Source organism: Microcoleus sp. Pol11C2, from assembly GCF_036701505.1.
In the GTDB taxonomy this organism is placed as follows: domain Bacteria; phylum Cyanobacteriota; class Cyanobacteriia; order Cyanobacteriales; family Microcoleaceae; genus Microcoleus.
In genome coordinates this window covers 149,899-207,569 of sequence record NZ_JAUBQX010000002.1, presented here as the reverse complement: position 1 = coordinate 207,569, position 57,671 = coordinate 149,899, and the positions used below count along the sequence as shown (strand labels likewise).

Here is a 57,671-nt window from a genome sequence, read left to right as displayed (position 1 = left end):
ATTAATTTACTTATTGATTTACTTATTTAGCGAGCGTGTGTCCACTCCCAAAAGCTCTCACTCCACTCATCTCGACTGTGATAAATTCCTTGCCATTCATAAAAATGTACAAAATCTTTCAGGTTAATTGTTTTATTGACATCGCGGATCATATAAAGAGGTTTATCTCCATAAAAAGAAGCCCACATAGTATAACTGCTAGGCGGCCCGACAACATAGTCGCACTCAGCCAAAGCATACATATCTTCAATTAAGTGACCACTGCCAAATCCACAGTTAAAATTATCAAATAAACTCTGATTTTGTGGAATATTAGAACAAATCAAAAACTTGATTTTTTTTCCGTCAAATAGGCTTACCGCCGAATTCATGACTTCTAAATATTGCTGAGTTGTGTAAAAGTATCTCCCCTTTTGATGCTGAGCATAATCCCCTTGACGGATGTGAATTCCGACGAGGATATCCGAGTTATTTTTTAAATTCAATATCAAACGATCTACATTGATTCTATATCGCTCTAATGGTGCCAAGTATGCTCTAATCTGGTCGGCGTACTTGTGTAAATAGGGGAGATCTTCTACAAACCAGCCATCTCGAAATAGCCAGCCTTGAAAAAAAACAATTGAACCGTGCTTGATTTGTTCGATTTCCTGATATTTTAGCCAACTAAAAGGTTGTTTTCGGGTTATTTCTTGCGTTTTGAATATTTTTTTGTGGCTCAAATAGTTAATAAAATTATAATATTTGCTTCGGACTAACTTGTTGCCTGCTGCGGTAAAATGTGGAGGAGGATAACAACACAAAAAATCCCCTGCAGTTCCCACAAATAATTCTGCATATTCCTCAAAAGCCGGATTGAGAACAGTCAAATTATGCTCGATCGCCCAAGCAATGAAATTAGCAAAAAGCAGCAACCGGTTGCCCAGTTGTCCTGATTTAGCAGATATTATTAGCATATTGTATTTTTGGGGCGGGGGGACGCCCACCCCACAAGAATTTAATCCAACTTGGCTGTAATGGTAAGGTGCGCCCAGCGCACCTTAAAGACTAAGAGTTGTGGCGTTTTTGGTGCCACTGCCAAGCATGGGAGATAATGTTCTTAATGTCGGGATATTCTGGAGACCAACCCAAGGTTTTGATGGCTTTCTCGCTGCTGCCAACCAAAGCAGGCGGGTCTCCCGGACGCCGCTCACGTTCAACAGCCTTAATCTCTTTTCCCGTCACTTGGCGAGCCGTTTCTATCACCTCTTTCACCGAAAACCCGCCGCCGTTGCCCAAATTAAAGAAATCAGATTTGCCACCATTTAGCAAATATTCTAATCCCAAAATGTGAGCGGATGCCAAATCGTTAACGTGAATGTAATCCCGGATGCAAGTACCGTCAGGAGTATCGTAATCGGTGCCAAAAATAGCGATCGAATCTCGTTTCCCCAAAGCAGCGAACAACACCAGCGGGATCAGGTGAGTTTCTGGATTGTGATCCTCTCCTAACAACCCGTTCGGATCGGCCCCAGCCGCGTTAAAATAGCGGAAACAAACAGACTTGAAATCGTACGCAGCGTCAAAATCCGACAAAATCCGTTCTACCATTAACTTAGTAGCACCGTAGGGATTGATCGGGTTTTGTGGGTGGTCTTCTGTGAGCGGGATTTTCTGCGGTACACCGTAAGTCGCGCAAGTAGAAGAAAACACAAACTTCTTCACGTCAGCAGCGAGCATTGCTTCCAAAAGGGTAATAGTACCGATGACATTGTTGCGGTAATATTTAGCTGGGTCGGTAACAGATTCGCCCACGTAAGCGTATGCAGAAAAGTGCATTACCGCATCAATTTTGTGCGTAGCAAACAGGTTATCGAGAAGAGTGCGATCGCTCGTATCGCCAATTATAAACTCCACCTGCAAAACCTGCTCTACTATATCTCGGTGACCGTAAGCTAAATTATCCAAAATCACCACACCGTAACCGGCGTTTTTCAGCGCTAATACCGCGTGAGAGCCAATATATCCAGCTCCGCCCGTCACCAAAATAGTTGGTTTGTCTGCACTCATTTTCTTCTGCCTGTTTTTGTAGCTGGGATTGCCAAGAGCCTTGTTAACTTGAGACTGCCACATCAGACGCTTTCACACTAGGCGTAAGCCGGAGAATTCAAGCGAAATAAATAGGCTTTGCTGTGCGGGACGGGACGATCGCACTCCTAAAAAACGCTTTTTATACTCCAGATAGATGCTGACTGTGCAAGTCTTTCTGTTCAATCGATAAACTTGAGGCGACCAATTTGGATATAATCAAATATCCGATTTATTTGATGTCGATCCTCTTCTGAAATTTTATCATCTGACAGTATAGCCGAAGTCAAAACTAAGTGTTCCCGGCGAGTGATCTTACCAGACGCTACAATCCGATCGACTTTTTGAGAAATTGTTAAGTTCGATTTGTTGTGAGATGTTCGCATTTATTCTTCGATCGCTTGTATGCTAAAATAATTAAAGCCGATTGCACTTATTAACCCAAAAATGGTGCGTACCCGACCGTAAATCACTTTGCTCAACAGCATAAATAACGTATCAGAGTTTTACTTCCCAAGATAGATACGCGGACTTAATAAATCTGCAATCAGCTTTCGGATAGCGTTCAGAACTAATTTAATTATATAATATTTTTCCTAGAGAGGCACTTTTCTATGCAGGTTTATCGGCTTCCGGTACTGTCCGACAATTACATTTTCTTGCTGCACGACCCCGATAGCCACACAGCAGCCGTCGTCGATCCCGCGCGATCGCAGCCAGTATTAGAGCAACTGCAAGCACTCGGAGCCGAATTAACAGCAATTTTCAATACCCACCACCACAGCGACCACATAGGCGGCAATCAGGAACTGATCGATCGCTTTCCCCAAATTAAAGTTTACGGTGGCGCAGAAGATAGAGGCAGAATTCCCGGACAGCAAGTGTTTTTACAAGCGGGCGATCGAGTTTCTTTCGCCAACAGAACCGCCGAAGTCTTCTTCCTACCCGGCCACACAAAAGCTCACATCGCCTACTATTTCCCCCCCAGCAACCCCAGCGAAATCGGCGAATTGTTCTGTGGCGACACCTTATTTGCCGGAGGCTGCGGCAGGCTCAAAGAAGGCACTCCCGCCCAAATGTTAGCCTCTCTGGAACAACTGCGAAACTTGCCCGACAATACCAGAGTTTGGTGCGCCCACGAATACACGCTGAACAACCTGCTATTTGCCTTGAGTGTGGATGGCGACAATCCCGATTTACAGCAGCGCTTGGCGGAAGTCAAGGAAGCGCGCAGTCGATCGCAACCTACAATACCATCATCGATCGGCATCGAAAAAAGCACAAACCCATTTTTGCGCTGGGATTTTCCCCAAATCCAATCAGCCGCCAACACCCGCGACCCAGTGCAAACCTTCGCTCGATTGCGCGGCATGAAAGACCAATTTTGACCTTAAAGTTTTTGTTTCTTCAGGTAACTCTTAAACTTCAGTATTGGTTCGCTCAACCATCGGTCAAGTCTTTGGTATTTTACCTGAAAGTTCGACAGCCCCTTAAACTTATTTGGAATTTTTTCCAGTTCGTCCTTAAACGGTGTCTGAGACAACATATCAAGCCATAATTGATTGGGGGCGGAGCTTTCCCACGGTTTCGGTCTTGACATAAAGTGCATCACTTTACTTGACATATCATCAGTCTTGTGGTTGTTCCATATTTGGTCTAATTGCTTCCACCTTCCCACTAAAACTGAATTTAATGCACCTTGATCGCGATCGCCCCAAACGTGAAACCTAGCGTTTTGGAGCAACTTTTCGGACAGTTGCTCTTCATCCCAAAGCTTCATGTTGTAAACTAAAACACCACTATTGAAATAAGGGTTTCGATCTTGATAATTGTTGGGATTTCCCCAGACGTTGGCTGCGGCTGCTATCGGCAGAGTTGGAAAATCTAAGTTCCACAGCGGCTTTAAGCTGCCCAGAACGATCGTATCACTGTCGAGCCAAATCAGTCTTTCTGTTTCTTTGGTATATTTTTGCGGCTCCAATTTAACGTAAGGAAGTTTAGAACCTGATATCGAAAGAAGTTGGTCGTAATTAGATTGCAATTCTTGCCATTCAATCTGGTATTTGCAGCAATTCTGTAACTGTTCCTTTTGCTGTGAATATATCCTGGTAGATACAACGCTAATTTTGACCTGCTCCTCCCCAGATTGGCTAATATTCAGATCTACAGACTTCAGAAGTGCTGCTAACCCCAGAATATAGGTGCGATCGGCGGCTGTGAATATGTGCATAGGATTAAGTTTGTGAGATGAACGGCAAACGTGACACAAACGTTGGGACTGGAGGAAGCAGGCGACCCTGTATTGAGGTAAATGCGATCGCCCGTTTACCGTTGAGACGAACAAAATCTTGCCTAAATTTCCGGTTAGATTTACACAAAGAAACGGGGTTTCTAAGTAGGTAGGCGCCAATAAACTTTACAATGTAACAGAATGTAAGGCGGGCATAACAAGAGCGATTGCTTCATTTCACTCGCTGCGAGAGAGGGGTTATGTATTTTCAAGCTTCATCTACTTATTTATCTGTGTGCAAGTGCCATCTGTACGCGCCCGAAAACGAGCAACAGCCATTGGTAATATGCAGCAACGCGAAAAATAATGAGACGGACTAACCTGGCATTTGAAACAGCCAGAAAATTCCTCGTCACCTGTGCTGAATCCCGCCAATGGTTCAGACGTGGGACTCTACGATAAAATAAATTGTCTAGATATCGATATTACCGCACAACGATCGACATCCATCTTAGGTTTGAAGTGTCACCCTACTCAAATCAAAAGTTCCTCTGGTTATTTCCCTATTATTGATCGCGATTTGCTTTGCCCAAAGTAAAATGAGCGTTGTTAGAAACCGATGCAAAACCCACGCAATACTGAACCCCAAGCAAAAATCGACCCCTCTGTTTCAACGGATTCTAACAAAGCGTTCTACCCAGCCGCGCCTTGGCCAACTGATGTAGGGATGGTTCTGCAATTGGCAGATGGTAGCATTCAGGGGTGCAATTCTCACGCCCAGGATCTGTTGGGGATGACAGCACAACAGATGCTCTTATGCACTTCAATCAACAGTAGGTGGCAGACTCTGCGTAAAGATGGCTCGGATTTTCCCGGCGAGACACATCCGGCGATGGTGGCGCTGCAAACCGGGCAACCATGCTCAAATGTCATCATGGGCTTCGATCGACCACAGGGAGAATTGATTTGGTTAACGCTCAATTCTCAACCTTTATTTCAAGGAGATCGATCGACTCCCTATGCGGTAGTAACAACCTTCACTCCTATCGCTCAACCTCAGCCCGAACCAGTCTGTAACGCGCCCGCGCCACAACTGTCAGACACCCTCGAAAGTATTTCGGACGGGTTCTTTGCTTTGGATCGAGACTGGCGATTTACATACCTCAATTCGCAAGCGGCGCGGTGGCTGAATCGACTCCCCGAAGAGGTGATTGGCCACAGGATTTGGGAAGAGTTTCCCGAATCAGTGGGCAGTTTGTTTGAGCAGAAATATCGCCACGCCGCCACCTTCCAAGTTACAGTTAGTTTTGAATCTTTTTATCCACCGCTCAATGCTTGGTATGCGGTACGAGCCTATCCGATCCCATCGGGACTGGCCGTTTATTTTCAAGATGTCACTGAGGAGAAAGCGGCTAGGGCTGCTTATATTAAACAAGCGCAAACGGCACATCAACAACTAGCAGAAATCGAGGCGATTTATGCTAGTGCGCCGATCGGACTTTGCTTCCTCGATACTGAGTTGCGGTTTGTCCGCCTCAACGATTGGCTAGCAGAAATTAACCGAGTTCCAGTCGCCGCCCACATCGGCAAAACACTGCGCGAAATCTTGCCAGAAATGGCAGATGATTTAGAGCCGCTTTACCGACAAGTTATTGAAACTAAAGTTCCACTCAAACAGCTCGAAGTTCGGAGGACGAACTCAGCACAGCCCGGAGTAGAACAGGATTGGCTGTTGAGTCTCTATCCGCTCAGGGCCGAGGACGATCGCGTTTTGGGCGTGAATGTGACGGTGCATGAAATTACCGAACGCAAAGCTACCAAAAAAGAAATTCAACGGCTCAACCAAGAACTAGAGCGACGAGTTAATGAACTGCAATCGATACTTGATGCTGTACCCGTTGGTATTACGATCGCCGACGATCCAGAGTGTAAAGTAATTCGCGCTAATCGGTTTGCCCAGTCGATGTTGCAAGTGCAGCCCGATACCAATGTTTCTGGAACCGGAGAGCAAGCGGCAGTCCTTCCCTTTAGACGACTCCGCAACGGACAGGAAATTCCGGGAGAACAACTCCCCATGCAACTGGCCGTGGCTTCCGGCGTCGAAGTGCGAGATGTGGAAATTCAAATGGTGCGCGAGGACGGGGCGGCCTTTGATTGGTTGGTGAATGCGGTGCCGTTATTTGACGAACAAGGTGCAGTTCGCGGCTGTGTAGCGGCGTGTATGGATATTAGCGATCGCAAACAAGCTCTTGCTGCTTTGCACCGTTCCGAGGAACGCTATCGCACTTTGTTTGAGTCCCTAGACGAAGGTTTTTGCGTCATCGAAATGCTGTTTGACGAAAACGACAAGCCGATTGATTACCGCTTTTTGGAAGTCAATCCGGCTTTTGAGAAGCAAACCGGGCTCGTACAAGCTGCGGGTAAAACAGCGCGCCAGATGCTTCCGGATCTCGAAGATTATTGGTTTGAGATTTACGGCAAAGTCGCGCTGACAGGGGAACCCCTGCGCTTCGAGCAGGGATCGGAAGTCCTCAACCGCTGGTTTGAGGTTTCGGCGTTCCGCACTCCTGAGCCGCACAGCCGCAAAGTCGCCATACTTTTCCAAGAAATCACCGATCGCAAACAATCAGAGAATCGGCTGCGGCAACAGGAAGAACAACTGCGGCTGTTCGTCAAACATTCGCCTGCGGGAGTGGCGATGTTTGACCGCCAGATGCGGTATATGCTGGTGAGCGACCGCTGGCTATCAAGTTACGGGCTCGGCGATCAAAACATTGTGGGTCGATCGCACTACGACATCTTTCCCAATTTGCCCGATCGTTTCAAACAAATCCACCAGCGCTGTCTGGCGGGAGAAGTCGAAATCTGCCAAGAAGATCAGTTTCCCCGCCCTGATGGCTCGATCGACTGGGTGCGCTGGGAAATTCATCCTTGGCGAACCAACACCAATGAGATTGGCGGCATCATGATTTTTTGCGAAATCATCACCGAGCGCAAAAACGCTGAACTCGCGCTCTCTGCGGCCTCCCAGCAAGTCAGCAATATTATAGAAAGTATTACCGATGCCTTTATCGCGATCGATTCACAATGGCGCTATACCTACGTTAATGCCACAGCAGAAAAACTGCTTTCTCGCTCTAGAGCCGACTTGTTAGGTCGATCGGTCTGGGAGCTATTCCCCGCCGATAAAGAATCCAATTCGATGCTATATCAAGAATTTCATCGAGTCGTTAACGAGCAAGTTTCTGTCAAGTTTGAAGAGTTTTCGCCGTCGCTCCAGATGTATATAGAAGTGAGCGCCTATCCTGCAGCCGAAGGACTTACGGCTTATTGGAGCGATATTAGCGATCGCAAACGCACTGAAGAAGAACTGCGGCAAAAGAATGCGATTTTGAATCTGATTAACGAGTCAGCGCCCACGCCAATTTTTGTCAAAGATCGAGAAGGACAGATTATTTATGCAAATCCAGCCACGCTGGAAATAATGGGCAAACCTGCTTCTGAAGTAATTGGTGGTCGCGATATCGATTTATACCCAGTAGTAGAACTTGCAGTCACAGTCACGGAAAACGATCGGCGCATTATGGAATCTGGACAAACAGAAGTCCTCGAAGAATCTCACGATGGCATTCGGACATTTCTGGTAATGAAAGCTCCCTACCGCAATCAGGCGGGAGAAGTCATCGGCTTGATTGGCATCTCCAGCGACATCACAAATCGCAAACGAGCAGAAGTCGCCCTGCAAGAACAAACTAAGTTACTGCAAGTAATTATTGACAGCATTGGTGATGGTTTGATTTTGGCCAACCAACAAGGGGAGTTGGTGTTGTTTAACCGAGCCGCCGTAGGCATATTCGGCCCGCTATCGAATGAAAAATCCTATGAGGAATGGTCGAGCACCTACGGACTATTTTTGCATGACAAAAAAACCCTTTTCCCCAACGCTGAACTACCTCTAGCCAGAGCAATCAAAGGTGAATATGTCAATGATGTAGAGGTATTTGTGCGCCGCGAAGATTCCGAAGGTCGCTGGATCAGTATCAGCGGTTATCCGGTAGTTGATGCTAGCAGCGAAATCAAAGGCGGAGTGATTGTCTGTCGGGATATCACAGAACGCAAACAAGCAGAAGCAGCGCTGCAAGAAAGCGAAGAACGATTCCGCAATATGGCTAACAACGCTCCTTTTATGGTATGGGTAACGGACTCCACAGGCTATTGCACTTTCTTGAGCGAAAGCTGGTATGAATTCACAGGTCAAACTGAGGAAACAGGTTTGGGATTGGGTTGGGTAAATGCGCTGCATCCAGAAGACCGAGAATACGCCAAAAACGCATTTTTGACCGCCAACGAACGCCATGAACCTTACCGCGTGGAATTTCGCGTCGGACGTAAGGATGGCGGATATTCTTGGGCGATCGATGCGGCGGCTCCCAGATTTTCCGAAAGGGGACAATTTGAGGGTTATATCGGCTCTGTTATCGACATTAACGAGCGCAAACAAGTCGAAACCGAGCGCGATAGGGTTCTCGAATTAGAACAAACTGCCCGTGCGGAAGCCGAGCGAGCTAACCGCATTAAAGACGAGTTTCTGGCGGTGCTTTCTCATGAGTTGCGATCGCCCTTAAATCCGATTTTAGGCTGGTCGCAACTGCTCGTCGGCGGCAAGCTGAAGCCGGCTCAAACTGCCAAGGCTTTTGAGACGATTGAGCGCAACGCCAGACTGCAATCTCAATTAATCGAGGACTTGCTTGACGTGTCTCGGATTCTGCAAGGAAAACTCAGATTAAATGTTGCTCCGATGAATCTGGCAACCATTATTCCATCTGCTGTGGAAACCGTGCAATTAGCAGCAGAAGCTAAAAAAATTAAAATCCAAACAATCTTAAATCCTGATGTCGGGCAAGTTCTCGGCGATACAAGTCGCTTGCAACAAATTGTGTGGAATTTGTTATCAAATGCGGTGAAATTCACGCCCGAAGGCGGTCGAGTAGAAGTTCGATTAGGGCAAATCGCACGCCAAGCTCAAATTCAAGTCACGGACACGGGTAAAGGTATTCTTCCCGATTTCTTGCCTTATGTTTTTGACCATTTCCGACAAGAAGATGGCGCTACAACTCGCAAATTTGGCGGCTTGGGACTGGGATTGGCGATCGTCCGCCAACTGATCGAACTTCACGGGGGAACGGTGTTTGCAGAAAGCGCCGGAGAAGGTCAAGGAGCGACGTTTACGGTGAGATTACCGCTATTAAATGATGGTTCTAGAAGGCAGGAGGAGGAAGAACGTCATGGGGTTGCTTGTCCCGATATGCCATCCTTGCCGCTAGCTGGATTGAGAATTTTGGTGGTAGATGATGAACTCGACTCGCGAGATTTTGTCGCTTTCGTGCTTGAGGAAGCGGGTGCAGAGGTGATTTCCCTGTCATCTGCTGCTGAGGCGCTAGAGTCGATCGAACAAACTGCGCCGGATTTGCTCGTCAGCGACATTGGAATGCCCCAGATGGATGGGTATATGTTGATCCATCGCATCCGCACTCAGCTTCCGCCTGAGTATCGGCAGTTATTCGCGATCGCCTTAACGGCCTATGCTGGAGAAGGGAACCAGCGCCAAGTTTTGCAAGCCGGATTTGACAAACACTTAGCCAAGCCGATCGAGCCGACTGAGTTAGTTGCTACTGTAGCGCGATCGATCGTCGCCCAGCGCCTTGAAAATAAAGCCTGAGTGCTCGGTAAGACATTGGACTATAGTTGATTGGGCTCATTACAGCAACCCCGTTTGGCGTAATTTCAAACTGAATTTGCCCGTTAAAAATATTATCCCTGTTTCTTCCCTCGAACCTCCAATCTCGAACCTCGAATCTCAACATCCATCCGTTACATCCGTTATATCCGTTACATCCGTTAAATAATCCGTTGCCGAACTTCCTTCTTCCTTGCGATCGCCCCTCAAACTTCGCTATTATAAAAAGTTGCAGTTAAAACCCCACAACCAACGATCATGGCCAAGCGCGTCCAATTAGTTTTAAATAAAGATGTCAGCAAACTCGGTAAAGCTGGCGACGTAGTAGAAGTAGCCCCGGGCTACGCCCGCAACTACCTAGTACCCCAAGGAATGGGATTTAGAGCCACTCCGGGCATTCTGAAGCAAGCAGAGCGCCGCCGTGAAGAAGAAAGACTGCGCCAGCTAGAGCTCAAGCAGCAAGCTGAAGTCCGCAAAACCGCCCTCGAATCGGCTGGGCCTTTCATCATCTCCAAGCAAGTTGGCGAAGCTGACGCAATTTTTGGTACTGTCACCAACCAAGAAGTAGCAGAACTGATTTTCAACTCTACCAGTCAAGAAGTCGATCGGCGCGGCATCACTCTGCCCGAAATTCGCCAAACTGGTACATACAAAGCTGAAATCAAACTACACGCAGATGTTACCGCCGAAGTTGATATTCAAGTTGTTCCGATGTAATTAAGAGTTATCAGTCATCAGTCATCAGTCATTAGTTGTTAGTCATTAGTCATTAGCTAACAACTAAGCACTGCTAACTTGCGAAGTGAGTAACGCCTTCCTTACAGATTGAGAACTGACGACTAATAACTGGCAACTAATAACTAATGACTGAGAAATATTGACTAATGAGCGATTTGATGCCTACAAATATAGAGGCAGAAGAAGCAATTTTGGGCGGGATTTTAATTGACCCCGAAGCTATTTCCCGAATTGCCGAACTGCTGCGGCCGGAGTTTTTTGCCATCACCGCTCATCAAGTCATTTATCGATCGGCATTAGGGCTATTTTTACAGGGTCAACCTACCGATTTAATGACGGTAACAACTGCGCTAACCGACCGCAACCAGTTAGAGCAAGTAGGAGGACTAACTAAATTAGCACAATTAGTCGATCGCACAGTTTCCGCAGTCAACATCGACCAATATGCAGTTTTAGTTGAAGACAAATATCAGCGCCGCAAATTAATCGAAGCTGGCAATAACATAGTACAATTAGGTTACGAGACGGCAACACCACTAGAAACAGTCTTAGACCGCGCCGAACAAGAAATTTTCAGCATAACTCAAGAACGCCCGCAACAGGATTTAGTATCGATCGGCGAAACACTAAACCAAACATTTCAAGACCTAGAAAATCGCAATGAAGGCCTGACACTTCCCGGTATTCCCTGCGGTTTTTATGACTTAGATGCTATGACAGGAGGCTTTCAGCGATCGGATTTAATCATCGTTGCAGCAAGGCCGGCGATGGGCAAAACGGCCTTTTGTACCAATATCGCCCACCACATCGCCGCTGGACAGCAAAAATTGCCGGTTGCCGTTTTTAGCTTAGAAATGTCCAAAGAACAGCTAGTGCAGCGCATCCTGTCCAGTGAGGCCAAAATAGAAAGCAACCGATTGCGATCGGGTAGAATCAGTCAAAACGAATGGGAACCAATCAGTACAGCCATTGGCAATTTATCAGAACTGCCACTATTTATTGACGATACTCCCAATATTACCGTCACAGAAATACGATCGAAAGTCCGCCGCCTCCAAGCAGAACAAGGCGGAACTCTAGGATTAGTCTTGCTAGATTACCTGCAATTAATGGAAGGTACCAGCGACAACCGCGTGCAAGAACTATCTCGAATTACCCGAAGTCTTAAAGGTTTAGCCCGCGAACTCAACGTGCCGATTATTGCCTTATCTCAGTTGAGTCGGGGTGTGGAAGCGAGGACAAACAAGCGGCCCATGATGTCAGATTTGAGAGAAAGCGGCTGCTTAACAGGTGATAGTTTAGTAATGCTAGCAGATACTGGTGTGCGCGTACCAATTCGTGAATTAGTAGGAAAATCTGACTTCACAGTTTGGGCGCTCAATGAAGCCACCATGCAGTTAGAAAAAGCCGTTGTTAGCAATGCCTTTGCTACAGGTGTTAAGCCTGTACTACGACTGCAAACTCGTTTGGGACGGGCAATTAGAGCCACTGGCAATCATAAGTTCTTAACCATTCACGGCTGGCGGCGATTGGACGAGTTAAAAATAGGCGATCGCATTGCCCTACCTAGATACGTACCAAGTTCTTTCATCCAATCGATGGACAATGCCGAGATAGCCTTGCTAGCACACCTGATTGGAGACGGATGTACTCTACCTAGACACGTTATTCAATACACTACTAGAGAGGAAGATTTAGCCAATACAGTTGCAAATCTTGCAATAGAAGTCTTTGGAGAGCGAATCATACCTCGTATTTGTAAAGAACGTGATTGGTATCAAGTTTATCTTCCTGCCGCCTATCATCTCACACATAATGTGAGGAATCCTGTAACTGAATGGCTAGATGCTTTAGGTGTTTTTGGTCTGCGTTCTCACCAGAAGTTTGTCCCTAATCAAATATTTGAGCAGCCTCAAGAAGCAATAGCTTTATTTTTACGCCATCTTTGGTGTACTGATGGTTGCATAAAAACAGGTAGGGGTAAATGTCATTACCCTAGTGTTTACTATGCTTCCAGTAGTGAAAAATTGGCAAGAGATGTTCAGTCACTCTTACTCAGACTGGGTATCAATGCCCGCTTATTTTTAAGCCCCCAGCCAGGGAAAGGGCGAGATCAACATCAAGTTTGGGTTACTGGAAGACCTGATTTAGATAAGTTTATTCATTTGATTGGTGCAGTAGGTAACTACAAACAGCAAGCTCTGACAGAAATTGCAGAATACATTGAAATTCGTTCTAGCAATACTAATAGAGATGTCATACCGCGTGATGTGTGGAAAATGTATGCTGTTCCTGCTATGCAGCAATTTGGTTTAACTACACGCCAGATGCAAGCACAGCTTGGCAACTTATATTGTGGTACAACCCTTTACAAACACAACCTCGGTCGGGAACGAGCATTCAGATTAGCTACAATTGTTAAATCTGATGAACTTGCCCTCTTATCTAAGAGCGATATTTACTGGGATGAAATCGCCTCAATAGAAGTTGATGGCGAAGCTGAGGTTTACGATTTAACAGTGCCTGCACTGCATAATTTTGTCGCTAATGACATCATAGTTCACAACTCGATCGAGCAAGACGCAGATTTAGTAATTATGCTCTACCGCGATGAATACTATAACCCTGATTCGCCCGATCGCGGAATTGCAGAAGTAATTATTACCAAACACAGAAACGGCCCCACAGGAATCATCAAACTATTATTTGACGCCCAATATACCTGCTTTCGCAATCTGGCATCTCCGAAGCGATCGTAAATCAACTAGGAGATACACAGAAACCCGGTTTCTTAATAAAAAAACCGGGTTTCTAAACACCGTAAAAGTTTTACGTTGAATTAGGTTTTGAGCTACCTAGCCAGCGATTTTTAACAATTCCACATCAAAAATCAGCGTAGCATTAGGAGGAATCACCCCGCCCGCACCGCGAGCACCGTAACCGAGGTCAGGGGGAATAATCAACTTGCGGCGGTCTCCAACTTTCATCGTACCGACACCTTCATCCCAACCCTTAATTACTTGACCTACGCCAATTTTGAACTGAAAAGGAGAATTGCGATCGCGCGAACTGTCAAACTTCGTGCCATCCTCCAAAGTCCCAGTGTAGTGTACCACAACCGTCTGCCCGGTTTTTGGAGTCGCCCCATCACCCTGCTTCAATTCAACATATTTCAGACCTGAATCTGTGGTGACAGTGTTCTCAGTATTATCAGTCATGTTATTGCCAGCGATAGTAGCTGGTACCTCGGGTAAAGTAGCATCAGCTACTAGCAAGTTATTTTCATTTAAAGACTGCGCTGACAACTTCTCAATAGCAGTCTCGGGTAAAAGATTGTTCAATTCGGCTGCAACTGCTTGGGACCCAGAACCGCCCATTTGAGCGACTATCAAAAACACAAAGCAAACCAGCATTACTCCCAAGCTGACTAGAACTCCTCGCAAAATTAATCCTCCTGATACTTTTAACCGCGATATCTTAGATATCTAAGACATCTAGTACAACAAGAACTACCAAATGTTATCTGAACTTTTCCACCAAAAAACGGCAGGTTCCAGATAATTTTAAAGGCAAAAGTATGAAGTCAGAATGTTTGTAATTCTACATAAGTGGCTTCTACATAAGTGCCTTTTTTAGCCTTCTGCCTTTGGGTGACAATTTTATCACAATATAGCAGCGAACTCCTCGCGGGCCTTAGCGAAGCCCGCCCCTACGGGGGCTGCGCCAACGAAGAGGATCGACCTCAGCGCCAGTTACGGTTTTCTAAATCCCGCATCTGACGTTCCAAACGATCGAGCCTTCCCCGCAACTCATCCATTTCGGACTGTCGGGGAACTCCCATATCTTGGAGAATATTCCGCAATTGCCGCTGCAACTGCGTATCCCAATTGCCCTGCTCAGACTTGAGGTGCTCAGTCATGTCATCGACAAAGGTTTTGGCTTGCTCAGGATTGATTTTGCCATCTTTGACCCATTGCTCGCTAGCTTCCTGCAATTTCTCGGCTACGAGAGAGGTAGTACCAATGCCCAGCATTACCAGTTGTTTGAGTAAGTTGCTATTGTTATCCATAGATTTTTCCTAATGTTTGCCCTTTCATACCCGATCGGCTCAGGTCGCCTGCTGTCGCTGCGAAACCATCTGTAAACTTAAAGTTACATCAGCGCACACCTACCTTTCTATTTTGGAGCATCCAGCCGCCTGATGGCGAGCCGATCGCGCTAATCGGCGTTCGGAAAACCCCCTAATGAGCCTACCCACCACATTACCCCATCACCCTGCTGTCTATGCCTGATTGCCCCCGCTGTCACCAACCTGTAGACGCCCAAGCACTTGCCTGTGCACATTGCAAAATCCCCCTCAAAGCTTTCGGTCATCCGGGTATCCCTCTTTATCGATCAAAACCCGAAGAATTTCTGTGCACTACCTGTATTTATCACGAAGACGACACTTGCAACTACCCGCAGCGTCCCTTTGCCAAAGAATGCACGCTTTATCACGATCGAGCTGAGCCACTTGTGCCACAGACGATCCCTTACAGCAGCCGCAACGGGCTGCAATCAATCAAAAATTGGTGCCAGCGCCATCTGGTTTGGTTAGCTTTATTAGGTTTAATTATTATTAGCATTGCTCTGTCGATTTAATCGGATTGTACAAAGCGTAGAATAGACATATCTCTGTTAATCTGGGTTGCTCTATTATTCTGTAAATTATTCATGAGCTACGTATTCGGCATCGACGGCGGCGGCACTAAAACTATCTGCCTTTTAATGGATGACAACCACCTTGTTTTAGGACGGGGGGAAGCAGGGCCGTCAAATTATCAAACCCTGGGAATTGAGACAGCCAAACAATCCATTCAATTGGCGATCGAACGAGCAGTTCTGTCCGCTCAGGTCGAGGCTGTAGGCAATCTCAACATAGAAGCAATTGGTCTGGGACTAGCAGGCGTCGGGCGTCCAAAAGATCGTGAAATAGTGCAATTTGTAGTGCAGAACTTGCAGTTGACGAATACTTTACCAGTAACCCGATCTTTCCTGCCCAGGAATATAGTAATTTCCAGCGACTGCGCGATCGCACTTGCTGGCGGTACAGGCCATCCAGTGGGTATCGCCGTTATTTCAGGAACCGGTTCGATTGTTTTCGGGCAAAACCGTCACGGGAAAACTAAACGAGTTGGCGGTTGGGGATATATTTTAGGCGATGAAGGCAGCGGATATAACATCGCCCTTCAGGGTTTGCAAGCTGCTTTGAAGTTCTATGACGGACGCGAAGATTTTACCGTGCTTGCGGAAAAATTTCAAAAGCATTTAGGCCTCAATAACCTAGAAGAATTGGTAGAAGTCGTTTACGGGCGCGGTTGGGGAGTCAAAGAAATTGCAGCTTTAGCGCCGATTGTCGAGGGAGCAGCAGCAGAGGGCGATCGCGTCGCTGACAGCATTATCAATAATGCTGTGGCAGAATTAACCTATTCAACAAAAATAGCCATTTCAGCGCTATTTAACCAAACAGAAGAATTTGAAATTGTGATCGTAGGAGGCGTGTGGGGCGGGGAGGCAAATTGCCGAGGTCGGTTTGAAGCGGCCATAAGTGCGATCGCCCCAAAAGCTAAGGTAATTTCGCCCCGATACGAACCAGCTTTCGGTGCTGGATTGTTGGCTTTAAACGCTCTCAACAATTAATCTCGTGTCCCGAGGCTTCGTGCTGGGATTTCACCTTAACTAATTAGAGGCTAAGGGGGACGATGAACCGAAATCTCTCCTTTATCCTCCTTATCTTCCCACTCTTGCCGATTTTATCTATTTTTCAAAATTTTAAAATTCTGGATTATCTACCTTATCTTCCCAACTTCTAGAATTCCAGCCTGCCATAATCAAAACATCAGATGAAGGCGAAACCAGAAACAAATTTAGCAGTAGTGCGTTCCTAAGTAAACAAAAACTGAAGCAAGGAGACAATTTATATGATTACTTCTCAAAAATGGCGTTCAGCAACAGCAGCAATCCTCGCACTGGGCATTACAGTGGGAACCAGCGCGCCGCTGGTGGTAGCTACTCCCGCAGAAGCTCAACAACGAATTTCCCAATTTGATAGCATCCGAATTCCCTCGGGCAGTGTAATTCCAGTTAGCTATGAAAAAGACAAAATAGTTGTCACCCGCGAAGAAACTGCACCTTTAACTTTAACAGTAGCGCAAGACATCCGCACACCTCAAGGCAGAGTATTAATCCCCGCAGGCAGCCAGATAGTCGGGGCACTACAACCTGTCAGAAGAGGCAATCAAAGTGGTACTCAATTTGTTGCCAGAGAGTTAATTATCAGCCGCCGCCAACGCTATCGGATTGACGGAAATTCAGGAATTATTACCAGAACCGAAAGAGTCCAAAAAGGTGCTGGCACAGGTTCAGTAGCGCAAGGTGCAGCCTTAGGTGCAGCAGCAGCAGCAGCACTCGCAGGCATTACCGGCGACAAAGCGATCGCGACTGAAGAAGTATTGGGAGGCGCTGGGATCGGCGCTTTAGCTGGAGTATTGTTGGGGCGGCGCAGCGTTGACGTGCTCGTGATTCGCCCGGAACAAGATTTGGCAGTGAGATTGCGATCGGACATCGTACTCCGCTAATATTGGAATCTTCGGATTAATTATTTGCAGTAAAACATTGTCGAACGCTAACTTGTGGTCTCCCGATAATTGGCTAGGCATACTGTTAAGGTTGTGCCTAGCCATGTTTGTTGGCGGAATTATTGGATGGGAGCGCCAACTCAGAAACAAACCAGCGGGCTTGAGAACTCATATGCTAGTTAGTATGGGTTGTGCACTGTTTGTTTTAATGCCGCTGGCAATGGGTAAAAATGAAAACGGAGGAGATGCTGTAGCGCGCGTAATTCAAGGCATTGCTGCCGGGATTGGGTTTTTGGGAGGTGGAGAAATTCTGCGGCAAAATCAACAGGAAATAGGCAAAGTTGAAGTTCACGGGCTCACCTCTGCCGCCGCTATTTGGGTGTCAGCAGCTTTAGGAACTGCGGCAGGATGCGGGTTGTGGCAACTCGCATTAATTGGCGCTTTAATGTCGCTGTTTGTTCTGAGGGTAATTAAAGAGTTAGAGCGTCGGAGTCGTAGGAAATAGTCTCAGTGATTATATAAAAGTGGGTATAATAACCGTTATAACGTTTGTATTGACGACGGAAGTACGAGCGAGTTTTATGAGGGTTAAAGTCCTCACTACCAACTAATTTTATTGCGGTCGATGGAGGGTAAATAATATTAGTTGCTTCATACCCAGTCCAGTTAATCACTGATCATAAATTGTTTGCCCTCATCCCAGCCATACCTGTCAAGAAGGTGAAAAAGGGGCGTTACACAATTTGAGGATGATTATTTGGGGGTGTTCCCTGCTGTGAAAATACCCGCCTTCGGGCTACGAGAGCCTATCCCACAAAAAAACAATCAAAATTATCCCGCAATTATGCAACGCCTACAAAGTGGCTAAAACGCTTGAAATCTCTGCTTGGGGCGATCGATAAATCTTCTCCATTTGATAGAGTATTAACAATACATAATATTTTAAGAATAATGCTCAACTGTTACCAAGCAAACACTTTGACTACACCTTGACAGGTCTGGTCATGCAAGCCTGACCTTTGACGAGTGAAGTCCTCACTATCCACTTAAATATTCATTTAAATATCTATTTCAATTTTAGTAAATTTCCTCAACCCGAATTGAACCAAAATACCAATATTTTTTAAATTAATTATTATATAAATTAGCAAAAAAAATATACCTTACCAGCCTTTATTGAGTATAAAAATTAATAGTCATCTTGCCCTATAAGTGAATAAAAAATTAATTCCTATCAGGTAAAATTGGCATTTTTATCAATTCCAAAGACTCTTGCCTCACCCGACCCGCCATCGCAGCTAACTGCAAGCTCATAAAAGCATTCAAATCTTCCAAATCACACTTTGCTGAGGAAAAAACCTTCTGCATTTCATTTTCTGCTTCCAAACTCAGATATCCAGCGGCAATAGCTTGTTTTACAACTTCACGAATCTGCACGGTAGGAATGTCCCTTACTAAATTTGAACTAATCAAAAGCCAACTAATTACTAACAGGAAGTTTCGGAAGCCGTCTCGCCAAAGATTTCAAATTTTTTCAGCTCGCGAGACTCTTGTTTCACTCCTCCGGACATAGCTGCTAGTTGCAAAGCCATAAAAGCATTTAAGTCTTCCAAGTCATACTTGGTGGTAGTTAACATCCGCCGCAGTTGATTTTCGGCTTCAATGGTTAGATAGCCTAGAGCCACAGCTTGCTGGGCGAGATCGCGAATTAGTACCATAACACTTGGGAATTTTATTGGTTCAAGCCTCAGTATCAACTGTTTTCACAGAATCAGCAGTGACGGCTATTGCTCGATAGGTGTGACATTGTTACGGGCCACTCGTGACAGCCGGAGTCGGAGAGTGTGACTAAGTATTTGCACGGTTGTGACGGCGATCACGCGGGGGATGCCAGAGGAGGAGTCGGAGAGTGGGGAGTCGGAGAGTGTCCGGGTGTCTGGGTGAGCGAGTCGGAGAGTGTCCGAGTGGGGGAGTCGGAGAGTGGGAGCATTTTTCTTCTTCCATCGGACTAATGACTAATGACTACTGCCTTCTACCTTCGGAAGACGCTCAACGTCTATAATCAGCAAGTTAAATATTTACGGCAAGACATATGGAACTAGCTCATAAAGATTTGCTACAACAAATAGCCCGACTATCGGAAACTTATGCTAATTTGGCCGATCGCCTGTCAATGGCAGCAAAACAACTGCAAGACTCCGGCCTTCCTCCCTCTGACAGCTTGCTGCAAGAAGTAGCAGCCTACAGCCGCAACTTTGCCGCAGTCCAAAAACAAGCTCTCGAACTCAACAAATCCGCGATCGCGCCGGGGGAAATTGCTTCCCTCAAAGACATTCAAAACTTAGTCGAGACTGCCGCAGCTTCTGAAGGTAAAGCAGAAATTCGCGACGCAGCATTGAAAGTTATCGATCGAGTATTGGCGATCGCCCACCGCGAACAAAGCGACTTCGCACCCTTACAATCAGTTCATGCCAAAGCGCGCGAACTGCAACGCGCGATTTCCGAATCAACCCCAACCCAACTGCATTCTGACGCAGAATCCTTAGTCAGCGGCAAACACCCAGTTTCAGCAGTGCTCGCCCTGGTGGAACAGCAAGACAAATTAGATGACGAACAGTGGGTCATTCTCGAAGAAACAGTCAGCGCCGCTTTTGGCAAACAAATAGCCGTAGCCATTTCCAGAGGCAAATTAACCATTGCTGAGATGGTAAAAGCCGCACCTGCAAAAGTCGAACCCGCATTTAAAGCAGCGCCAGAACAAAAAATCAGCGCCGAACCTTTGCCAGAAGTGATTGTCATCCCGTCAGGAAATGTGGCACCCAAACAAGTTACAGTTGCGCCACAGATCCAGATTTTGGAATCCCCCGCACCTTCTGTCCCCATGCACGAGGTAATTATTGTTCCCAGCGTGGAAGTACCTAAGTCTCTTCAGACAACCGGTTCCGGGAACATTATCTTTGGGGCACCCCAGAAAATTCAACCAGCGGTGGCCGTAGAGGGCGGTTTGGGAATCAAAGTTTTGGTGCACATTCAGGGAATTGGCGATCGAACTTTCGGTGCTCAAGAATACGCGGGTACTAAAGCTCAAGGGCGCCGTGTCGAAGGATTTGCGATTAATATCGACCCCCCAATTCCCGGCTTAAATGTCGAGTACATGGCTCACGTCGAAGGTGTTGGCGATACTCCTTGGATCAGCCAAGGAGAATTGGCAGGTTTTCGGGGTCAAGCGAAACGAATTGAAGGATTTGCGGTGCGGTTGAGCGGGCCGCAAGCTGATAAGTACGACGTATTTTATAGCGCTCACATTCAGAATATCGGCGACACCGACGTGTCCTCCAACGGCGAATATTGCGGCACTCGCGGCAAAGCTTTGAGAATCGAGGGCATCAAAGTTTGGATCGCGCAGTCTGCGAGTTCCCAAACAGTGGCGCCTGTGGGTTTAAAAGTGTTGGCGCACATTCAAGGAATTGGCGATCGAACTTTTAGCGATCGAGAATACGCGGGCACTAAAGCTCAAGGCCGCCGCGTGGAAGGATTTCAAATTAAAATAGAGCCTCCCGTTGCCGGTTTAAATTTGCAGTATATGGCTCACGTTGAAGGAGTTGGCGATACTGCTTGGATCTCGGAAGGGGAGTTAGCTGGATTCCGGGGCAAAGCCAAGCGCATTGAGGGATTTGCCGCCCGCCTGACCGGGCCGCAAGCTGATAAGTATGACGTATTTTATACGGCTCACATTCAGAATGTGGGCGATACTCCTGTTACTGCTAACGGTCAATATTGCGGCACTCGCGGCAAAGGTTTGAGAGTTGAAGGGATCAGCGTTTGGGTTGAGCCGAAAGCCTAAAAAGTGAGAATGAATGGAAAAATTGCAGTGACATTTTCCATTCATTTTGTGTTGTTATATCATGTCAGGTTGGTTGGTTTTTGTATAATGTGCGCTCTCTTAGGGGCGGGTTTTATCAACCATCTACGTCAAAAACTAATAATCCCATAAACCCGCCCCCTCTCAAGGGTAAACCTCAATGTACATTTTTTCCATTTGATAAAAGTCAAGGTTGATATAGGTTATTAGTTGTGTGGGGGCGGGTTTATGAGATTGTTTGTGTGCGTCAAAAATTATTCGTAAAACCAGCCCCTACAGCATCAAAAACACTTGCACAACTTACGCTAGCAGACACGATATTAATGGTGTAGCACGTGCAACAAGCCTTCTACCACATGACCGATCGCACTTGGAGCAGATTCGGCGGCGCAGTGGCCGGCGTGGAGTGCGTTTCCGACAGCCTGACTCCCTCCCTCCAGCGCATCGGCACCAAATTGACCGCGATATGTTTCTTTGACCATTTCAGCTTGAATTTTGCTGGTAGTTTCTTCGGGATTCGTTTCCCAATTGCGGATTGTTTGGAAAATCTCGAACCCAGCCCAAATTAACATTCCGAGGACGATCGCACCAATAAAGTATCCCATAGCTTTCTTTATAGTTTGAGGTTTGCTGTATCTAATCTAGGGTGGCATTTCAAGGCAGACAGGATGAAAACCATTGCCCGATGAGTGCGGATTTCCACCTGCTAGAACCGTCGTTATTTGCTAAATTGAGGACTAAAGTCTTCACTCAAACAATGGCAACATGGCATAACTTACCCTTCCAAAGCCGCCAAAAGACACAGCAATAAAGCCTCCGTCCACTCGACTACGGCACCGTAAGTATCGCCCGTGTGGCCGCCCAAACGGTGGTTAAACCAGGCTCCGGCAAAAATTCCGATCGCACTTCCCCCCAAAGCCATCCCCACCGCCAACAGCCACCGATCGCCCTCCAAGACAACTTGCACCACGCTCAAACTCAGCAGCAACAGCACTCCTGGGATAAAATCAAAAGGAGAATAAATTGATTCTTTGTGAAATGCTCCCTTGCCCTCGGCCCGCAGATAGGGATAGCGGGCGATCGCCACCAGTTGGGCCCACCTCCCCCAACCCGCCACACCCATCAAAGCCAGCCACCTATAGTTATTCAAGTCGGAGAGAGCGGCAGTTTTCAGCAGCACGATCGCGATCGCAGCCATCGCCCCAAAGGCCCCTGTAACGCTGTCCCGCATGACTTCCAGCCTGCGTACCGGGTCGGGTACAGCCAGCCCGTCCGCCGCGTCCATTGCCCCGTCTAGGTGCAGCCCGCCAGTCACGGCAATGCCCAAGACTACCACCAAGGCCGATCGAGTCAGAGCAGGCATTCCCAACAACTGCAGCCCAACATCCCCCAGTCCCAGCATCCCTCCAATCAAAAGCCCGATCGCCGGTGCCAAGCGGGCAATGCCCCGAAACTCCAAAGTCCAAGACACCGGTACCGGCAAACAAGTATAAAAAGCGACTGCGGCTGCGATGGCAGCGCCTTGATTCCGGAAAAAGTCGATCGTAGAGCGAACCCATTTATCATGCACCATAAGATAGAAAATTTTTCATCTGGTATGCAGTTGTCAATCGATTAGTGTGTGCCAGAATTGGACTGTAACACCCTAGTTTTTTGGATCGAGCATTCCTCCTGTCGCCCGCTCTTTTCCCCGGAAAACCTCTGTCGGCAGCGATCCCAAAGCTCCCTATCTAAAATGACTAAACTCAAGATCCGCGTTTCCCTTCCCAAGAATTCTAGCTAACTCCCTGATGTTCAAGACGGGAAAATACTACAACAGAGGCTTTTACTACATGAGTCACGATCAATTGAATAACAGGGTAGTTGCTCCTTGCATCATCGATACAGGGATTGTCGTCAACAAACGCGATATCAAAAGATTGCTGTTTGATTTAGGACGTGTCCGCTACCTTCACATACAAGATGGCCAGATTTATAGCGAAGGGGAAGGTTATGTGCTCGAAGTCTTCGCCAACCCCCACCGTTCTACCCTGATTGCCAATCATGCCCTTTATTTGAACGTGTATAGTTTTGATTACCTGGAACTGAAACAGTCGCCTGAAGATGGTGCTTATTTTGACCTGATTCAAGATGGACGGCAGTTGCGGTTAATTCCCCTCTCCAATCCTTTGCAAGAGCAATTCGCCCGGAATTTAAATGCTGCGGCTTTGGATGCGGTTGTCGATCAGGTACTCTCAGGCAACTGGGATCTGCAATTGGACGAAGATGATTCCCCCTTTTAATCGTCAGTCATTAGCCATCGGTGGTGAGTTTTTTGTCGCGATGTCATCAACAATAGATTAAATAACACGGACGGCCGAGTAGCGGTTAACGAGCATCGGGGACTAATGACTGAGGACAAGGCGAAATTTTCTTTTAAATGTCAGGCTAATTGCAGCCATACCCAAGCGCGTGCAGGGGTTTTTGCCACTCCCCACGGTGTTGTGGAAACGCCTAAATTTATGCCAGTGGGGACGCTAGCTAATGTCAAAACTTTGACACCCGCACATCTTGAGGCGGCGGGTTCTCAAATGGTTTTGGCAAATACTTATCACTTGCACCTGCAGCCGGGGGAAGCAATTGTCGCAGGCGCCGGCGGATTGCATAAATTTATGGCTTGGCCAGGCCCGATGCTGACGGATTCGGGTGGCTTTCAGGTGTTTAGCTTGAGCCAAATGCGGACTATTTCTGAGAATGGGGTGACTTTTCGCTCTCCCCGCGATGGCCGCATGATTAATTTGACACCGGAACGATCGATCGAAATTCAGAATGAGTTGGGCGCCGATGTGATTATGGCGTTTGACGAGTGTCCCCCTTACCCCGCTACGCGGGAGGAGGTGGAGGCTGCTACAAATCGCACTTACCGCTGGCTGCAACGCTGCATTCAAGCTCACTCGCGCCCGGATCAAGCTTTGTTCGGAATCGTCCAGGGGGGCGTTTTCCCCGATTTGCGATCGCGCGCGGCGAACCAGTTGGTAGATTTGGATTTACCAGGCTACGCCATCGGCGGCGTTAGTGTGGGGGAATCGGGGGATTTGATCGCAGAGATTGTGAAGGTGACTGCGCCTCTGTTGCCGGCCAATAAACCGCGTTATTTGATGGGGATTGGGACTTATCGGGAAATGGCGTTGGCGGTGGCGAGTGGAGTAGATATGTTTGACTGCGTGATTCCGACTCGGCTGGCCCGCCACGGGACGGCTTTTGTGGGTGGGGAACGCTGGAATTTGAAAAATGCTCGGTTCCGGGAGGATTTTGCTCCGCTGGATGAGTCTTGCCCTTGTTATACCTGCCAAAAATTCAGTCGGGCTTATTTGGCCCATTTGGCGCGGGCTAACGAAGTGCTGGGGTATACTTTGCTGGCGCTTCACAATGTGACAGAGTTGATTCGCTTTACGGGGAGGATGCGGGAGGCGATTTTGGCGGATCGATTTACTGAAGAGTTTGCCTACTGGCTTGCACCGAGAGTCGATCAATCATGATTGCCTTGGGTGAAGATATGCGACAATTATGAAAATTCTGTTGGATAGGTAGGTTGATTCATGGAAGCTGCATTACTCTTAGCAAAACTGCCCGAAGCTTATTCGATTTTTGAGCCTTTGGTTAATGTTTTGCCGGTCATTCCCGTATTTTTCTTGCTGCTGGCTTTTGTTTGGCAGGCGGCTGTCGGATTTAGATAAGTTTGATTTCATCAAAAGCAGGGGCAATTCACAAATTGCCCCTGCTTTTAGCTATTAAGTTTTGTTTCGTTCTTCTTTCTGACTTCAGCTACCGCCGATCGCACTTTTGAATGCCGGTCTTTCTGAGATCCGCTTGATGTAATCTACAACAGCCGGATAAGCACTAAGGTCTAGTTTTAGCATCATCGGAATGTAGGCCAACATTGACCCGACTGCTGCGTCGGCTACGCCAAATTCATCGCCCATTAAAAACGGCTGTTTCTCGAAGATTTCATTTAACGGTTTTAACAAGCGGGGAGTTTCGCGATCGCGAGTTGCTTCTGTAAATATTCCCGGCCCCAGGGTAGCGTTAGCAAACGTGACCCACTGCACGATTTGAGCTTGCTGCTCCAAAGTGTCTGGCATTTTACCATATTTTTGAGCTAAATACAGCAGAATTGCGCCGGATTCCCAAAGTTTAAAATCTCCGTCAACAATTGCCGGTACTTTGCCGATCGGGTTAATTTCGAGATACTCGGGCTGCAAGTGTGCCCCTGCTTGCATATCCAGCATCACGAATTCATAGGGAACCGCTATTTCTTCTAGATACCACTTGACAATTGAGGCCCTGCTGCGGGCTCCGCCGTAAAGTTTCAGCACGAAATTTTTATCCTTTAACGCAATATTGCTGTTATAGCATTTTTTGGGGATTGGCAATTGGAGTCACCAGAGACTCTGATGTCAATGTTCCACTAATGACTACTGACTAATGACTAATTGCCGATAACTAATGGCACTTCTGTCAAGTGCAGAAACAAGATTCTGCTGCCAATGAAAATCAAAATTGCTCCTCCCAATATCTCAATTTTATTAGCAAACAAGTTGCCGCACTTGTGCCCGATAAACACCCCTGCAAAGGCTAAAAAGAAAGTAATAAATCCGATTGCCGTCACCGCAGGAGCAATAGAATCTTTCAGGACAGCAAATCCGAGGCCAACTGCGAGGGCATCGATACTCGTCGCCACCGACAGCGTTATCAAAGTTCCCGTATCTAAGGGATTAAACTTTTTCTCGCATTCTTCGCTTTGCAGCGATTCATATATCATTCTCCCGCCAATGAAACTCAAAAGCCCAAAAGCTATCCAATGGTCGATCGGTGTTATCAAAAAACTAAAACTAAGACCTATTAACCATCCTATTACGGGCATTAAAGCTTGAAAACCTCCGAAAAATAAGGCAATTTTTAAAGCTTTATTGACCTTCATGTGTTTGATTGCTAAACCGCTCGAAACAGCGACAGCAAAAGCATCTGCTGCTAGTCCCAAGGAAAGTAATATGGTAGTGGCTGCATCCATTTTTGTAAAGTGTTAGGTGTTATAAATAAAGTGTTACTCTTGACTGTTTTAGTTTACACTAAATTTTGATATAATTTCGTTTTTATCATAATCTATTCATTTTTGAGTCACATTTATTTCACAATTGGCGAGGGTTGAAAAAATCAGCGCTTAGCTGTATTGTGTAAAAGATTATTTATCAAGTAGCAGAATTGACTATGCCGCCATCTAGACCCTACCAGCCATTGCTGCTGAGATTACTGCATGGGGTTAACGCTGCGATCGCTCTTTTAGCAATTTTGAGCGCATTTCTGGTTTACAACACCTACGATGGGCGGTTTGGCAAAGTCCCCGTGCCTCAGATTGCAGATATTATCGGGATTCACGGCACTTTTGGCAAGATGTTGCTGTTAGGAATAATGCCGGCTTTTGCATTGTACAGTTTCCACCCAGGTCAAAAACGCTTGGTGCAGCCGGATTCTTTTGGGAAACTAACGCAGTTGGGAAAACCGATTTGGTGGTACAGTTTGCACCGGATTGTGAATACGTTGATGTTGCTGGCACTGACTTGGGCGATCGTTTCTGGCAGTATGGTTAAGGAAGAATGGCTGCCGGCTGGGGAATTGACGCAGGTTTGGTATTATTTACACGCTTCGGGTTGGGTGGTATTGGTATTTTGTCTGGCAATGCACTTGTTGATGAGTGCGAAGGTGGGGGGTTTGCCGCTAATTTTGTCGATGTTTGATGCCGCCTATCGCCCGGAAGATTCGCCGACGGCTTGGTGCAAGAAAATTCGCTCTTTGGTGGATCGCTCTTAATGTGAAAATGCTTAATTTGAAAATGAACAGAAATATTTTATTAATTGTTGCGGAAGTCTTGGTAATGGCAGGTTGGTTGTTTGCTGTGGTTGCACCTTTATTATTTCCCTAATCCTATCATAGCAATTTAGGTTAACAAATGATCGTTAGGTTTGTAGTGAGGACTTCAGCCCTCCGTTTGATGAGGACTAAAGTCTTGACTGTGAAGCCACATTCAGCTTTTCGCGCCGCTTGCTGGCAAGATTTGCGACGGGTTTCCCTGGTGGCAAAATGCGATATCAAAAGATCGGCAATTTTACCTTAAACTCAGCGCCGCCCCCAGTTTGAGATTTAATTTGAGATTGAACCGGAGATTCAACTGTCAGCCTGCCGCTGTGCAATTCTACAATAATTTTATAGCACACCGACAGATCCAACCCTGTAAAATTTTTAAAGGATTTAGTAGGGGAAAACTGGTCAAACATTCTGGGTTGAATTTCCGGCGGAATTATAGAGCCATTGTGGGCGAGCGATACAACAATAAATCTGCCTGTATATTCCTCGACAATATCGGTTGTTATTGTAATAATTTGAGCAGAGTTGTCAATACTTTTAACTGCATCTATAGCATTGAGCATGAGAGTCGCGAATACCAGGCTCAGTTGACCGGAATAACACAAAATTGGCGGCAGATTGTGGTACTCCTTGACTACTAATATTTTTTGCTCTAGTCTGTGAGCCAGCAACAGCAAAATATTGTCGATGCTCTCATTAACGTTGGCGTGTTCTTTGTTGGCTTCGTCAGGAAGTGAAATTTTTCGCAAAGCCAGGACTATCTGGCGAATGCCATCGGCTCCTATTTTCAAAAAATTGAGGATTTGCGGCAACTCTTGGCTGATAAAATCTAGGTCGCAAGTCTCTATTTTTTTTGCAATTCGTGGCACAGGTTCGGGATATTGTTCTCGATAGAGGCGAATTATATGGAGCAAATCTTTGATATAATCGTTGAGGTGAATCAGGCGGCCGTAAATAAAGTTAATCGGGTTGTTAATTTCTTGGGCAACTTCGGCGGCTAGTTGACCCACCATTGTAATTTTTTCGCTTTGTACTAAATGCTCTTCGGTGATTCTGAGTTTGGCTAATACTTCTTCCAAAAGTTTGAGTTCTTCTTGAATTTGCCCGTGGAGTTGGGATTGGGAAATTGCGATCGCCAGCGAGTCTGCAATTGCTTCCAAAACTTCCACCTCGTCGGGAGTTGCAAACTGCCGGTTTGCACAGGCGAACAGATATCCCAGCCGATGATTCTGAGTTAGTACGGGTACTGCTGCGTAGTGACTATTTGTGAGTTCGATATGGGCGTCTTCCTCAGACGCTGTGGCATCAGGGGCGGTCGTTTTATGTAGCAGTATCGTTTCGCAGCGGTGAAGCCGTGCAGCTAAATCTCCAGAGGGCCCTCCTGGAACACCAAAGATTCCCAAGCGCGCCGGCAAACCTTCCCGGCAATATTCCCAGCCAAATTCTAAAGTATCTTGCCGGGGATCGTACCATGCGAAAATTGCTCGATCAAGCTTCAGTAAAGTACCGAGTTCGTCTACTGTAGTTTGGAGGATGCGATCGAGGTGCAACCAAGCGCGAATGCGGCCAGTCAAGCGGCGGAGAAGGGCTTCTGTGCGAGTGCGAATGCAATTTAGGGCAAACAGCTTGAGCGCCACAATTGCTGCGAAAATAGCTGCGGCGGCAAGTACGCCGGCAGCTACTGCTAATATCTTGAAAGGAAGGAGTTCTTTTTCGAGATTGTCGCGGGGAATTACGAGGGCGATCGACCATTCAGCTTGTTCTAAAGGAAGATAGGCAACATAAACTCTGGCGTCGTTGATTTGAGTCAGCATAATGCCCGTTTTTTGATAAACCATCTCCCGGGCTACATTTGCCAAATTAGCATCTGCGGACTCTAAAAGACTCGGAGCCGGCTTGTCGATATTTCCCATTAACCGAGCGTCGGGATGCACAATCGGCACTCCTTGAGAATTAAGAACAAAAGCGTAAGTTCCTGCCCCATATTCCAGCTTTCCTACTACTTCGGCAATTCGGTCGATGCTAATGACGCCGTTCATTACTCCGATCGGCTTTTGTGCTTTTTTATCAAGAGAATTTGCGGAACTTGACCACACCGGAGCCGAAATGGGAACAATACTTTGTCCTTTGAGCGTGCGAGAAATGGTAGGATCGGAAACATAAACTTCTCCAGCCATTGCCTTTTTAAAGTGTTGGCGATCGCTCACATTAATCAACGCTCTGCCCACTTTTGTGGTGAAATAAGAACCGTCGCGAGCAATTAATGCGAAGTGCTGGAATTCTTGCAGTCGATTTACTTCGGATTTTAAATAAGGCCCTGCAACTGACCAATTCATCGAACGAACGGGAGGAGTGTGGGCGAGGATTTCGATCTCAGCCTTTCTAGTGCCGAGCCAGCGATCGATCTTGTTGGCGCGCTCCCTAACTTCTAACAAAGCATTTCGCTCGCTTTTGGTGATAATCAAGTGGCGAACGCTTTGATAGCTGATACAACCAGTGATGCTAGCTGCCAGAATTGTTCCCCCCAAAATTAAGAGCGCAGTTTGGTACCCAAGATGGTATTCGCCCTTTAATCCCGCTGGCAATAGTCGAGTTAATTTCCACCACTTTACTCTCGCAAAGCTTCGCATGGTTTGACCAATTTGTGAGATTGAAAGCTTTAGCTCACCTACGATCTACTCGCCCGCCTGCCAGTAGTCTTAAACTACTAGCATTCAATAATTGCGGGGATTTTTTAATGTTTTTCCCCCGAGTGGCTTCTATCGTTTCCGATTGCACCGGAATGATATAAAGGACATGGCCGTGCCGTTTCCCTACCCATATTAATTGTAGGGACACGGCAGTGCCGTTTCCTGGCGGTGGGTAATATTAATTCCGAGGCTACGCGATTTGATATCACTTTGTTAAACAGGAATAATATTCTACCACATTTTTGATCAATTAAAAAATTTCATCAACTACTTAATTATTTTTTACAGTCGTTAATAATTTATGTTATTGAGGTGATGTGAGCAGTAGACTTTTTAGGTTGAGATGTTTGGTGCGTGTCTTAGTCAATAGTCCAGACTGTTTTTAGTTTGTAATCTGAAACCCGTGATTTTCGGTTGGTATTTCGAGTACGCGATCGCCTTGAAACCCTTATTCTACGGTTGGTAATCCAAAACAGCCCGCAGTATTGCTTAATAACGCAATATTAAAAGTTTTTCGTTCATTATTAATGAAGGAAAAACTTGTTATATCTTTAATTTACATCTCAACAATCAAAACTCTTTTCGGTGCATCCGCTGGCTGAGGCACTGCTAAATTGCCCCAGTTGCGGGATTTGTTTAAAGAACCTTGTGAGTGTGTTCGTGCTGTTTCACATTGTCTTCAGTGCGAATGATGCGCTCGGAGTTGAGCACCCTTTTGCGTTCTAAGGAATAAGTAAAGTCGTTGCGAACTGTTCCCAAGGGAATGTGAAGTTGAGCTTGGGGGCGGATTTTGTAAGTGCGGGCAGCAGCAATCGCCCGAAAGCCAAATTCTTCGCTAAACTGAGCTGATGTCGGGAATTCTGGCAACATTTTGGGTGTTTCGCCGTCGAGCACTGCTCCCAAAGTCGTCCCGCAAATCATTAAATAGGATGTGGGAATTCCCTTCAAAATTGCTTCTAAAGCTGCTGAGGGAATAGCTTCGATTACTTGCACTTCAAAAACTTCGCCTTCTTCTTTAATGAAGCAGGTAGCTACACCGACTGCTATGTAGTCGTCGGTGCAGAGATCAGGGGCGTTGGGATAAACTGTTGCAGTCGTCATAAGAAAAGCTTGGTAGTGTGGAAACCGGGAAGGAGAAATTAAGCGATTTGAGATTTGAGATTTGAGATTTTTTCCACGGTTTTTTTGGGGGATTTTACCTAAAAAATCTCAAACCGCCTGTTCTAATACCTAAAATTTTTGGCTTAAGCTCCAAGGAGCCGATCGCACGAGTGTGTCGATCGTACCACATCAAGGTAGATGCCGGATGATTCGGCAAGGATTCCCCGCCGCCACGACGTTTGCGGGAATATCTTTGACAACAACACTGCCTGCGCCGATCGTGCTATTGTCGCCAATAGTGACTCCTGGACAAATAATACTGCCGCCGCCAATCCAAACATTATTGCCAATATTAATTTCAGCGGCGAGTTCTAGGCCAGAAAGCCTCATTTCCGGGTCGGTGGGGTGAAGAGCGGTGTAAATTTGTACGTTGGGCCCACACAGTAAATTTTCGCCAATGTTAACTCGATTGCAGTCGAGAATCACGCAACCAAAATTCATGTACAATCCGTTTCCAGCATAAATATTGCTGCCGTAGTCGCAGTAGAAAGGTGGCTCGATTTCAACTTTTGGGCCAACTGCACCGAACAATTCTGCGAGAATTTCTAACCGTTTGTCTGGTTCGTCTTCGCGGGTAGAATTGTAAGTTCTGGCGAGGCGGCGGGCTCGCTGGCGATCTAAAATTAATTGCTCATCGGCCGCTAAATACAATTCGCCGGCGAGCATTTTTTGTTTTTCGGTTTTTTCCACAGTTTTTTCCAAGGTAAGAATCGGCGGTTGAAACCGCTACTTTACCAACGAACTTCCTTTCTAAGAGACTGAAGAATAATGTAGGGTGCGTAAGGGCGCACCTTACCGCTATAATTAGCGCGTCAGATCAGTTTTTGATGTTGCAGCATACATTTAGGGTTCAGGTTTTGACTGCAAACAAACAGCTAAATCCAGATTGGCTAATTTCTCAAAAGCTCGATCGATCGATCCTTTTCCCCGCAAAAAACCAGTATTTGCACCGGGACAAATATACTGTAAAGTTTCCGGCGAAAATTGCTCGACAATTGACTTCACGCTGTTAATTTGTCTAGGCCAGTGAAAAGTTTTTGCCGTCCACAGCGGTACTGGGGCGGCTTCTCGGTTGGGGAGCAAGTGCCTACCCGAAAACAGCACTCCACCGCTGCCACTATGATAAAGGCAAGAGGAACCAGGAGAATGGCCAGGAGTCCAAAATGCTTTGATTCGATCGCTCAAAACAAATTCTCGCTCAAAAACCGTCACCTTCAAACCCGGCAGTAAATAAGCTTCCTGCTCTTGAATCAGGATCTCGCACCCCGTGGCTTCCTGAATCTCCCCCGCCTTGGCGATAGCGCCACGGTGGGTCAGAAACAGCAGTCGCACGCCGCCGTGTTCCCGCAAAAATGTTTGGTTAATCTCATCCCAAGCGGGACAATCCACCAGGATGTTAGTTTGGTTTTCTACAATGAAATAGGCTGTTGCACCCAGGGTATCCCGGTTAGGCGGGAAAGCAAGGATATTGTCGAGCACGGGCCTGGGTTGTTTGGAGACTGAACTCTGTTGTTTCAAGGAAGTATTTCAGAAGGGAATGGGATAAATATTATGTTCTTTTTACTATGGTTGTTCGTATTGGGGCTGATATCGTACTTCTTGTTGCAGAACGGCACTAGCCGCATCACCCGAACTCCGGTATGGCTGCTGTGGCTGGTAATGATGGCGCCCGCCCTGATTTGGAGTGGTTGGATTTTAGTTTACGGCACGAGCAAAACTGTACCGCCGGAGTTGGTAATTATACCTTTTCTGGTTTGCCCTTTTTTGTATTGGTTTTTGGTACAGTTGGGGCGCAAGAGAATTACCGCCGAAACTGTTGAGCAGTTAGCAGACTCGGAGACTGAACCTGTAAAGCCAAAACCGCCCGTGCGCCCGATCAATCAAGAAGAAGAAGCGAGTTTGCGCGATTGTTTTCCTTGGTCAATTTACTTTTTGCGAGATTTGGAATTTCGGCCGCAGGCTGTAATTTGTCGCGGACAGTTGCGGACAAACCCCGAGGCTGCTTATCAGGCGATTCGGGAGAATGTGGAGAGGCTTTTTGGCGATCGCTTTTTAGTAGTATTTCAAAACAGCTTGAGCGGTCAACCTTTTTTTGCTATAGTTCCCAATCCCAGCCACCAATCTGGGGAAACTCCTGTCAAAACCGAATCTGTAACCCGGCCATTTTTCGCATTAGCTTTGCTGCTAATCACGGTGTTTACGACTACGCTTGTCGGGGCGCGACTTGCCGGAGTTACTGAACAAGCTTTGCAGTCCAACCCATCAATGTTGCTGCAGGGTTTGTCTTACTCGCTGGCTCTAATTACATTTTTGGGAATTCACGAATTAGGTCACTATTTAGCTGCCAGATTTTACCAAATTCGCACGACTTTGCCTTATTTTATTCCGATTCCTTTTTTCTTGGGAACTTTTGGGGCATTCATTCAAATACGGAGTCCAATTCCCAACCGCCGAGCTTTATTTGATGTTAGTATTGCCGGGCCCCTGGCGGGTTTAGTTGCGGCAGTGCCATTATTAATTTGGGGTTTGGATCATTCGACTCTTGTACCGCTGTCAGACAAGTCGGGAATGTTAAATTTTGAGTCTTTCAAACCCAATTTTTCGCTGCTGATGAGTCTCTTGAGCAAGTTAACCTTGGGCGGTGCTTTGAATGCGGAAACTGCGATCAATTTGCATCCGGTAGCGGTGGCGGGTTATTTAGGTTTGATCGTGACGGCGTTTAATTTGATGCCAGTGGGACAACTCGACGGCGGGCACATCGTACACGCGATGTTCGGCCAGCGAGCGAGTATGGCGATCGGGCAAGTTGCTAGACTTTGTATGCTGCTGCTTTCTTTTTTGGAACAGGGTTTGCTGCTGTGGGCGATTATTTTGTTTTTCACGCCACTAAACGACGAACCGGCGTTGAATGATGTCAGTGAATTGGATAATCGGCGGGATTTTTTGGGGCTAATGGCGATCGGGCTTTTGTTAATGATTTTGTTGCCGGCCCCCAGGGTACTCCTTGAATGGTTAAATGTTTAGTCTCAAGAAGGGGGAGGGGAAGGGGAAAGAGGAAGAAGGAAAAGGTTTATAAATCCTAGGGACTTTAGCATTTATCAACCCGCTCTTTCTAGAGGTGAGCATGACTCAGCGGCAAAATAGATATTGTTAAAAAACCATCATCAATATTGACAGTGAAACCATAGATGTGTTATTGTTTTTCCGGATTAGGGAGAAATTTACCCACTCCAAGTGCTGCCATAAGCGCGATCGGCTAGATTTGCTAGCTAGTAGCTAGGTAAATTGGGAAGTAGATTCAGGGGAATTGGCATTTCAAATTTAATTAAACAGGACTTACGCAAAGCCTCTACATATAGCGTTTTGTAGGGGCAATCCCTCCGTGGTTGCCTCTATCCATAGGACTGTTGCGTCTAGGACTATGGAATTTACCCTAGTCCCCTCGTCTTTGGTATAATGTGCGGGATCATTTAATAAAATTAAAATCGAGCTATGAATATTTTTGTACTTTCTTCACGTGCTTTAGTCTCAAATGTATCCTGGGATCCTGTTTTTGAATTAGAAAATATTGTTGTACGAACCTGTAACGCACAACTTTTGGTACCATCTGCCCGCGAGGTAGTCCAGTGGTCATCCACACTTTATCCGCTAGCTGCTCGAATAGTCCGTAAAGCCGTTAAGTCTACTACAGGTTTATATAATTTACCACTTTTACCTCAATTGTCAGACAAACCCAATGTTTTACTGATGATTGGTCTATCAGGAGGCGATCTCGAACTACTCTCAAGTATACCTAAGTGGAGGGAGCGTTTTGATGTTGTCGTCGCTTATATTTTCGATTCTTGGGCACCGGAAATTTATTCAAAAAATGTCTATCATTTAGATCATTTATTCGTTGCACTTCCAGAAATTATAGATGAACTGAAAAAACGTTTTGGTATACCAGTATCCCTGATCCCTTTTGCTGCTGATGTTCTCGCTCAGGGTTCGTGTCAACTCAAGCGTTCAATAGATTTAACAAGCTTCGGGCGGATACCTTCACAGTATGACACTGTGTTTCTCAATAAATTCAATCAACCTGGTTCCGAACAAATTTACTATAAATCTACGCCCAGAACAGCAGAGGAATTTCCGAAATTGCCTTACGAAGTGCGTAGAGACGAGCCAGATACTCTGCTACTATTTCACATTCTCAGACATAGCAAACTCACCTTGGCATTTGACACGCTCTATCCTGGTATGCGTCGGTTTCCTTACTCGTTTATTACACTGCGTTGGTTTTATGGTGCTGCAACTGGCGGTGCGGTAGTTGGGAAGCGTCCAACTACACATCTAATGGATGAGTTGATGAATTGGGAAGATGCTACTATTGAGTTGCCCGATGACCCGCAAAAAAGTGTTGAATTCATTAATGAACTTTTACAGGACGAGGGGAGGCTTAATTCTATATACAAACGCAACTATGTTGAAAGTTTAGCCCGTCACGATTGGAGACATCGGATTCAAAGTATGCTGGAAGCTGTGAAAATTCCTCTACCGCAGGGACTGCGGCAAGAACTGTCACAGATGAAGATGATTCATGAAAAAATGGTCAGCCGATTTTAGATTTGGGATTTGGGATTTGGGATGGGATAATTACTCCTGTCCTGAGTCTGCAAAGGAATGAATCTGGGGGGCCCGGGACTAAATTGCTTGATTGCCATGCCCGATCTGATTGTAGAGAAATAAAAGTGATAGATTTGAAGGGGATTCCGATCGACTTTGCCGTCGATTTATTTACCGCCCTAATTGGCAATACTTTGTTGGCGCTTGAAAGCGGAACGGAGTAGAGACGACTTAGTTTTTTCTATTGTTAGAAGCCAGTTAATCATTTGAAAACCCAGCCAGTCTTTATACGGAATTTTACATCGATTCGTATTGATAAACAAGAAATCACAGGTATCCATCTCAGGGAACAGGTATGAAAATGGGAGGCAGATAAAACCCAATTTTTTTAACTTGTTGGTAATTTTGTTAATTTCCTCAGTGCTAATAGAACCCAGGGTAAGCGCATCTCAAACGCTGTTGACCACTAAGCAGTAGCTGTTAATGCAGGGAAGGTGGCTGATAGTAAAGTAAGCATATAATTATTATCCATTGCTGCGCGCTTTGACTTTTGCTTAAGACTGGCCTTGAAAGTATGCTCACAATTGAGAATGTTGATGGCCGGCACGACGAACTAGAGCCAGATTATGAGGGGTCAGAAGGAAGCGTACACGACAAGCATCTTGGTTAAAAGTAACATTGCTCACCCCATGCAAGGAATTTTATATGTCCCAATGCTGGCGAAGAGCTCTAGCAATATTAGAACTGTTACTAGGTAAACTACTCAGATAAAATTGAATTTCATGGGTAGTCTGAGTTCGTAAATGTCGCAGGCGTTCAACGACAACAATCGTTTGTAATCTGGCCCAGTGTGCTGATTCGTGTAAAGGAGGCAATTGTTCACGTCAGAATGTCCAATATTTACGAATTTCAATCCGATGGTGACCAGCGGTGGTGATATGTTCCACTGGCAAGGGAAGAGTATTTTCAATTTGTAATCACTTAAACCAAGTATTCACATCTTGAAATAAAATAGGATGATTGGCTTTTAATGATAAAATGTAATCACCTTTACCTTGTTGAATGTGAGGGGATTTTTTTTTGGAGCGCCCATAGCATCCATAGTAATAATAGAGCCTTCGATATCAAGAATGTCCAATAAAATCGGGATACCCGTAATTTCATTGGATTTGTTGGGAATTTTTGTTTGAGCTAGTAGTAGCTGGGCGTGGGTTGACCAAGCACTCAGCAAATGTAATGATTTAGTACCAGCTTGACGGTCATAGGAACCCCGGGTTTCTTTACCATCAATAGCAATAAATTGAGAAACCAAATCATCCAGTACGAATTGCACCCATAGTTCCAAACATTCCTCGAAGTAGTCGGGACTAATTTTCTCAAAAACACGACGAAAAGTATCAGGGCTAGGAATAGCATTAGGTAGAGGCAGCAATGTTGACAACCAATCGTATTTACTCAAGCCCTAGAGTGCCATATCCTCCCAGCCATTACCGCCAGCAATAACTGCTAAAACTGCGATTGTGAGGATATCAGAAAGTTGGTGTAACAGAGTTCTGGTAGAACAATGATCTTGAATTAACGAGAAACAATCATGAAGGCGTTGAGCCAGACTGGTAACATCTGAATCTGAGGAATCAATAGTGGGCTCAGAAGAAGCAATATCTGGGGACATAAGCGAACACCCAAATATACTCAGAGCTTGTTTCGCACAAATTATTCTAATAATCTGTATCTTAAGCTACTTTATCAGGTGCGCTTACCCTGTAATAGAACCTAGCATAAAATTGTGAAACTCTATAGTTATCTGCTTAACATTGCAGAGCGTGGCATCGGTAGTTGAGTTAAAAACCCCTTCTTCAGCACCTTAAATATCAATCTTCAACAAATCAACTAACTCGAGGCTCTGGTTGTTCAGAAAAGTTTCTCAAGTGATACCATCCACTGATATCGCTCCCTGAAAGCCTTAGACAATAGTGGCTTCCTGACTAATACTGTTACATTCTCGATTATCTAAAATATATATTTGTAATTACTCCTTTCGGTCTGATATAGCATAATTAAAATTTTCAAATAAGCTATTTTTCGGGAGTTGAAAATCCACCAAATAAACTGCTTATATGGCGTAATACCAACAAGAGAAGTGGCGAGTTATTGGTTGTTCGCTAAATTCAGCGATTTCGACGCGTAAATCGCTGAATAAAGAGTCAGAATTTAGGCTTTTAGAAGAGTAGGAGTTTGGAAATTTCTCAATTATGAATGCTTTTTTCATAATGTATTTATCATTTCACTAATAAATTATAAAGTGTCATGAGTGGCGAAATAAATTAAGGTTAATAGCAAAAATCACAACTATGTGCGCCGGCTTTTGGTAGGAAAGTTAATTAATGGTAACAATACTTTGGTACGATATAGTCTGGCAGCTAAAGTCCAACATCTTAAATCTAAAATCCCGAATCGACATGAGCCAGCATTCAGACCGCATTGCCCCTCACGGCGGCATCCTGGTCAACCGCATTGCCACACTAGACCAAAGACAAGAATTTTTCGACAAAGCAGAGTCCCTGCCGCGAGTCCAGCTTTCAGATCGATCGATCTCCGACCTGCAAATGATCGCCATCGGTGCCCTGAGTCCCCTCAAAGGGTTCATGAACGAAGCGGATTATCGATCGGTCGTTAAACAAATGCGCCTCTCCAACGGCCTCCCTTGGTCGGTTCCCATCACCCTCTCGGTAACAGAAGAAGTCGCCGCCCCCCTGAAAGCTGGAACTTTAGTGCGCCTCGACTCACCGGCGGGCAAATTTGTCGGACTCTTGGAACTTGCAGAAAAATATCACTACAGTAAAGAAGAAGAAGCCGTCAACGTCTACCGCACCGACGACCTCAAACACCCGGGCGTCCAAGTAGTAGACAAATCCGGGCCCGTTAACCTCGCAGGCGACATTTGGCTGCTGGAACGCGAACTAGATGTCCGCTTTCCCCAATACCAAATTGACCCGGCGAAATCGAGAATGCTGTTCACAGAAAAAGGATGGAAAACCATAGTCGGTTTCCAAACCCGAAACCCCATCCACCGAGCTCACGAATACATCCAAAAATGCGCCTTAGAAACAGTAGACGGCTTGTTCTTGCACCCGCTAGTAGGGACGACTAAGGATGACGACATCGCCGCTGACGTGCGGATGCGCTGCTACGAAATTCTCCTAGAAAAATACTATCCAAAAGATCGCGTAATTTTGGCAATTAATCCGGCGGCGATGCGCTACGCCGGGCCGCGAGAAGCAATTTTTCATGCTTTAATCCGCAAAAACTACGGCTGCACTCACTTTATCGTGGGGCGCGATCACGCTGGAGTTGGCGATTATTACGGCACTTACGATGCCCAACATATTTTTGATGAATTTGAGCCGGGAGAATTAGGAATTGTGCCGATGAAATTCGAGCACGCTTTCTATTGCACACTGACGGAACAAATGGCTACAACTAAAACAAGCCCAAGCACTCCCGAACAACGGGTGCATTTGTCGGGAACCAAAGTTCGGGAAATGCTGCGCGCTGGAAAATTGCCGCCGCCGCAGTTTTCCCGACCGGAAGTCGCCGCAGAATTAGCCAAGGCCATGAATATTTTCAATTACGAGATTTAAATCTTGAACTTGGGTGTGGGCGACATTCTGCAGAGTTTTGAATTTTGAGTTTTGAGTTTTAAATGGGAAATTTTCAACTTAAAGCTCAAAAGTTAAAACTTAAAAACTCCCTTAATACTAAACACTCACAATCTAATTAATTCCCCTAAAATTATTGAGGGGAATTTAACTTAAAATTCAAAACTTAAAATTCAAAGCTATTTAAAAATGGGACTCAAGCGGCGGGAATTTTTGCAGCAAGCTGGCCGGGTGCTGGCCGCCATCGGAATCAGCGAGGTCCTGTGGCTGCCGTTGGGCGATCGCTACCTCCAAGCCTTAGCGCAGCCGACAGCCAGGAAATTGGCTTTGTTGGTTGGCGTTGACAAATATCCAGACTCGCCCCTGCACGGCTGCGTCACGGATGTGGAATTGCAGCGGGAACTGCTGATATATCGGTTTGGGTTTGTGCCGTCGGACATTTTGACTTTGACTGACGCTAAAGCTACGAGGGAGAATATCGAGACGGCTTTTGTAACTCACTTGACTCAACAAGCAAAACCCGGTGACGTGGTAGTTTTTCACTTTAGCGGCTACGGTAGCCGAGTCAGTTTGGGCGAGTCTCCCGGAAAAATGCAAAACAGTTTGGTGCCGGCGGATGATGTTTTGCCGTTGTTAGCAAACCGGGCGGTGAACGATATTTTAGAGGAAACGCTGTTGCTGTTGATGCGCTCGCTCGCGACAGAAAATGCGATCGCCATCCTCGACACCAGCTACACCTATCCGGGTTTCCCCAAAAACGGCAACTTTCGCATTCGCTCCCGCCCCCGCCCCACCATCGGCGAGCCAAGCCTCGCAGAATTAACGTTTGCCCAAGACCTTCGCTCCCGCCCAAATCTCCGTCCGGACGCCGCCGTACTTGCCGCGGGCGCGAATTCGGCACTCGCCGCCGAACAAGAGTGGAACGGATTTACCGCAGGTTTGTTTACCTACGCCCTCACCCAAACTTTGTGGTGGGCAACTCCCGCTAGCAGCTTCAGCGTCACTTTCGGCCGCGCTGCGGGTACAGTCGAGCAAATCGCGGGGTTATCGCAGCAACCGCAAATTCTCAATCACGATTTAACAACCGCGCCGGGGGTGAATTTTTCAAATTTAATCTTGAATTCCCCTGCATCTGACGGCGCTGTGACGGCGGTGGAAGAGGGGGGCAAAACTGTGCAGTTGTGGCTGGGCGGGTTGTCGCCGGGGGTTTTGGAGTGCTCAGGGGGTTCTGTGTTTGCAGTGGATTCCTCCGAGGGCGCGAGGCTTTTGCTGCGGGGACGCACGGGTCTCTCTGCCAAAGCCCAAGTTTTAGATGGGTTCGATCGAACAGACGGCCAATTAACAGTCGGCGAACTCGTGAGGGAAGAAATTCGGGTATTGCCGCGAAACATCGGTTTGACAGTAGCTTTGGACTCGGGTTTGGAACGCATCGAGCGGGTAGACGCTACCAGCGCCTTTGCGACTGTGCCGCAAGTTTCGGCGGTAGGCAGCGAGCAAGTGGCTGACTGTCGGTTCGGCAGAGTCCCGGAAACAACTTTAGCCGAAACAGTCTCGCCTCACGAGCCTGCTTTGTCTCAAAGCCGTTACGGTTTGTTTTCTTTGGCTCAAATGCTGATTCCCGATACTGAGGGCGACGGGGGAGAAGCAGTCAAGGTGGCGGTGCAGCGCTTGACTCCGCAGTTGAAAGCGCTGCAGGCGGGGAAGTTGCTGCGGCTGACAGTCAATGAGGGGTCTTCGCGCCTGAAGGTGCGGGCGGTTCTGGCAACTCTCGCACCGCAAGCGCGGGCTGTGGCGCAGCGAGAGCCGGTGCGGGCCGGCGGTGATTATCGGCTGGAACCGCTGAGCGGGGAAAATGAGAAATCCGCAAGCGGTCATATACTAAGTTTGCCAGAAGGCAGCCGAGTTCGGTACAGATTGTATAACGACAGCGATCGCCCGGTTTATTTTGCGGTGTTTGGCTCCGACAGCGCGGGACGGCTGTCAGTGCTCGGCACTGAGGGCAAAGAATCTGTGGGGGTTATGTCGCGGGCGATCGCTCCTGGGGAGAATTTGACCGTGCCGGCGGCTGGGGCGATCGGGTGGGCGGTATCTGGGCCGATCGGAGTTGCGGAAACTTTCATTATATTTAGTGATAGTCCCTTCGCTCAAACTCTGGCTGCAATAGAAGCCGAAACGCAGCAAACGAGGGATGCCCTGCCAATTCGAGTGTTGTTGAATCCTTTAAATGTGGCGCGGGCGGTACTCGAAGATTTGCACGCCGCTAGCATTCCGGGGGTGCAGAAAGTGGGGATATCGACGGATGATTGGGCTTTGGATGTGAATGTTTGGGCAACGCTGAGTTTTGTTTATCGAGTGGTTTAATTGAAAAATGGGGACTTGGGAATGTTTTCTATAACCTCTAATCCGAATCTATCCGAGTACGAAATCGATATTCACTTCCAAATCAGGAAAGGCGAGCGACGCAACTTGTTGACCCCGCCAAAATTTTTGGATTAAACTGTAACCATTAGGAGTTGGCTGGCGGTAAACTTCTAAACATTGTGCCTCTATATCTACTAGCCAGACTTCTGGAATGAGCGATCGAGCGTAAATCAGAACTTTCACATCTCGATCGTAATCAACCGTGCTATCGGATACTTCTACCAACAGCAAAACTTCTGAGGGTAGTGGATGTGCTGTTGAATAGTAATCAGCCCGGGGTTGCAGCAATACTACATCAGGTTGAGGTTCGGTGCGCTCGCTCAACTGGATGGGGTTTTGCACATCCAGAAAAGCCCGGTTACTGGGAATTTCGCTGAACAGTCCGATGAATCGTCTTACACAGGAAGCATGACGAGTTCCAATTGCTGCCATTTGTACAATTTCTCCTTCTATCAGTTCTACCCGCTCGCCCTCGGAAAGAATACCAGCTTTGCCCATTAAATGATATTCTTCTACGCTCAACAACCTTTTGAGTAATTGCACTGCCATAACCTACCGCGCTACTAATTGTTATTTCAATTGTAGTCGATATGCCAAAGAAGAAGTTATGGTCATGAGTAGTTGGTAATGTCAACAGTCAACCGTCAACAGTCAACCGTCAACAGACTGATAAAGCTTTTCCACCATTTGAGCCAAGCGTTTCATTGCAGTTTCAATCTCATCATTTGTTGCAGTCAAACTGATGCGTAAACACTCATGTTTGTGCTGCCAATCTTCCCGCAAACCAGGAAAGAAAGAACTTCCGGGTACGACAATTACGCCGACTTTTTTCAACTCTTGATACAGTTCCCAATCAGTCATTGGCAAATCTTTCAGCCACAACCACGCGAAAATTGCTCCTTCGCCCCGGTGCAAAAACCACGGCAAATCTTTCGGCATTGCTTGTTCTAGAGTGCTTTCTACGATCGCAAATTTGCTTTGATAGTACGGTCGAATTACGTTGATGGAAATATCGGCAAGAGCGCCGGAAGCAATGGCACGAGTGGCGATCGCCTGTCCGTATCTCGGCGAATGAATGCACATATTGGTCTGAAAACATTCTAATACTTGAATGAGTTTTTCATCGCCGATAGCAATTCCGATTCTTTCACCCGGTAATCCGGCTTTCGACAAACTCATACAGTGCACGATATTGCCGCCAAAAATCGGCGTCATTTCGGTAAAATTCAAGGACGGGAAGGGAGGGCCGTAGGCAGAATCCACGAACACCGGCGCGTCGAAAGCGGCCGCTAAATCGGCAATTTTCTTAACTTCGTCGTCGCTGAGAACGTTGCCGGTGGGGTTGCAGGGACGGGAAAAAATGACGCAACCGGTGGTTTGGTCGATCGACAGTTGGCTGAAATCCGGGCGGTATTTGAACCTGTGGGCGGCTGCATCAATGTCGAGGGTGGGTTTGCAGGCGACTACCGCTTCGGGAATCAAGCTAACGCCGCCGTAACCCGTGTAGTCTGGGCTCAGCGGTAAAACAATATTTTTAAGCTGTTTGCTGGTAGTGTAGCCACCGAAAGCGTTGGCTGCGTAGAAGTAAATCGATTGACTTCCGGGAGTAATTAGGATATTGCGATCGGTCAAATTCAGTCCGTAACGCTGGTTAAAATCCGCCAATACCGCATTGATAAACGGCTGATAACCTTGACTGGAACCGTAGCGACAAACCACCTCGCCGTATTCCGGGCTCGCCAAAAGTTCCGCAGTGCAGTCGCGCCACAACTGCTCGACTTCCGGCAAAATAACCGGGTTTCCGGCGCTCAAATTGATAAACTCCTGCCCGCTGCCGGCTCTAAGAGTTTCAATAATATCTTTCATAATTGCCCGAACTCCCGTGAGGTGGGACATCTGAGCGCCAAATTGAGTCAGGGCAGGGTTCATAGCAAATGCAGCGACAATGATAGAAGTTTACAGTTTACCCATAATAACTCCAGTCGCAGGCGTTAGCCTAGCTTATCTGGGGCATGGGTTGTCGATCGAGCATCTGACTAATTCAATAAACGGCGTTGCTGATTTGAGGGATGAAAAGAATTTGGCATGATGTCCTCTCCCCTTGTAGAGACGCGAAATTTCGCGTCTCTACATTCGTGTTGGGTTGTGGGATTTCATACGTCGATTCAGCAACGCCAATTGAGTTCGTTGGCGTTGACACTTTCGGTTATAAATTCTTGCATTAATTTAATCCTTTGTGAATTTTTAGCCGCCGCTGACGGGGGGAATCAATACCACTTCATCGCCATTTTGTAAAGTGATATCGGGCTCGACAAATTCGAGATTAATGCCGAAGCGGGTCAAGTCGCGCCAGCGAGCGAGTTCTGGATGCTGGGCGATCAGGCGATCGCGCACGGCGGCGACTCTGGGGTTCCCGTGGGAAATTCTAATACCAGTTCCGGCACGCCACAAGCTTCTTGATAGGCAGCAAATAACTTGACGCTGACAGTGAGTGAAGGTTCAGACATAAGAAATTAGGAAAATACATTACAAATTATACGATTATTATTAACTTTATTAATAATGTTATAAAATAGCTGTAAGTCATTTTTTTATACGATCTCCAACTATGCAAACCCCTAATTCAATCGCGATTTCTGGATACGAGATTCAAGAAAAAATCTACGACGGAGCAAAAACTCAAGTTTATCGAGCGGTTTCTTTATCAGAGCAAAAACCTGTCATTATCAAACTGCTCAAAGCTGAGTATCCCAGTTTTTCGGAACTAGTGCGGTTCCGGAATCAGTACGCTATTACTAAAAATCTCGAACTACCAGGAATTATCAAACCCTTGTGCTTGGAAAATTACCGCAATGGGTTAGCCTTGGTGATGGAAGATACGGGCGGGGTGGCCCTGACAGAGTATCGCGATCGCCAGCCGCCTCTAGATGAATTTTTCAAAATCGCGATCGGGATCGCTCGTACCCTAGAAGGACTTTATCTTAACCGGATTATTCATAAAGATATTAAACCTCATAATATCATCATTAACCCGCAAACAAAGCAAGTATTCTTGATTGACTTCAGCATTGCCTCTCTTTTACCCAGAGAAAACCAAGAGATTCAAAGCCCGAACGTGCTAGAAGGGACGCTCGCTTATATGTCACCGGAACAGACGGGTCGCATGAATCGGGCGATCGACTACCGCACGGATTTCTATTCTCTTGGAGTCACTTTCTACGAATTACTAACGGGAAAACTCCCTTTCCATTCTAACGATCCGATGGAATTAGTCCACTGCCACATTGCCCGGAAACCCACGCCCCCAATCAAAGTGAATCCAGCCATTCCCCAAATGGTGAATGACATTATTGTCAAATTGATGGCAAAAACGGCTGAAAACAGATATCAAAGTGCCTTGGGACTCAGACACGATTTAGAAAATTGTTGGCAGCAATGGCAATCTAACGGCAGTATTAACCAGTTTCCTTTAGGACAGCGAGACATTAGCGATCGCTTCTTCATTCCTGAAAAACTCTATGGGAGAGAAGCCGAAGTCGCCGCCCTATTAGCCGCTTTTGACCGCGTAGGGGGGTTGGATGCTAATCCTGCCATAAAACAGACAACCTCACAAGAAAAATCCCTCCGCCAAGGAACCACTGAAATGATGCTAGTGGCTGGCTTTTCGGGGATTGGTAAAACGGCCGTGGTTCAGGAAGTCCACAAACCCATTGTGCAGCAGAGGGGCTACTTTATAACGGGAAAATTTGACCAATTTAAGCGCAATATTCCCTTCTCGGCATTTGTGCAAGCATTCCGAGATTTGATGCGACAATTGCTAAATGAAAGTGCCGCCCAAGTGACTCAATGGCAAGCCAAAATTCTCGAAGCGGTCGGTGAAAATGGGCGGGTTATCGTCGATGTCATCCCAGAAGTCGAATTAATTATTGGCAAGCAGCTTCCCGTCACAGAACTTTCCTCAACGGCGGCTCAAAATCGCTTCAATCTACTCCTGGGCAAGTTTATTCGAGTCTTTACTCAAGCCGAACATCCCTTAGTTATCTTCCTCGATGACTTGCAATGGGCCGATTCTGCTTCGTTGAATTTAATCCAATTACTGATGAGCGATACAGATAGTAAGTATCTGTTACTTATTGGAGCCTATCGCGATAACGAAGTTAGCCCCGCTCATCCCCTGATGCTGAGCTTAGAGGAAATTCGCAAAACTAATGCGACAATCAATCAAATTACCCTCGCTCCTCTCGCTCTACCCTCCCTAAATCGCTTGATTGCCGACACGTTGAGTTGTCCCCTGGAAGTAGCAGTCCCTCTGACGGAACAGGTGCTTCAAAAAACCAAAGGCAATCCCTTCTTTACCAATCAATTCCTCAAATCTCTGCACGAAGATGGCCTAATTTCATTTGACTTCGATCGCGGGTATTGGCAGTGCAATATCGCCGAGGTAAAAGCGCTGGCTGTAACGGATGATGTAGTTGAGTTTATGGCACTTCAATTGCAAAAGCTGCCGGTTAATACGCGGGAAGTCTTGAAACTAGCCGCTTGTGTCGGCAGTCAATTTGATTTAGCGACCCTAGCACTGGTGTCCGAGAAATCCCTCTCGGAAACAGCGGTTGAGCTGTGGAGGGCGTTGCAGGAAGGGTTAGTGCTGCCAATCAGCGAAGTTTACAAATTTTTTACCAATCAAGAGGAACTGGCGACTGGGGATTGGGGACTGGGGAAAGAGAATAATTCCCCATCCCCCATCCCTAATACCCCATTACCAAAGTATAAATTTCTCCACGATCGCGTTCAGCAAGCGGCTTATTTTCTGATTCCCTCCGATCGGAAACAGTCAACTCACCTAAAAATTGGCAAATTGCTATTAAGCAATACGCCGGCTGAACAACGGGAAGATAATATTTTTGAAATTGTCAATCAATTGAATGTGGGAGTGAGCTTAATTCGCGCTCGCACCGAGCGGGATGAACTCGCTCAGTTAAATCTAATCGCTGCCGAGAAAGCCAGAGATTCTACTGCCTATGCCGCTGCAATTGGGTATTTGAATATTGGGCTGGAACTTCTTGCAGATTCTAGCTGGCAAACGCAATACGAGCTAACCTTAGCGCTATCTGTGGCAGCGGTAGAGGCAAACTATCTAGGCGGGAACTTTGATGAGATGGAACGCTTAGCAGATGAGGTGTTGCAACAAGCGATCAAACTGCTAGATAAGGTGAAGGTTTATGAGGTTAAAATCCAAGCTTGTACAACCCAGAACAAGCTCAAAGAAGCGATAAAAATAGCGCTGCAAGTTCTAAAGTTATTGAGCGTAGGCTTTCCAGAATCGCCGAACCCGTCAGACATTCATTTGGGACTGGGAGAAACCCTGTCAAATTTGACCGGGAAACGCATTGAGGATTTAAAAGATTTGCCGGACATGACGGATGCTGACAATAAAGCAGCCATGTCTATTTTAGCCAGTGTGATTTCGGCTGCCTATCAAGCGGTGCCGGAATTGATGCCGCTGATTGTATTTAAACAGGTTAATTTATCGATTCAATATGGCAATGTGGCTGAGTCTTCCTTTGCGTATGCCTGTTACGGGCTAATTATGTGTGCGATTGTTGGAGATATTGAGGCCGGTTTTCAATTCGGTCAACTTGCTTTAAGTGTGGCGGGTAGAAGCGATGCAAAAAAATTTAAAGCGAAGACCTTGTTTGCGGTAAATGGCAATATCATCCATTGGAAACAGCATTTTAGAGAAACCTTAAATCCTTTGCGATCAGCCTACTATAGCGGACTGGAAACGGGAGATTTAGAATTTGCGGGCTTAGCCGCTCACAAACTCTGCCACCATTTGTATTTCACTGGCAAAAATTTGGGCGAGCTCGAACAGGAAATGGCAATTTTTAGTGATTTTATTGCTAAAATTAAGCAAAAAACAGCTCTTAATTATCATCGTATTTTCTGGCAAGCTGTTTCGAGTTTAATGGGTAAATCTCAAGAGCCTTGGCGTTTAATGGGTGAAATTTATGATGAGGAAACTGGACTGCTCCTTCATCAAAAAGAAAATGATGTCACGGCATTGTGCTATTTATATTTTAATAAGATGATTCTCTGCTCTCTGTTTGGCGAGTCGCGCCAAGCTGTGGAAAATGCAGCCAAGGCAGAAAGTTATTTAGGCGGCGTAACGGGGACGATATTTGTGCCTCTATTCTATTTTTACGATTCTTTAGCTCGGCTGGCGGTGTTTTCTGAAATCCCAGCGAGCGAGCGAACGATTTTGCTCGATCGCGTGACAGCGAATCAGGAAAAAATGAAAAACTGGGCGAATTATGCCCCGATGAATTATTTGCATAAATTTGAGCTGGTGCAGGCAGAATTAAGTCGGGTGCAAGGGTTTTATGGGGAAGTGATAGACGCTTACGATCGCGCGATAGCCCTCGCCAAAAAATACGAATACATCCAAGAAGAAGCCCTGGCAAACGAACTCGCTGCTAAACTTTATCTGGACTGGGGCAAAGATAAAATCGCTGCTGTCTATATGATAGAAGCTTACTACGCTTATGCTCGCTGGGGTGCGAAAGCTAAAGTTGAAGACTTGGAAAAACGCTATCCTCAATTACTGGTTCCCATCCTATCTCGCGAAAATATCAGCCTCAATTCCAGCAGCGCCGCGACGATTGCTCAGATTACAAATGGAACGGTGACTCACACGAGTACAAGTGTTTCCGCCATTCTAGATATGTCGTCGGTGATTAAAGCTTCTCAAGCTGTCTCTGGGGTTCTCGAAATTGAGCAGTTGCTCTCAACCTTGATGCAGTTAGTGCTGGAGAATTCTGGGGCGGAAAAAGCCGCGATTATTTTACTCAAGGCTGAGAATTTGGAGCTCGCCGCGATCGCCCTCAGCAACACTTCCCAAAAAACGGTGCTGCGCTCGCTTCCCTTCGGCGACAGTCAGGAAATTCCACAGGCTCCTATAAACTATGTTTGGCGCACTCAATCAACTCTGTTACTTGAGGATGCTACGGATGACAAAAACTTTGGGGCCGATCCTTATATTATCCAATCCCAAATTAAAAGTTTATTGTGTACTCCCCTCGTCAATCAAGGCAAACTCGTCGGGATTCTTTACTTGGAAAATAATCTGACGACGGGAGCTTTTACGCGCGATCGCCTGGAAGTCTTAAATATTCTCACTTCTCAAGCCGCCATCTCCCTAGAAAATGCCACTCTTTACCAGGATTTGCAAGTCTCTAACAACGCTTTACAGGAATTTATTCAAAAACTTCAAGAAGCACAACTCCAAGTCGTTCAAAGCGAAAAAATGTCGAGTCTCGGTCAACTAGCTGCTGGGGTGGCTCACGAAATTAATAATCCTATTGGCTTTATCTCGGGTAATATAGTCTACGCCGGAGAATATCTTCAAAGCCTGCTCGAACACTTGCACCTTTATCAGCAGCAATTTCCCGAACCGGGGGAGGAAATTTCCCGCCATGCAGAAGATATTCAGTTAGAGTATCTGATTGACGATTTCTCGCAAATTCTTTCAGCGATGAAAGAGGGAACCGATCGCATCCGCCAGATTAGCGCGTCGATGAGAACATTCTCGCGATCGGATTCGACTCATAAAGTCACTTTCAACCTGCATGAAGGGATCGATAGCACGTTGATGATTTTGAAACACCGGCTCAAAGCCAACGAAAAACGCCCCGACATTAAAATTATCAAAGAATACGGGGATTTGCCCATTGTCAACTGCTATCCCGGACAACTCACTCAGGTGTTTATGAATATTCTTGCTAATTCCATTGATGCGCTAGAAGAGTATAACGTAGGATGGTCTTTTGAGGAAATTAAAGCCAATCCCAATACAATTATTATTCACACTGAGATGGATTTCAAGAAAAATTGGGTGGTGATTCGGATTAAAGATAATGGCCCTGGCATTCCATCGTCAGTGCGACAGCGTTTATTTGAACCTTTCTTTACGACAAAAGTCGTGGGGAAAGGAACGGGTTTGGGGTTGTCAATTTCGCATTCTATTGTGGTAGAAAAACATGGCGGGACTTTGGAGTGTTTGTCGGAAAAAGGCCAGGGGACAGAATTTGCGATCGCGATTCCCCTAAAATAGCGCATCTAATTTGTAGAGGCGAGTCTACAGAGAGACGCGAAATTTCGCGTCCCTCCCACGGATTGGGCATCAGGCCAAATTCTTGTCATCCCTAAAATCAGCAACGCTCTTCTCGGGGCGTTGCTGATTTTAGGGATGATAACTGCGGTCAAGGGATGTTTTGGTTACCCGATTTGCCTCGTTTGAGCGCGATTGAAATGATACGATGGATAGGGAACCGGAACATCCCAAAACTTAAGATAATGAATTACTAACCTTATTGAATGTTTGAGCATTTCTTCCGACTTAGAATAGCACAGTGTCTTGCGATGAACTCTCGCTTGCGTAATGTCGTAGCCGCGTATTTTTGCCCTCTACTCTGGTCATGTAAGTTTTACAGATGATTTGGTCTCCATCTGGAATAAACATGGGATAAACAGGCCATCCATCTGTGACATAAAAATAACATTTCCAGTTACTAACTAATTCCCCCAATGGTCTAAAAGTTGCTGAACTATGGTCGCCCAGTACCCATCCCAAAATCCCGGGTTGAAAGTGATTTACCGCTGTCCAAACCCAAATTTTGTTTTTTTCGACCCAACAAATGTTTCTAGTTCATCAAGTTATACAACTTCGGGATTTGTCTCTGGTTCGTAAGCATCAGGGAGCAATTCTCCTACTTGCTTGACCCACTTTATAATGCTGGTATGATGTACTCCTTTAATCCTCTCAATTGCTCGAAAACCCAGACCATTGACATACATTTTGAGACATTCACGTTTCACCTCTTCAGAATAACCTTTATCAGGTTGATAACAATCTATAAATTGTCGGCCACAACCGACACCAATATAATTCTGTTTACCTTTTTCAGGACCATTTTTATTAACATGAGTTGACTGACATTCAGGACATTGCATAAGCTCTGCATTTTTTGAAGTGTTATTTTTTGGCGCTCGCACTATAAATTTATCATACCCTACTTCAGCAACGCCGATTTCACGCCGTCGCGCCAGATGAATTGCCGACACTTGACAACAACCATTGGGAGAACCTAAAATTAGCCGTAGAATCCGATCGCAACAGAATTTTGGCTCTGGTTACTGCTATAATTGGAGGTTTAATCCAGCCTCAAGAATCAGATTTGTTGCTAGCTCATCTTCATGATTCGCGGTTTGTTGACAGCGGTGCATTTAATCATCAATCCAACTAAAGCCCAGATACCTCGTAAGGTCGCCCTTTGAGTGGCGTTACATAACAAACACGTAAATTCCAACCCCAATTAACTGCCGTAAAATTTAACACAACAATGACACACTTTCCACTTATAGAATACGACCAACTTACAGATCCTAAAGCCAAAGCAGTGTACGAAGAAATCTTGACAGACTTGGGGTTTGGCATCGTCCCCAACCTGTTCAAGTCAATGGCAATCAACCCTGACATATTAGAAGCAAATTGGAAAAAATTCCGGGGAACCATCCTGCAAGGAGACTTACCCCGCACGCTTAAAGAAATGGTCGGCGTCGCTATTTCCCAATCAAATAATAGCGAGTACGCTCTCCAAGTTCACCTGCACGGATTGTCAGCCTTGGGGATGAGCGAAGAACTACTGCGAACCCTAGTTTCTGACTTTGCCAACTGCCCTTTGCCAAAACGTGATAAAGCCGTAATTACCTTTGGCTTGCTGGCGGCTACAAAACCCCTGGAAATGACAGAGACTGATTACCAAAATCTGCGGGATTTAGGACTTGATGATTCAGAAATTTTTGAGATTATTGCGACAGCAGACTTGTTTAGCTTTGTCAACCGATATACCGATTCTATAGCCCTCGAAATAGATGCTTTGTAATCTATATTGTATACCCCTATTATGGGCGATCGGCTAGAAGATCAAGATCGAGAAGAACTTCTGTTGACAGCCCGCCGTTTGTTAGCAGAAGCTCAAGCGCTTTCCATCCGCATTTCCGCTGTCAACGAAGTTGCCACTGCCATTAACCGCACCCTCGATCTCAACCAGATTTTGCGGGTACTAGGCAAGCAAGCCAAATGGTTGCTAGACTTTGAACACTGTAGCGTTTGCCTGCACAGCACTAACACTTGCATGACCTTATTTGGCCGGCATATCCCTGTAGATATTGGAGCCCTCCCAGAGGGCGGCCCTATTCACAAGGCTTTCACAACACGTCAACCTCAATTAATTCAAGAAGCGGGTGCTACTGCTATTTTATCCCCCTACGCTTCGCAAATTATCCTTCCTTTGGAAAGCGAAGGTAAGGTTTTAGGGACAATTAATTTTGCCACAACCAAGCCACGAGCTTACACTCAAGAAGATTTACGAATTGGCTATCTTTTGGCTTTGCAACTATCCTCAGCCATCCGCAATGCTGAACGTTTTAAAGAGATAAATAGGCTCTATTCCGATCTCGATGCCGAAAAGCACAAATCTGATCAGCTACTGTTGAACGTGCTCCCGGTTGAAATTGCCGAGGAACTTAAAAATAACGGCAAAGTGGAACCACTTTATTATGATAACGTATCGGTTTTATTTACTGATTTTAAAGGCTTTACTCAGTTATCGGAAAAAATGACGCCGCGAGAGTTGGTTGACGAACTAGATTATTGTTTTTCTTATTTCGATCGCGTGATGGATAAATACTCTATGGAAAAATTGAAAACTATTGGCGACAGCTATATGTGCGCGGCGGGAATTCCTACCCCTCGCACAACACACGCCTTTGACGCTGTACTTGCTGCGATAGAAATTCGACAGTTCATGGCTCTGCGAAAAATACAGAAAGCTCAACAAAATATCCCTTATTGGGATATCCGAATTGGCATTCATTCAGGCCCAATACTTGCTGGGGTAATTGGCAATAAAAAGTTTTCCTATGATGTCTGGGGAGATACAGTTAATACTGCATCTCGGATGGAATCTTCCGGCGTACCTGGAAATATCAATATTTCTCATGCAACCTTTGAATTAGTTAGAGATTTTTTTGAATGCGAATACCGAGGAAAAATTTATGCTAAAAATAAGGGCGAATTGGATATGTATTTGGTTCGCCATCTTAAATAAATTTGGGAAGGGCTAATTGCTAATGGAGGATGGGTAAGCGAGCCGTTATTCTATTTTAGATTTTAGATTTTAGAATTGGGAATTGGGAATTACTGATTACTAAGCTGAGGCGCATCTAAATTTGACAATTAAATTCGAGTAAATTCTTGTGGGGTGGCCGTCCCGCCCGCCCAAAAATATAATTTAGATTAGATGCGTAGCAGCTTACGACGGTTTGGATCACTGGCTTACAGTTGCAGTTTTTTTTAACTGGTGTTAGATATGCAAATAAAACTCAACTATGAACTGAGAATATATCGCTCAAAGTTCTTTTTTCATAGTTCGGTATTGTATCGCAGTGCGCCAAACTATATTAAAATGATCGAGTTGTATATTTTATTTTTAAATTATTTATGAGTATTTGGCAAGCCGATTTTTACCGCCGCCCTCTCCAAGACGAAACTGGAAAACCACTGTGGGAACTCTTAATTTGCGACTCGGAAGGCAGTTTTCAATTTAGCGCTGTTTGCCACCAGGGGGACGCAAATTCTAATTGGCTAGCTTCGCAGTTGCAGCAGCAAGCTCAAACCCAAAATTTGCCTGAATTGATTCAAGTATTTAGGCCTCAGTCTCTGGGCTTAATCGAAGCTGCGGGCAAAGTTTTGGGCGTCAAGGTGGAAGCGACTCGGCGCACTGCGGCTCTGAAATTGCTGCTGCAACAACGCGCCAAAGAATATTCGAGTATGCCTAATTATACAGGTGAAACTTACAGTGCGATCGCCCTCGACTCGCCGCCGCCCGTGCCTTTACCCGAAAACCTCTGGGGCGATGGCTGGCGTTTTGCTTCCCTACCCGCCGGCGACATTGAAGATGCTTTTCAAGGTCGTCCCCTGCCAATTTTGGAAATGCCAGAATTGCTGTTACCGCTGAATTTGGGCTTGGCCTCAACAGTACCGATACCGGGAGTGGTGATTGACGGCGGACGCCAGTCTATGCGGTTGGCTAGATGGCTTCAGGATGCCAAACCTTTTGCTTTGAATTATATCGCTGGAGAACCAGACGGATTGATATTGGAAGCTGGGTTAGTAGATAGGTGGGTTGTGGCTACTTTTGAAGATAGCGAGGTGAAAGCCGCGGCCCACATTTACCAACAGCGCAAGCAATTAAGTAAAGGATTACATTTTTTGTTAGTGCAGCCCGATGATAGTGGCATGACTTATACAGGCTTTTGGCTGTTGAATTTTGAGCGATAATAAGATGTAAATAATATTATTTGTGATGTCGAGGGTTCGCGCGCCTAAAAATAGTAAAACACCGCCGGAACTCAGTTCCCGCCGATACAGACTCAAGCATAAATTTTAAAACAGCTTCTTGAGTTAGCAAGAGATTGTGCTGCAAATTTATTCTACAACTAAAATCAATCCGTTTTGGATGCCCTGACAAACTCGGTTGATGTGACACTGGTCTTTTTCGTTCAGACCTTTCTGGGCTAGCATGGCTGATTTCAGCAGCCGTCTGTCAAGGGGGGTAATTTGACGAAAAGCAAAGATGCGCTGGACGATCGCCTCGATCGAGATTTTGGGGAGGTTAGCAGAGCTGACTGTCATGGTCTTAACACGCTAAAAATAAGTAACAGAACTATGTACCTTTATTTTTAAAGATTTTGTGAAGGTACTTTGTGACTATGATCACATATATTTAGTGACAAAATAGTGTATGTGGGGTGACTGTTGTCACGAAATCTTCAATTATCTTTACCCCAACTTAACGATGGCCCGATAGAATCACTGTGGTAAAACTCCAGCAGAGGGTAAAAATGGCACAAGCAAAAATCGGAATTATCGGCGGCAGCGGTTTGTATAAAATGGAGGCCCTCAAAGATATTAAAGAGGTGAAAATTGATACACCTTTTGGAGCGCCATCGGATGCCGCAATTGTGGGAACATTGGACGGTACGCCAGTAGCATTTCTGGCTAGACACGGCCGCAACCACACTTTTTTGCCCTCAGAAGTGCCGTATCGCGCAAATATTTATGCAATGAAGAGTTTGGGAGTTGAGTATTTAATCTCAGCGTCGGCGGTTGGTTCTCTTAAAGCTGAGGCGAAACCTTTAGATATGGTAGTGCCCGATCAATTTATCGATCGTACAAAAAATCGAGTTTCTACCTTTTTTGGAGAAGGAATAGTCGGTCACATCACATTCGGCGATCCGGTTTGCGGCGAATTGGCTAAAGTATTGGCAAGTGCGATCGAATCCTTGAACCTGCCCGACGTTACCCTGCACCGGGGCGGCACCTACGTCTGCATGGAAGGCCCCGCATTTTCCACAAAAGCAGAATCCCACCTTTACCGCAGTTGGGGGGCGACAGTCATCGGGATGACAAATTTGCCGGAAGCAAAATTAGCCAGAGAAGCAGAAATTGCCTACGCAACTTTAGCATTAGTAACAGACTACGACTGCTGGCACGAGGATCACGACAGCGTAACTGTAGAAATGGTAGTTGCAAACTTGCACCGCAATGCAGCAAATGCCCAAAAAGCCATTCAAGAAACAGTACGGAGGTTAACAGAAAATCCCCCCGTTTCCGAGTCGCATTCAGCTTTGAAATATGCAATTCTGACTCGGCTGGATCAAGTGCCGGCAGCAACTAAGGAGAAAATGGGTTTGTTGTTGCAGAAATATTTGTAAAACGAACCGCGAAGACGCAAAGAGCGCGAAGGAAAAACGGCATCCCTTCTTTCTCTTCCTTCGCGTCCTTAGCGTCTTCGCGGTTCATTTAATCTTACGACCTATTCGTTATCCTATAGTTGAGGATTATTTCTGAAGGATTAATTTATCAACTGCTTGAATGCGTCGTGTTCGCGAATCTTCTCCAAATCTGCTTCACTTTTTGCCAACTCTTTACATACATTCGGATTGAGATTGAGGGCGCGCTTTAAATTTTCAATTGCTAATTCAATTTTACCTTGTAGGGCATAACATCGGGCTTTATTATACCAAATTCTGTAAAAGTCAGGCCGGATTTTAGCAGCATTGTCGTAGGAAGCGATCGCAGCTTCGTATTTTTGCAATTTGGAGAGTGCAACGCCTCGATTGTTCCAAGCGTCAGTATAATCATTTTTAATTTGTAGGGCTTGATTGTAAGAAATTACTGCTTGTTCGTATTCCTGCATTTTGGAAAAAGCAACGCCTCGGTTGTTCCAAGCATCGGCGTAATCGGGTTTGGCTTGAATTGCTTGTTCGTAACAGCCGATCGCCTCCTGGTAGTTCTGCAACTCCAACAATACCACGCCTCGATTGTTCCAAGCATCGGGATAATTGGGGCGAAGGGTAGTAGCTTGTTCGTAAGAGGCGATCGCCTCTGGATACCGCTGCATTCTCGTGAGCACTACTCCTCGGTTATTCCAAGTATCGGCTAAATCCGGCTGAATTTGCAGGGCCTGATCGTAAGCTGCGATCGCCTCTTGATAACGGTTTTCAAAGAAACAAGCATCTCCCTGTTTAGCATAGTCGCCGGCAGTCAATAACTTTTGGTAATTGCCATAGTTAACCGGAGCAAATTCTTGAATTTGGGCATCGGGGAATAAAAGGTCTGTTTCTGCCTCGGCCGAGTGACTTTGCTGTTGAATTTCGCCTAAGATAGTTTCAGCGTCCGAAATTAATAGTTTTAATTGAGAGATTGTATCGTAATGGAGACTTTCTATTTCTTGGCGGGCAATTGTGGTCTGCTTGGACAATTTGCTCAACAGAAACCAAACCCCGACTCCGGCTGCTGTCGGAAATAAAGTTAGGGCAATTATCAGCCCGTTCAGCAGTACCGCCGTGCGCCCGAAAGCAATGTCAACTTCTTCTTGAACTCGATCGCGAATTTCTTCTTTAAGTTGCTGCTGTGGGAATTCCTGCTGAATTAACAGTGCCGGCCTCGGTTCAGAGGCAGAAACGCTACTGGCGCAGACTAGAATAGTTGAAAGGGCGATCGGGCTAATACTTTTTCTAAAGATACTTGACAAACGCATTGCCTTAGTGATACGCACCTGAGTTGCGATTTCCATGTGTCAAGAGATGCTGATAACGATGATCCCAGACTAGCCCATTTGTTCATAAACTATTAAATACAGGATATCTGTTGTGCAGTCCCCTCCGATCAAATTGCTGACGCAAGAATTGTTAGACGAAGTTGCCGCTTCCTCCCGGCGCAGTCCCCGCCAGCGACAAAACTACAATTTCCACGATTTGTCTGAAAAAGTGCAGCGGTTTGTCAACGTGTTGCAACCAGGCACTTACGTCCGCCCTCACCAACACCTCCGCCCGCCTGCAGTTAACGGTTTTGAGTTTTTTGTGGTGATTCAAGGAGAAGTTGGTATTGTTATTTTGAACGAAAACGGTCAAATCCTGCGCTCCTTGCGAGTCAGCGCTGCCGGCCCGACTCGCGCTGTCGAACTGCCAGAGGGCACTATTCACACGTTAGTAGCTTTGACACAGGATACTGTGATTTTGGAGTTTAAGGAAGGGCCTTACGACGTGGGGGCTGATAAAGACTTTTTGGCAAGTTTTCCTGCGGAGGGAACTGCGGCGGCGCGAGAATTAGTCCTGGTTTGGGAAGCGGAATTTAACACTTGACTAATGAGTGATGATTGTTAACTGTTGACTGTTGACTGTTAAAAATCTAAAATCTAAAATCTAAAATCTAAAATCGATGGGCTGATTACTTATTACTGATGAATCTAATTGTTGTCATCCGATTGTATAAATCCGGGGCGGTGCGAATGATTTTTCTCAGAAGTTCATCCGTCACCCAAAAGACGAGGGGAAAGGAAAATTTTTTGCTGAATTCG

46 protein-coding genes and 3 pseudogenes (2 of these 49 only partly in view) are annotated in these 57,671 nt (G+C 46.0%); 25 read left to right on the top strand and 24 right to left on the bottom strand.

What is annotated here, in order from left to right; translation table 11 throughout:
- The 3 genes from QUA42_RS02395 to galE all read right to left on the bottom strand — a co-directional run.
- A protein-coding gene (locus tag QUA42_RS02395) for a hypothetical protein (RefSeq protein WP_333134761.1) crosses the window boundary here: on the bottom strand, nt 1-2 show a 2-nt sliver of it. It extends 835 nt beyond the left edge of the window; only 2 of the gene's 837 nt are visible here; its start codon straddles the left edge of the window (only 2 of its three bases are visible, at nt 1-2); its stop codon lies beyond the left edge, outside the window.
- 24 nt (nt 3-26) lie between these two features.
- Complete coding sequence (locus QUA42_RS02390) at nt 27-956, bottom strand: alpha-1,2-fucosyltransferase (RefSeq protein WP_333134759.1); 930 nt, start codon at nt 954-956, stop codon at nt 27-29.
- A 91-nt stretch (nt 957-1,047) separates the two neighbouring features.
- On the bottom strand, nt 1,048-2,049 hold the full coding sequence (gene galE, locus QUA42_RS02385) for a UDP-glucose 4-epimerase GalE (RefSeq protein WP_333134757.1): 1,002 nt from the start codon (nt 2,047-2,049) through the stop codon (nt 1,048-1,050).
- Nucleotides 2,050-2,681: 632 nt separating this feature from the next.
- Here galE and gloB point away from each other — a divergent pair.
- Nucleotides 2,682-3,455 carry a hydroxyacylglutathione hydrolase gene (gloB, locus tag QUA42_RS02380; RefSeq protein ID WP_333134755.1) on the top strand — a complete coding sequence of 258 codons (774 nt, stop codon included), beginning with the start codon at nt 2,682-2,684 and terminating at the stop codon, nt 3,453-3,455.
- 2 nt (nt 3,456-3,457) lie between these two features.
- Here gloB and QUA42_RS02375 read toward each other — a convergent pair whose 3' ends face one another.
- Nucleotides 3,458-4,297 carry a glycosyltransferase gene (locus QUA42_RS02375; protein ID WP_333134753.1) on the bottom strand — a complete coding sequence of 280 codons (840 nt, stop codon included), beginning with the start codon at nt 4,295-4,297 and terminating at the stop codon, nt 3,458-3,460.
- 619 nt (nt 4,298-4,916) lie between these two features.
- Between QUA42_RS02375 and QUA42_RS02370 the strand changes: the two genes are divergently transcribed.
- From QUA42_RS02370 to QUA42_RS02360, 3 genes are all read left to right on the top strand, one after another.
- The gene (locus QUA42_RS02370) at nt 4,917-10,016 is read left to right on the top strand and encodes a PAS domain-containing protein (RefSeq protein WP_333134751.1); all 5,100 of its coding nucleotides are present in this window, start codon (nt 4,917-4,919) and stop codon (nt 10,014-10,016) included.
- Nucleotides 10,017-10,292: 276 nt separating this feature from the next.
- Nucleotides 10,293-10,751, top strand: coding sequence for a 50S ribosomal protein L9 (rplI, locus tag QUA42_RS02365; RefSeq protein WP_333134750.1), 459 nt, complete (start codon nt 10,293-10,295; stop codon nt 10,749-10,751).
- A 167-nt stretch (nt 10,752-10,918) separates the two neighbouring features.
- Entirely contained in the window at nt 10,919-13,531 is a 2,613-nt protein-coding gene (locus QUA42_RS02360) for a replicative DNA helicase (RefSeq protein WP_333134748.1), read from the top strand.
- Nucleotides 13,532-13,627: 96 nt separating this feature from the next.
- On the opposite strand, the gene QUA42_RS02355 is transcribed toward QUA42_RS02360, so the two are convergent.
- Together QUA42_RS02355 and QUA42_RS02350 are read right to left on the bottom strand one after the other, a co-directional pair.
- A complete protein-coding gene (locus QUA42_RS02355; protein ID WP_333134746.1) occupies nt 13,628-14,215 on the bottom strand; it encodes an FKBP-type peptidyl-prolyl cis-trans isomerase in 588 nt (195 codons plus the stop codon).
- Nucleotides 14,216-14,514: 299 nt separating this feature from the next.
- Nucleotides 14,515-14,841 (bottom strand): phasin family protein, encoded by a 327-nt coding sequence (locus tag QUA42_RS02350; RefSeq protein WP_006634797.1) that lies wholly within the window; start codon nt 14,839-14,841, stop codon nt 14,515-14,517.
- Between the two features lie 215 nt (nt 14,842-15,056).
- Between QUA42_RS02350 and QUA42_RS02345 the strand changes: the two genes are divergently transcribed.
- The 4 genes from QUA42_RS02345 to QUA42_RS02330 all read left to right on the top strand — a co-directional run bounded on the left by QUA42_RS02345 (nt 15,057) and on the right by QUA42_RS02330 (nt 17,894).
- On the top strand, nt 15,057-15,413 hold the full coding sequence (locus tag QUA42_RS02345; RefSeq protein ID WP_333134744.1) for a zinc ribbon domain-containing protein: 357 nt from the start codon (nt 15,057-15,059) through the stop codon (nt 15,411-15,413).
- A gap of 72 nt (nt 15,414-15,485) precedes the next feature.
- Complete coding sequence (locus tag QUA42_RS02340) at nt 15,486-16,451, top strand: BadF/BadG/BcrA/BcrD ATPase family protein (protein WP_333134743.1); 966 nt, start codon at nt 15,486-15,488, stop codon at nt 16,449-16,451.
- A gap of 281 nt (nt 16,452-16,732) precedes the next feature.
- Nucleotides 16,733-17,389, top strand: coding sequence for a hypothetical protein (locus QUA42_RS02335; RefSeq protein WP_333036218.1), 657 nt, complete (start codon nt 16,733-16,735; stop codon nt 17,387-17,389).
- Nucleotides 17,390-17,426: 37 nt separating this feature from the next.
- Nucleotides 17,427-17,894, top strand: a complete 468-nt coding sequence (locus QUA42_RS02330) for an MgtC/SapB family protein (protein ID WP_333134741.1) — start codon at nt 17,427-17,429, stop codon at nt 17,892-17,894.
- 719 nt (nt 17,895-18,613) lie between these two features.
- Here the strand turns inward: QUA42_RS02330 and QUA42_RS02325 are convergent.
- Nucleotides 18,614-18,826 carry a hypothetical protein gene (locus QUA42_RS02325; protein ID WP_333134739.1) on the bottom strand — a complete coding sequence of 71 codons (213 nt, stop codon included), beginning with the start codon at nt 18,824-18,826 and terminating at the stop codon, nt 18,614-18,616.
- A 50-nt stretch (nt 18,827-18,876) separates the two neighbouring features.
- Nucleotides 18,877-19,107 (bottom strand): hypothetical protein, encoded by a 231-nt coding sequence (locus QUA42_RS02320; protein WP_333134737.1) that lies wholly within the window; start codon nt 19,105-19,107, stop codon nt 18,877-18,879.
- A gap of 126 nt (nt 19,108-19,233) precedes the next feature.
- Between QUA42_RS02320 and QUA42_RS02315 the strand changes: the two genes are divergently transcribed.
- Both QUA42_RS02315 and QUA42_RS02310 read left to right on the top strand, forming a co-directional pair.
- Nucleotides 19,234-19,401 (top strand): hypothetical protein, encoded by a 168-nt coding sequence (locus tag QUA42_RS02315; RefSeq protein WP_333134735.1) that lies wholly within the window; start codon nt 19,234-19,236, stop codon nt 19,399-19,401.
- Between the two features lie 80 nt (nt 19,402-19,481).
- Complete coding sequence (locus QUA42_RS02310; RefSeq protein ID WP_333134733.1) at nt 19,482-21,233, top strand: hypothetical protein; 1,752 nt, start codon at nt 19,482-19,484, stop codon at nt 21,231-21,233.
- A 338-nt stretch (nt 21,234-21,571) separates the two neighbouring features.
- Here the strand turns inward: QUA42_RS02310 and QUA42_RS02305 are convergent, their stop codons facing one another.
- Entirely contained in the window at nt 21,572-21,856 is a 285-nt protein-coding gene (locus tag QUA42_RS02305; RefSeq protein WP_333134731.1) for a hypothetical protein, read from the bottom strand.
- Nucleotides 21,857-22,026: 170 nt separating this feature from the next.
- A complete protein-coding gene (gene cobS / locus QUA42_RS02300) occupies nt 22,027-22,824 on the bottom strand; it encodes an adenosylcobinamide-GDP ribazoletransferase (RefSeq protein ID WP_190732248.1) in 798 nt (265 codons plus the stop codon).
- A gap of 259 nt (nt 22,825-23,083) precedes the next feature.
- On the opposite strand from cobS, the gene QUA42_RS02295 reads away from it, so the two are divergent.
- The 3 genes from QUA42_RS02295 (at nt 23,084) to QUA42_RS02285 (ending at nt 24,967) form a co-directional block, all read left to right on the top strand.
- Entirely contained in the window at nt 23,084-23,533 is a 450-nt protein-coding gene (locus QUA42_RS02295) for a hypothetical protein (RefSeq protein WP_333036232.1), read from the top strand.
- Nucleotides 23,534-23,638: 105 nt separating this feature from the next.
- Nucleotides 23,639-24,769, top strand: a complete 1,131-nt coding sequence (tgt, locus tag QUA42_RS02290) for a tRNA guanosine(34) transglycosylase Tgt (RefSeq protein WP_333134729.1) — start codon at nt 23,639-23,641, stop codon at nt 24,767-24,769.
- A 60-nt stretch (nt 24,770-24,829) separates the two neighbouring features.
- Nucleotides 24,830-24,967: a photosystem II reaction center protein K gene (locus tag QUA42_RS02285; protein ID WP_006634808.1), complete on the top strand. Its 138-nt coding sequence runs from the start codon at nt 24,830-24,832 to the stop codon at nt 24,965-24,967.
- An 84-nt stretch (nt 24,968-25,051) separates the two neighbouring features.
- Here QUA42_RS02285 and QUA42_RS02280 read toward each other — a convergent pair whose 3' ends face one another.
- Nucleotides 25,052-25,606, bottom strand: a complete 555-nt coding sequence (locus tag QUA42_RS02280; RefSeq protein ID WP_333134727.1) for a glutathione S-transferase family protein — start codon at nt 25,604-25,606, stop codon at nt 25,052-25,054.
- 113 nt (nt 25,607-25,719) lie between these two features.
- The gene (locus QUA42_RS02275; protein ID WP_333134725.1) at nt 25,720-26,301 is read right to left on the bottom strand and encodes a manganese efflux pump MntP family protein; all 582 of its coding nucleotides are present in this window, start codon (nt 26,299-26,301) and stop codon (nt 25,720-25,722) included.
- 197 nt (nt 26,302-26,498) lie between these two features.
- On the opposite strand from QUA42_RS02275, the gene QUA42_RS02270 reads away from it, so the two are divergent.
- Entirely contained in the window at nt 26,499-27,098 is a 600-nt protein-coding gene (locus QUA42_RS02270) for a cytochrome b/b6 domain-containing protein (protein ID WP_333134723.1), read from the top strand.
- 278 nt (nt 27,099-27,376) lie between these two features.
- Here the strand turns inward: QUA42_RS02270 and QUA42_RS02265 are convergent, their stop codons facing one another.
- The 4 genes from QUA42_RS02265 to QUA42_RS02250 form a co-directional block, all read right to left on the bottom strand.
- Nucleotides 27,377-29,782 carry a cache domain-containing protein gene (locus QUA42_RS02265; protein WP_333134721.1) on the bottom strand — a complete coding sequence of 802 codons (2,406 nt, stop codon included), beginning with the start codon at nt 29,780-29,782 and terminating at the stop codon, nt 27,377-27,379.
- 696 nt (nt 29,783-30,478) lie between these two features.
- Complete coding sequence (locus QUA42_RS02260; protein ID WP_242722350.1) at nt 30,479-30,943, bottom strand: hypothetical protein; 465 nt, start codon at nt 30,941-30,943, stop codon at nt 30,479-30,481.
- Between the two features lie 189 nt (nt 30,944-31,132).
- Entirely contained in the window at nt 31,133-31,693 is a 561-nt protein-coding gene (locus QUA42_RS02255) for a sugar O-acetyltransferase (RefSeq protein ID WP_333134718.1), read from the bottom strand.
- Nucleotides 31,694-31,846: 153 nt separating this feature from the next.
- Nucleotides 31,847-32,521 (bottom strand): MBL fold metallo-hydrolase, encoded by a 675-nt coding sequence (locus QUA42_RS02250; RefSeq protein WP_333134716.1) that lies wholly within the window; start codon nt 32,519-32,521, stop codon nt 31,847-31,849.
- A 33-nt stretch (nt 32,522-32,554) separates the two neighbouring features.
- Between QUA42_RS02250 and QUA42_RS02245 the strand changes: the two genes are divergently transcribed.
- The gene (locus QUA42_RS02245) at nt 32,555-34,027 is read left to right on the top strand and encodes a site-2 protease family protein (protein ID WP_333134714.1); all 1,473 of its coding nucleotides are present in this window, start codon (nt 32,555-32,557) and stop codon (nt 34,025-34,027) included.
- Nucleotides 34,028-34,495: 468 nt separating this feature from the next.
- Nucleotides 34,496-35,608 (top strand): glycosyltransferase, encoded by a 1,113-nt coding sequence (locus tag QUA42_RS02240; protein WP_333134712.1) that lies wholly within the window; start codon nt 34,496-34,498, stop codon nt 35,606-35,608.
- Between the two features lie 1,027 nt (nt 35,609-36,635).
- Here the strand turns inward: QUA42_RS02240 and QUA42_RS02235 are convergent.
- Nucleotides 36,636-37,280, bottom strand: a pseudogene (locus QUA42_RS02235) (ISAs1 family transposase).
- Nucleotides 37,281-38,067: 787 nt separating this feature from the next.
- Here QUA42_RS02235 and sat point away from each other — a divergent pair.
- A complete protein-coding gene (sat, locus tag QUA42_RS02230; protein ID WP_333036400.1) occupies nt 38,068-39,249 on the top strand; it encodes a sulfate adenylyltransferase in 1,182 nt (393 codons plus the stop codon).
- Nucleotides 39,250-39,456: 207 nt separating this feature from the next.
- On the top strand, nt 39,457-41,628 hold the full coding sequence (locus QUA42_RS02225) for a caspase family protein (RefSeq protein WP_333134710.1): 2,172 nt from the start codon (nt 39,457-39,459) through the stop codon (nt 41,626-41,628).
- Between the two features lie 48 nt (nt 41,629-41,676).
- Here the strand turns inward: QUA42_RS02225 and QUA42_RS02220 are convergent, their stop codons facing one another.
- Nucleotides 41,677-42,237 carry a Uma2 family endonuclease gene (locus QUA42_RS02220; protein ID WP_333134708.1) on the bottom strand — a complete coding sequence of 187 codons (561 nt, stop codon included), beginning with the start codon at nt 42,235-42,237 and terminating at the stop codon, nt 41,677-41,679.
- A 102-nt stretch (nt 42,238-42,339) separates the two neighbouring features.
- Nucleotides 42,340-43,617 carry a valine--pyruvate transaminase gene (locus QUA42_RS02215; protein WP_333134706.1) on the bottom strand — a complete coding sequence of 426 codons (1,278 nt, stop codon included), beginning with the start codon at nt 43,615-43,617 and terminating at the stop codon, nt 42,340-42,342.
- Between the two features lie 16 nt (nt 43,618-43,633).
- Here QUA42_RS02215 and QUA42_RS02210 point away from each other — a divergent pair, with 16 nt between their 5' ends.
- The gene (locus QUA42_RS02210) at nt 43,634-43,777 is read left to right on the top strand and encodes a hypothetical protein (protein ID WP_333134704.1); all 144 of its coding nucleotides are present in this window, start codon (nt 43,634-43,636) and stop codon (nt 43,775-43,777) included.
- A gap of 155 nt (nt 43,778-43,932) precedes the next feature.
- Here the strand turns inward: QUA42_RS02210 and QUA42_RS02205 are convergent.
- Nucleotides 43,933-44,195 (bottom strand): annotated as a pseudogene (locus QUA42_RS02205) (MoaD/ThiS family protein).
- Nucleotides 44,196-44,296: 101 nt separating this feature from the next.
- Here QUA42_RS02205 and QUA42_RS02200 point away from each other — a divergent pair.
- Nucleotides 44,297-49,798, top strand: coding sequence for an AAA family ATPase (locus QUA42_RS02200; protein ID WP_333134702.1), 5,502 nt, complete (start codon nt 44,297-44,299; stop codon nt 49,796-49,798).
- Nucleotides 49,799-49,962: 164 nt separating this feature from the next.
- Here QUA42_RS02200 and QUA42_RS02195 read toward each other — a convergent pair.
- Nucleotides 49,963-50,697 (bottom strand): annotated as a pseudogene (locus QUA42_RS02195) (IS1 family transposase).
- Between the two features lie 389 nt (nt 50,698-51,086).
- Between QUA42_RS02195 and QUA42_RS02190 the strand changes: the two are divergent.
- The 3 genes from QUA42_RS02190 to QUA42_RS02180 all read left to right on the top strand — a co-directional run bounded on the left by QUA42_RS02190 (nt 51,087) and on the right by QUA42_RS02180 (nt 54,088).
- Nucleotides 51,087-51,629, top strand: a complete 543-nt coding sequence (locus QUA42_RS02190; protein WP_333134700.1) for a peroxidase-related enzyme — start codon at nt 51,087-51,089, stop codon at nt 51,627-51,629.
- 6 nt (nt 51,630-51,635) lie between these two features.
- On the top strand, nt 51,636-52,856 hold the full coding sequence (locus QUA42_RS02185; protein ID WP_333134698.1) for an adenylate/guanylate cyclase domain-containing protein: 1,221 nt from the start codon (nt 51,636-51,638) through the stop codon (nt 52,854-52,856).
- A gap of 392 nt (nt 52,857-53,248) precedes the next feature.
- Nucleotides 53,249-54,088 (top strand): Tab2/Atab2 family RNA-binding protein, encoded by an 840-nt coding sequence (locus QUA42_RS02180; protein ID WP_333134696.1) that lies wholly within the window; start codon nt 53,249-53,251, stop codon nt 54,086-54,088.
- Between the two features lie 147 nt (nt 54,089-54,235).
- Here the strand turns inward: QUA42_RS02180 and QUA42_RS02175 are convergent, their stop codons facing one another.
- Nucleotides 54,236-54,442, bottom strand: a complete 207-nt coding sequence (locus QUA42_RS02175) for a hypothetical protein (RefSeq protein WP_333069727.1) — start codon at nt 54,440-54,442, stop codon at nt 54,236-54,238.
- A 209-nt stretch (nt 54,443-54,651) separates the two neighbouring features.
- On the opposite strand from QUA42_RS02175, the gene QUA42_RS02170 reads away from it, so the two are divergent.
- Complete coding sequence (locus tag QUA42_RS02170; protein WP_333134694.1) at nt 54,652-55,524, top strand: S-methyl-5'-thioadenosine phosphorylase; 873 nt, start codon at nt 54,652-54,654, stop codon at nt 55,522-55,524.
- A 140-nt stretch (nt 55,525-55,664) separates the two neighbouring features.
- Here QUA42_RS02170 and QUA42_RS02165 read toward each other — a convergent pair whose 3' ends face one another.
- Complete coding sequence (locus QUA42_RS02165) at nt 55,665-56,888, bottom strand: tetratricopeptide repeat protein (RefSeq protein WP_333134692.1); 1,224 nt, start codon at nt 56,886-56,888, stop codon at nt 55,665-55,667.
- Between the two features lie 76 nt (nt 56,889-56,964).
- On the opposite strand from QUA42_RS02165, the gene QUA42_RS02160 reads away from it, so the two are divergent.
- Nucleotides 56,965-57,456, top strand: a complete 492-nt coding sequence (locus QUA42_RS02160) for a WbuC family cupin fold metalloprotein (protein ID WP_333134690.1) — start codon at nt 56,965-56,967, stop codon at nt 57,454-57,456.
- 85 nt (nt 57,457-57,541) lie between these two features.
- On the opposite strand, the gene QUA42_RS02155 is transcribed toward QUA42_RS02160, so the two are convergent.
- A protein-coding gene (locus QUA42_RS02155) for a hypothetical protein (RefSeq protein ID WP_333134688.1) crosses the window boundary here: on the bottom strand, nt 57,542-57,671 show its 3' portion. It continues 356 nt past the right edge of the window; the window shows 130 of its 486 coding nt (coding positions 357-486); the start codon falls outside the window, past its right edge; its stop codon occupies nt 57,542-57,544.

Bases quoted from the DNA above. Each gene is read 5' to 3' on its own strand.
- QUA42_RS02200 (WP_333134702.1), top strand. From the start codon at position 44,297: ATGCAAACCCCTAATTCAATCGCGATTTCTGGATACGAGATTCAAGAA.
- rplI (WP_333134750.1), top strand. From the start codon at position 10,293: ATGGCCAAGCGCGTCCAATTAGTTTTAAATAAAGATGTCAGCAAACTC.
- QUA42_RS02335 (WP_333036218.1), top strand. From the start codon at position 16,733: ATGATTACTTCTCAAAAATGGCGTTCAGCAACAGCAGCAATCCTCGCA.
- QUA42_RS02270 (WP_333134723.1), top strand. From the start codon at position 26,499: ATGCCGCCATCTAGACCCTACCAGCCATTGCTGCTGAGATTACTGCAT.
- QUA42_RS02240 (WP_333134712.1), top strand. From the start codon at position 34,496: ATGAATATTTTTGTACTTTCTTCACGTGCTTTAGTCTCAAATGTATCC.
- QUA42_RS02260 (WP_242722350.1), bottom strand. From the start codon at position 30,943: ATGACGACTGCAACAGTTTATCCCAACGCCCCTGATCTCTGCACCGAC.
- QUA42_RS02345 (WP_333134744.1), top strand. From the start codon at position 15,057: ATGCCTGATTGCCCCCGCTGTCACCAACCTGTAGACGCCCAAGCACTT.
- QUA42_RS02360 (WP_333134748.1), top strand. From the start codon at position 10,919: ATGAGCGATTTGATGCCTACAAATATAGAGGCAGAAGAAGCAATTTTG.
- QUA42_RS02175 (WP_333069727.1), bottom strand. From the start codon at position 54,442: ATGACAGTCAGCTCTGCTAACCTCCCCAAAATCTCGATCGAGGCGATC.
- sat (WP_333036400.1), top strand. From the start codon at position 38,068: ATGAGCCAGCATTCAGACCGCATTGCCCCTCACGGCGGCATCCTGGTC.
- QUA42_RS02295 (WP_333036232.1), top strand. From the start codon at position 23,084: ATGAGTCACGATCAATTGAATAACAGGGTAGTTGCTCCTTGCATCATC.
- QUA42_RS02390 (WP_333134759.1), bottom strand. From the start codon at position 956: ATGCTAATAATATCTGCTAAATCAGGACAACTGGGCAACCGGTTGCTG.
- QUA42_RS02225 (WP_333134710.1), top strand. From the start codon at position 39,457: ATGGGACTCAAGCGGCGGGAATTTTTGCAGCAAGCTGGCCGGGTGCTG.
- QUA42_RS02165 (WP_333134692.1), bottom strand. From the start codon at position 56,888: ATGGAAATCGCAACTCAGGTGCGTATCACTAAGGCAATGCGTTTGTCA.
- gloB (WP_333134755.1), top strand. From the start codon at position 2,682: ATGCAGGTTTATCGGCTTCCGGTACTGTCCGACAATTACATTTTCTTG.
- QUA42_RS02210 (WP_333134704.1), top strand. From the start codon at position 43,634: ATGATAGAAGTTTACAGTTTACCCATAATAACTCCAGTCGCAGGCGTT.
- QUA42_RS02245 (WP_333134714.1), top strand. From the start codon at position 32,555: ATGTTCTTTTTACTATGGTTGTTCGTATTGGGGCTGATATCGTACTTC.
- tgt (WP_333134729.1), top strand. From the start codon at position 23,639: ATGACTGAGGACAAGGCGAAATTTTCTTTTAAATGTCAGGCTAATTGC.
- QUA42_RS02310 (WP_333134733.1), top strand. From the start codon at position 19,482: ATGGAACTAGCTCATAAAGATTTGCTACAACAAATAGCCCGACTATCG.
- QUA42_RS02350 (WP_006634797.1), bottom strand. From the start codon at position 14,841: ATGGATAACAATAGCAACTTACTCAAACAACTGGTAATGCTGGGCATT.
- QUA42_RS02320 (WP_333134737.1), bottom strand. From the start codon at position 19,107: ATGGTACTAATTCGCGATCTCGCCCAGCAAGCTGTGGCTCTAGGCTAT.
- QUA42_RS02180 (WP_333134696.1), top strand. From the start codon at position 53,249: ATGAGTATTTGGCAAGCCGATTTTTACCGCCGCCCTCTCCAAGACGAA.
- galE (WP_333134757.1), bottom strand. From the start codon at position 2,049: ATGAGTGCAGACAAACCAACTATTTTGGTGACGGGCGGAGCTGGATAT.
- QUA42_RS02190 (WP_333134700.1), top strand. From the start codon at position 51,087: ATGACACACTTTCCACTTATAGAATACGACCAACTTACAGATCCTAAA.
- QUA42_RS02285 (WP_006634808.1), top strand. From the start codon at position 24,830: ATGGAAGCTGCATTACTCTTAGCAAAACTGCCCGAAGCTTATTCGATT.
- QUA42_RS02220 (WP_333134708.1), bottom strand. From the start codon at position 42,237: ATGGCAGTGCAATTACTCAAAAGGTTGTTGAGCGTAGAAGAATATCAT.
- QUA42_RS02375 (WP_333134753.1), bottom strand. From the start codon at position 4,297: ATGCACATATTCACAGCCGCCGATCGCACCTATATTCTGGGGTTAGCA.
- QUA42_RS02215 (WP_333134706.1), bottom strand. From the start codon at position 43,617: ATGAACCCTGCCCTGACTCAATTTGGCGCTCAGATGTCCCACCTCACG.
- QUA42_RS02340 (WP_333134743.1), top strand. From the start codon at position 15,486: ATGAGCTACGTATTCGGCATCGACGGCGGCGGCACTAAAACTATCTGC.
- QUA42_RS02170 (WP_333134694.1), top strand. From the start codon at position 54,652: ATGGCACAAGCAAAAATCGGAATTATCGGCGGCAGCGGTTTGTATAAA.
- QUA42_RS02370 (WP_333134751.1), top strand. From the start codon at position 4,917: ATGCAAAACCCACGCAATACTGAACCCCAAGCAAAAATCGACCCCTCT.
- cobS (WP_190732248.1), bottom strand. From the start codon at position 22,824: ATGGTGCATGATAAATGGGTTCGCTCTACGATCGACTTTTTCCGGAAT.
- QUA42_RS02275 (WP_333134725.1), bottom strand. From the start codon at position 26,301: ATGGATGCAGCCACTACCATATTACTTTCCTTGGGACTAGCAGCAGAT.
- QUA42_RS02305 (WP_333134731.1), bottom strand. From the start codon at position 21,856: ATGGGATACTTTATTGGTGCGATCGTCCTCGGAATGTTAATTTGGGCT.
- QUA42_RS02265 (WP_333134721.1), bottom strand. From the start codon at position 29,782: ATGCGAAGCTTTGCGAGAGTAAAGTGGTGGAAATTAACTCGACTATTG.